Origin of the sequence: Shewanella sp. SM74, from assembly GCF_025653725.1 — a bacterium.
Classification (GTDB): domain Bacteria; phylum Pseudomonadota; class Gammaproteobacteria; order Enterobacterales; family Shewanellaceae; genus Shewanella; species Shewanella oncorhynchi.
The window spans coordinates 57,672-115,342 of sequence record NZ_JAKKRZ010000012.1 but is presented as its reverse complement, the minus strand read 5'-3'; the positions used below and the strand labels follow the sequence as shown (position 1 = coordinate 115,342).

The 57,671-nt window shown below is 45.8% G+C and carries 49 protein-coding genes and 1 riboswitch (2 of these 50 cut by a window edge); of the genes, 22 read left to right on the top strand and 27 right to left on the bottom strand.

Features of this window, described 5'->3' with window-relative positions:
• A protein-coding gene (locus L5M49_RS13860) for a methyl-accepting chemotaxis protein (protein ID WP_263266282.1) crosses the window boundary here: on the bottom strand, positions 1 to 814 show its beginning. The gene continues 851 nt to the left of window position 1, outside the view; the window shows 814 of its 1,665 coding nt (coding positions 1-814); it begins with the start codon at positions 812 to 814; the stop codon falls past the left edge of the window.
• Between the two features lie 285 nt (positions 815 to 1,099).
• Between L5M49_RS13860 and L5M49_RS13855 the strand changes: the two genes are divergently transcribed.
• Together L5M49_RS13855 and L5M49_RS13850 are read left to right on the top strand one after the other, a co-directional pair.
• Positions 1,100 to 1,330 (top strand): hypothetical protein, encoded by a 231-nt coding sequence (locus L5M49_RS13855; protein WP_263266309.1) that lies wholly within the window; start codon positions 1,100 to 1,102, stop codon positions 1,328 to 1,330.
• A gap of 258 nt (positions 1,331 to 1,588) precedes the next feature.
• Positions 1,589 to 3,778: an OsmC domain/YcaO domain-containing protein gene (locus L5M49_RS13850; protein ID WP_263266281.1), complete on the top strand. Its 2,190-nt coding sequence runs from the start codon at positions 1,589 to 1,591 to the stop codon at positions 3,776 to 3,778.
• A gap of 160 nt (positions 3,779 to 3,938) precedes the next feature.
• Here the strand turns inward: L5M49_RS13850 and L5M49_RS13845 are convergent, their stop codons facing one another.
• Complete coding sequence (locus L5M49_RS13845; RefSeq protein WP_131523762.1) at positions 3,939 to 4,847, bottom strand: GGDEF domain-containing protein; 909 nt, start codon at positions 4,845 to 4,847, stop codon at positions 3,939 to 3,941.
• A 398-nt stretch (positions 4,848 to 5,245) separates the two neighbouring features.
• Here L5M49_RS13845 and L5M49_RS13840 point away from each other — a divergent pair, with 398 nt between their 5' ends.
• Positions 5,246 to 5,716: a cupin domain-containing protein gene (locus L5M49_RS13840; RefSeq protein WP_173242850.1), complete on the top strand. Its 471-nt coding sequence runs from the start codon at positions 5,246 to 5,248 to the stop codon at positions 5,714 to 5,716.
• Positions 5,717 to 5,932: 216 nt separating this feature from the next.
• Positions 5,933 to 6,712: a prolipoprotein diacylglyceryl transferase gene (gene lgt / locus L5M49_RS13835; RefSeq protein WP_212599703.1), complete on the top strand. Its 780-nt coding sequence runs from the start codon at positions 5,933 to 5,935 to the stop codon at positions 6,710 to 6,712.
• Between the two features lie 78 nt (positions 6,713 to 6,790).
• Here the strand turns inward: lgt and L5M49_RS13830 are convergent, their stop codons facing one another.
• On the bottom strand, positions 6,791 to 7,708 hold the full coding sequence (locus L5M49_RS13830; protein ID WP_263266280.1) for an alpha/beta hydrolase: 918 nt from the start codon (positions 7,706 to 7,708) through the stop codon (positions 6,791 to 6,793).
• Between the two features lie 412 nt (positions 7,709 to 8,120).
• Here L5M49_RS13830 and L5M49_RS13825 point away from each other — a divergent pair, with 412 nt between their 5' ends.
• Positions 8,121 to 9,482 (top strand): MATE family efflux transporter, encoded by a 1,362-nt coding sequence (locus L5M49_RS13825; RefSeq protein ID WP_263161462.1) that lies wholly within the window; start codon positions 8,121 to 8,123, stop codon positions 9,480 to 9,482.
• A 27-nt stretch (positions 9,483 to 9,509) separates the two neighbouring features.
• On the opposite strand, the gene L5M49_RS13820 is transcribed toward L5M49_RS13825, so the two are convergent.
• Both L5M49_RS13820 and L5M49_RS13815 read right to left on the bottom strand, forming a co-directional pair.
• The gene (locus tag L5M49_RS13820) at positions 9,510 to 10,115 is read right to left on the bottom strand and encodes a DUF4274 domain-containing protein (protein WP_263161463.1); all 606 of its coding nucleotides are present in this window, start codon (positions 10,113 to 10,115) and stop codon (positions 9,510 to 9,512) included.
• Between the two features lie 99 nt (positions 10,116 to 10,214).
• Entirely contained in the window at positions 10,215 to 10,640 is a 426-nt protein-coding gene (locus L5M49_RS13815) for an HPP family protein (protein ID WP_263161466.1), read from the bottom strand.
• 256 nt (positions 10,641 to 10,896) lie between these two features.
• Between L5M49_RS13815 and L5M49_RS13810 the strand changes: the two genes are divergently transcribed.
• Together L5M49_RS13810 and L5M49_RS13805 are read left to right on the top strand one after the other, a co-directional pair.
• A complete protein-coding gene (locus tag L5M49_RS13810) occupies positions 10,897 to 12,663 on the top strand; it encodes an alkaline phosphatase D family protein (protein ID WP_219253918.1) in 1,767 nt (588 codons plus the stop codon).
• Between the two features lie 284 nt (positions 12,664 to 12,947).
• Positions 12,948 to 13,514: a phosphoribosyltransferase gene (locus L5M49_RS13805; RefSeq protein WP_028759331.1), complete on the top strand. Its 567-nt coding sequence runs from the start codon at positions 12,948 to 12,950 to the stop codon at positions 13,512 to 13,514.
• Between the two features lie 86 nt (positions 13,515 to 13,600).
• Here the strand turns inward: L5M49_RS13805 and L5M49_RS13800 are convergent, their stop codons facing one another.
• The gene (locus tag L5M49_RS13800) at positions 13,601 to 14,878 is read right to left on the bottom strand and encodes a glycerophosphodiester phosphodiesterase family protein (RefSeq protein ID WP_263266279.1); all 1,278 of its coding nucleotides are present in this window, start codon (positions 14,876 to 14,878) and stop codon (positions 13,601 to 13,603) included.
• Positions 14,879 to 15,248: 370 nt separating this feature from the next.
• Here L5M49_RS13800 and L5M49_RS13795 point away from each other — a divergent pair, with 370 nt between their 5' ends.
• The gene (locus L5M49_RS13795; protein WP_105250177.1) at positions 15,249 to 15,551 is read left to right on the top strand and encodes a DUF3622 domain-containing protein; all 303 of its coding nucleotides are present in this window, start codon (positions 15,249 to 15,251) and stop codon (positions 15,549 to 15,551) included.
• 381 nt (positions 15,552 to 15,932) lie between these two features.
• Positions 15,933 to 17,117, top strand: coding sequence for a DUF3103 domain-containing protein (locus L5M49_RS13790; RefSeq protein WP_219250401.1), 1,185 nt, complete (start codon positions 15,933 to 15,935; stop codon positions 17,115 to 17,117).
• Positions 17,118 to 17,216: 99 nt separating this feature from the next.
• On the opposite strand, the gene azu is transcribed toward L5M49_RS13790, so the two are convergent.
• From azu to rihA, 3 genes are all read right to left on the bottom strand, one after another.
• Positions 17,217 to 17,693: an azurin gene (gene azu / locus L5M49_RS13785; RefSeq protein WP_028759449.1), complete on the bottom strand. Its 477-nt coding sequence runs from the start codon at positions 17,691 to 17,693 to the stop codon at positions 17,217 to 17,219.
• A gap of 293 nt (positions 17,694 to 17,986) precedes the next feature.
• The gene (gene rbsK / locus L5M49_RS13780; RefSeq protein ID WP_263266278.1) at positions 17,987 to 18,898 is read right to left on the bottom strand and encodes a ribokinase; all 912 of its coding nucleotides are present in this window, start codon (positions 18,896 to 18,898) and stop codon (positions 17,987 to 17,989) included.
• A 19-nt stretch (positions 18,899 to 18,917) separates the two neighbouring features.
• Positions 18,918 to 19,874 carry a pyrimidine-specific ribonucleoside hydrolase RihA gene (rihA, locus tag L5M49_RS13775; RefSeq protein ID WP_263266277.1) on the bottom strand — a complete coding sequence of 319 codons (957 nt, stop codon included), beginning with the start codon at positions 19,872 to 19,874 and terminating at the stop codon, positions 18,918 to 18,920.
• 234 nt (positions 19,875 to 20,108) lie between these two features.
• On the opposite strand from rihA, the gene L5M49_RS13770 reads away from it, so the two are divergent.
• The 3 genes from L5M49_RS13770 to L5M49_RS13760 all read left to right on the top strand — a co-directional run bounded on the left by L5M49_RS13770 (position 20,109) and on the right by L5M49_RS13760 (position 24,998).
• Complete coding sequence (locus tag L5M49_RS13770) at positions 20,109 to 21,551, top strand: hypothetical protein (protein ID WP_263266276.1); 1,443 nt, start codon at positions 20,109 to 20,111, stop codon at positions 21,549 to 21,551.
• 134 nt (positions 21,552 to 21,685) lie between these two features.
• Positions 21,686 to 21,920: riboswitch (cobalamin riboswitch) on the top strand.
• Positions 21,921 to 22,028: 108 nt separating this feature from the next.
• Positions 22,029 to 23,990, top strand: a complete 1,962-nt coding sequence (locus L5M49_RS13765; RefSeq protein ID WP_263266275.1) for a TonB-dependent receptor — start codon at positions 22,029 to 22,031, stop codon at positions 23,988 to 23,990.
• Positions 23,991 to 24,269: 279 nt separating this feature from the next.
• Positions 24,270 to 24,998, top strand: coding sequence for an HDOD domain-containing protein (locus tag L5M49_RS13760; RefSeq protein WP_105250172.1), 729 nt, complete (start codon positions 24,270 to 24,272; stop codon positions 24,996 to 24,998).
• Positions 24,999 to 25,076: 78 nt separating this feature from the next.
• Here the strand turns inward: L5M49_RS13760 and L5M49_RS13755 are convergent, their stop codons facing one another.
• On the bottom strand, positions 25,077 to 25,982 hold the full coding sequence (locus tag L5M49_RS13755; protein ID WP_028761667.1) for a LysR family transcriptional regulator: 906 nt from the start codon (positions 25,980 to 25,982) through the stop codon (positions 25,077 to 25,079).
• Between the two features lie 200 nt (positions 25,983 to 26,182).
• On the opposite strand from L5M49_RS13755, the gene metE reads away from it, so the two are divergent.
• Positions 26,183 to 28,453, top strand: coding sequence for a 5-methyltetrahydropteroyltriglutamate--homocysteine S-methyltransferase (metE, locus tag L5M49_RS13750; RefSeq protein ID WP_263266274.1), 2,271 nt, complete (start codon positions 26,183 to 26,185; stop codon positions 28,451 to 28,453).
• Positions 28,454 to 28,546: 93 nt separating this feature from the next.
• Here metE and queG read toward each other — a convergent pair whose 3' ends face one another.
• Positions 28,547 to 29,749 (bottom strand): tRNA epoxyqueuosine(34) reductase QueG, encoded by a 1,203-nt coding sequence (gene queG / locus L5M49_RS13745; RefSeq protein WP_263184441.1) that lies wholly within the window; start codon positions 29,747 to 29,749, stop codon positions 28,547 to 28,549.
• A 174-nt stretch (positions 29,750 to 29,923) separates the two neighbouring features.
• On the opposite strand from queG, the gene L5M49_RS13740 reads away from it, so the two are divergent.
• On the top strand, positions 29,924 to 30,721 hold the full coding sequence (locus tag L5M49_RS13740; RefSeq protein WP_263266273.1) for a substrate-binding periplasmic protein: 798 nt from the start codon (positions 29,924 to 29,926) through the stop codon (positions 30,719 to 30,721).
• Here the strand turns inward: L5M49_RS13740 and L5M49_RS13735 are convergent.
• On the bottom strand, positions 30,718 to 32,574 hold the full coding sequence (locus L5M49_RS13735) for a diguanylate cyclase (protein ID WP_411569106.1): 1,857 nt from the start codon (positions 32,572 to 32,574) through the stop codon (positions 30,718 to 30,720). The two genes, L5M49_RS13740 and L5M49_RS13735, sit on opposite strands and share 4 nt — an antisense overlap.
• Positions 32,575 to 32,794: 220 nt before the next feature.
• Here L5M49_RS13735 and L5M49_RS13730 point away from each other — a divergent pair, with 220 nt between their 5' ends.
• The gene (locus tag L5M49_RS13730) at positions 32,795 to 33,319 is read left to right on the top strand and encodes a phosphatase PAP2 family protein (protein WP_113939058.1); all 525 of its coding nucleotides are present in this window, start codon (positions 32,795 to 32,797) and stop codon (positions 33,317 to 33,319) included.
• Between the two features lie 31 nt (positions 33,320 to 33,350).
• Positions 33,351 to 33,785, top strand: a complete 435-nt coding sequence (locus L5M49_RS13725; RefSeq protein ID WP_263161490.1) for a DUF3069 domain-containing protein — start codon at positions 33,351 to 33,353, stop codon at positions 33,783 to 33,785.
• A gap of 131 nt (positions 33,786 to 33,916) precedes the next feature.
• Here L5M49_RS13725 and L5M49_RS13720 read toward each other — a convergent pair whose 3' ends face one another.
• From L5M49_RS13720 to L5M49_RS13705, 4 genes are all read right to left on the bottom strand, one after another.
• The gene (locus tag L5M49_RS13720; protein WP_105250164.1) at positions 33,917 to 35,605 is read right to left on the bottom strand and encodes an NAD-dependent malic enzyme; all 1,689 of its coding nucleotides are present in this window, start codon (positions 35,603 to 35,605) and stop codon (positions 33,917 to 33,919) included.
• A 268-nt stretch (positions 35,606 to 35,873) separates the two neighbouring features.
• The gene (locus L5M49_RS13715) at positions 35,874 to 36,338 is read right to left on the bottom strand and encodes a DUF1456 family protein (protein ID WP_168824742.1); all 465 of its coding nucleotides are present in this window, start codon (positions 36,336 to 36,338) and stop codon (positions 35,874 to 35,876) included.
• A gap of 141 nt (positions 36,339 to 36,479) precedes the next feature.
• Positions 36,480 to 37,754, bottom strand: coding sequence for an Nramp family divalent metal transporter (locus L5M49_RS13710; RefSeq protein WP_263181952.1), 1,275 nt, complete (start codon positions 37,752 to 37,754; stop codon positions 36,480 to 36,482).
• A 134-nt stretch (positions 37,755 to 37,888) separates the two neighbouring features.
• On the bottom strand, positions 37,889 to 38,428 hold the full coding sequence (locus L5M49_RS13705) for a PH domain-containing protein (RefSeq protein WP_263266271.1): 540 nt from the start codon (positions 38,426 to 38,428) through the stop codon (positions 37,889 to 37,891).
• A gap of 242 nt (positions 38,429 to 38,670) precedes the next feature.
• On the opposite strand from L5M49_RS13705, the gene L5M49_RS13700 reads away from it, so the two are divergent.
• A complete protein-coding gene (locus L5M49_RS13700; RefSeq protein ID WP_263266270.1) occupies positions 38,671 to 41,256 on the top strand; it encodes a TonB-dependent receptor in 2,586 nt (861 codons plus the stop codon).
• Positions 41,257 to 41,383: 127 nt separating this feature from the next.
• Here L5M49_RS13700 and L5M49_RS13695 read toward each other — a convergent pair whose 3' ends face one another.
• The 5 genes from L5M49_RS13695 to L5M49_RS13675 form a co-directional block, all read right to left on the bottom strand.
• Positions 41,384 to 41,884, bottom strand: coding sequence for a DUF4447 family protein (locus tag L5M49_RS13695; RefSeq protein ID WP_198571879.1), 501 nt, complete (start codon positions 41,882 to 41,884; stop codon positions 41,384 to 41,386).
• A gap of 30 nt (positions 41,885 to 41,914) precedes the next feature.
• Positions 41,915 to 42,322, bottom strand: a complete 408-nt coding sequence (locus L5M49_RS13690; RefSeq protein WP_113939053.1) for an SMI1/KNR4 family protein — start codon at positions 42,320 to 42,322, stop codon at positions 41,915 to 41,917.
• Between the two features lie 173 nt (positions 42,323 to 42,495).
• The gene (locus L5M49_RS13685; RefSeq protein ID WP_263266269.1) at positions 42,496 to 43,281 is read right to left on the bottom strand and encodes a RelA/SpoT domain-containing protein; all 786 of its coding nucleotides are present in this window, start codon (positions 43,279 to 43,281) and stop codon (positions 42,496 to 42,498) included.
• A gap of 217 nt (positions 43,282 to 43,498) precedes the next feature.
• Positions 43,499 to 45,583 carry a M13 family metallopeptidase gene (locus L5M49_RS13680; protein WP_168824750.1) on the bottom strand — a complete coding sequence of 695 codons (2,085 nt, stop codon included), beginning with the start codon at positions 45,581 to 45,583 and terminating at the stop codon, positions 43,499 to 43,501.
• 261 nt (positions 45,584 to 45,844) lie between these two features.
• Positions 45,845 to 46,399, bottom strand: coding sequence for a sugar O-acetyltransferase (locus L5M49_RS13675; RefSeq protein WP_198571876.1), 555 nt, complete (start codon positions 46,397 to 46,399; stop codon positions 45,845 to 45,847).
• A 78-nt stretch (positions 46,400 to 46,477) separates the two neighbouring features.
• On the opposite strand from L5M49_RS13675, the gene rsuA reads away from it, so the two are divergent.
• Positions 46,478 to 47,230, top strand: a complete 753-nt coding sequence (gene rsuA / locus L5M49_RS13670; protein WP_263266268.1) for a 16S rRNA pseudouridine(516) synthase RsuA — start codon at positions 46,478 to 46,480, stop codon at positions 47,228 to 47,230.
• 74 nt (positions 47,231 to 47,304) lie between these two features.
• Here the strand turns inward: rsuA and L5M49_RS13665 are convergent, their stop codons facing one another.
• The 3 genes from L5M49_RS13665 to L5M49_RS13655 are packed head-to-tail and all read right to left on the bottom strand — an operon-like array spanning position 47,305 to position 49,375.
• Positions 47,305 to 48,261 (bottom strand): DUF4097 family beta strand repeat-containing protein, encoded by a 957-nt coding sequence (locus L5M49_RS13665; protein ID WP_263266267.1) that lies wholly within the window; start codon positions 48,259 to 48,261, stop codon positions 47,305 to 47,307.
• Positions 48,258 to 48,842 (bottom strand): anti-sigma factor, encoded by a 585-nt coding sequence (locus tag L5M49_RS13660; RefSeq protein WP_113939048.1) that lies wholly within the window; start codon positions 48,840 to 48,842, stop codon positions 48,258 to 48,260. The genes L5M49_RS13665 and L5M49_RS13660 overlap by 4 nt, the downstream gene beginning before the upstream one ends.
• The gene (locus L5M49_RS13655) at positions 48,842 to 49,375 is read right to left on the bottom strand and encodes an RNA polymerase sigma factor (RefSeq protein WP_113939254.1); all 534 of its coding nucleotides are present in this window, start codon (positions 49,373 to 49,375) and stop codon (positions 48,842 to 48,844) included. Before L5M49_RS13655 ends, L5M49_RS13660 begins: the two co-directional genes overlap by 1 nt.
• Before the next feature lie 439 nt (positions 49,376 to 49,814).
• Between L5M49_RS13655 and L5M49_RS13650 the strand changes: the two genes are divergently transcribed.
• Positions 49,815 to 51,677, top strand: coding sequence for a methyl-accepting chemotaxis protein (locus L5M49_RS13650; RefSeq protein WP_263266266.1), 1,863 nt, complete (start codon positions 49,815 to 49,817; stop codon positions 51,675 to 51,677).
• 199 nt (positions 51,678 to 51,876) lie between these two features.
• On the opposite strand, the gene L5M49_RS13645 is transcribed toward L5M49_RS13650, so the two are convergent.
• The 3 genes from L5M49_RS13645 to lolB all read right to left on the bottom strand — a co-directional run bounded on the left by L5M49_RS13645 (position 51,877) and on the right by lolB (position 54,437).
• Positions 51,877 to 52,824 carry a ribose-phosphate pyrophosphokinase gene (locus tag L5M49_RS13645; protein WP_006080255.1) on the bottom strand — a complete coding sequence of 316 codons (948 nt, stop codon included), beginning with the start codon at positions 52,822 to 52,824 and terminating at the stop codon, positions 51,877 to 51,879.
• Between the two features lie 112 nt (positions 52,825 to 52,936).
• Complete coding sequence (gene ispE / locus L5M49_RS13640; RefSeq protein ID WP_263266265.1) at positions 52,937 to 53,791, bottom strand: 4-(cytidine 5'-diphospho)-2-C-methyl-D-erythritol kinase; 855 nt, start codon at positions 53,789 to 53,791, stop codon at positions 52,937 to 52,939.
• A gap of 1 nt (position 53,792) precedes the next feature.
• The gene (gene lolB, locus L5M49_RS13635; protein ID WP_028761677.1) at positions 53,793 to 54,437 is read right to left on the bottom strand and encodes a lipoprotein insertase outer membrane protein LolB; all 645 of its coding nucleotides are present in this window, start codon (positions 54,435 to 54,437) and stop codon (positions 53,793 to 53,795) included.
• A gap of 253 nt (positions 54,438 to 54,690) precedes the next feature.
• Between lolB and hemA the strand changes: the two genes are divergently transcribed.
• The 3 genes in view from hemA to prmC are tightly spaced (at most 14 nt apart) and all read left to right on the top strand, a layout consistent with a single transcriptional unit that may run on beyond the window.
• Positions 54,691 to 55,941, top strand: a complete 1,251-nt coding sequence (gene hemA, locus L5M49_RS13630) for a glutamyl-tRNA reductase (protein ID WP_028761678.1) — start codon at positions 54,691 to 54,693, stop codon at positions 55,939 to 55,941.
• A gap of 14 nt (positions 55,942 to 55,955) precedes the next feature.
• Positions 55,956 to 57,047: a peptide chain release factor 1 gene (gene prfA / locus L5M49_RS13625; protein WP_113939045.1), complete on the top strand. Its 1,092-nt coding sequence runs from the start codon at positions 55,956 to 55,958 to the stop codon at positions 57,045 to 57,047.
• A gap of 2 nt (positions 57,048 to 57,049) precedes the next feature.
• Positions 57,050 to 57,671 carry the 5' portion of a peptide chain release factor N(5)-glutamine methyltransferase gene (gene prmC / locus L5M49_RS13620; RefSeq protein ID WP_263266264.1) on the top strand. The gene runs 227 nt beyond the window's last position, so only the first 622 of its 849 coding nucleotides appear in the window; it begins with the start codon at positions 57,050 to 57,052; its stop codon lies beyond the right edge, outside the window.

Below are 57,671 nucleotides of genomic sequence, written 5' to 3'. Positions count from 1 at the left end.
GTTTATCGACAAACAGGTTAAAGGATTGACCTAGTTGTGCAATTTCATCTTCACCTTTAACAATAAGACGTTTGGTTAAATCGCCTTCGCCTTTAGCTATATCGTTTAAGTTATTCGCCATATTTTTAATTGGCGCGACCATACGTTGGGCGGTGATCAGAATAACAGCGACAGTAATCGCGGCGAGTAACAGCGCAATTAACAGAATGGCATAGGATTTTTCGATCATCTGCTCAGTGACCGTCGCACGATAATCCTCAACGACAGTGTCGATATCATCGATATAGACTCCCGTGCCTAGCATCCAGTCTGTGCCAGGGATCATCATGGAGTAACCGATTTTTTCAATTTGCTCATTGGTATTGGGTTTTTGAAAGTAGAACGAGAAGTTACCGTCCCCTTTTTTAGCGGCATCGAGTAAACCGACAATGATTTTAGTGCCGCGGGGATCTGTCATATCAATTTTATTTTGCCCTTCGAGGTTGGGCATGACGGCATGGAACAGGTTTTTACCCTGGGAGTCGTAAATAAAGAAGTAACCAGAACTGCCAAAACGGATATCACGGAGCGCTTGGTTTACATTGCCATTTTCTTTTAAAGACAACTGATACTGCACTATTCCTGCGGCAATTTCGGTGGCTTCTTTTATTTGTGTTTTACGTTCACCGATGAGCTTAGTTCTAAAGGTCGTCACTTCATCTGCAAGGGCGTCTTTTTCGACATAATAAGAAACTGTCATGAGTACGAACAAAGTAAAAATTAAAGGGAATAACGACAACAGCAGTAATTTATTACGTAGGCTGAAATTAGGCATGCTTGACGACTCCATGATGAACATCTCTTTTATTGCAGGGCAGTATAACTAATTTCCCGCATTCTTAAGTGTTTAAGTTAACAAAAATGTAATGGAAATCGATAAAATGCGCGCTGTTGATTTATTCCAAAATTGTTAACTATGCTGTGAATCTAGGCCTTTCTTTTGATCTTTATCAACACTATATGGGCCCAATGAGTTCACTATATTAGCTAAAATTGATGCAAAATTAGCTAGAGCTGGTGCAGCCTGGTGTAGATAGTGGCGAACAGTAAGGGCAGGGTTGTGACGAATGAAAAGTTGATCCTAACGTTGAAAATCTGCATTAGTGTGGGTATTTGTCTTATTGCGCTGGGTATTTATCTGCATAACTTTAATGAAACCGTTGAGGCGATGGGCGTGCAAGGGATTATTATCAGCGCTATGTGTGTCGCCTTTGGCATGGCCTTGTCATTACCGACTAAGATGTATTTAACCTTTCTGTCGGTTAAGCGCGAAACTGAAAAACATCCATAATGTGTTTTTGCACAGAGTGTTACTCTGCGACTCATTGGTTTCCTCGCCTTCTTGATACTCAATCTAAGTACTCGCTTAACCCTGCTATTCAACCCACCAAGCTCAGCCGCAAATGGCCTGATTATGGTTTTTAACATAATTAACCCAAGACTAATGGGCCAAAAACACCGATAATTCCCCCTTAATGACTCATTACCAATGACGCGACTTGGTCGATGGGCTGCTACAGACTCGCATATTTAGTGGAAATCATATTCAATGGAAATCAAAGTTAATTTTCTCGACAATCTTAGACTTGAAGCCAAGTTTGATGATTTTACCGTGACCGCCGATCAGCCAATCCGCTACAAAGGGGATGGTTCAGCCCCTAGTCCGTTTGACTATTTCTTAGCGTCGTCAGCCCTGTGTGCGGCCTATTTCGTGAAGGTATATTGCAAAGCCCGTGATATTCCAACGGATAACATTAGACTGTCGCAGAACAATATTGTCGATCCAGAAGATCGCTACAACCAGATTTTCCAAATTCAAGTTGAGTTACCCGAAGATATTTCGGAGAAAGATCGCGAAGGTATTTTGCGCTCGATTGACCGTTGTACGGTTAAAAAAGTGGTGCAAACTGGCCCAGAATTTAAAATTGAAACCGTTGAGAACCTAGATTCAGACGCCAATGCCATGTTGATGGGTCAGCCTAGTGGGGCATCGAGCACCTTTATTCTGGGGAAAGATCTGCCGCTGGAGCAAACCATTGCCAATATGACGGGCATGCTCGCCGATCTTGGAATGAAGATAGAGATCTCATCATGGCGTAACATAGTGCCGAACGTGTGGTCACTGCACATTCGTGACGCCGCTTCGCCAATGTGTTTCACAAATGGTAAAGGCGCGACCAAAGAAAGCGCGCTGTGCTCGGCACTCGGCGAGTTTATTGAGCGTCTGAATAACAACTTTTTCTATAATGATCAATTCTTTGGGACTGAAATCGCCAATAGCGAATTTGTGCATTATCCCAATGAAAAGTGGTTTGCGTTAGAAGAAGACGATGCGCTGCCAGCGGGTATTCTCGATGACTATTGCTTAGAGATTTATAACCCAGATGACGAGCTGTGCGGCTCGCACTTGATTGATACTAATTCGGGTAATGTTAAGCGCGGCATTTGTGCGATTCCTTATACTCGTAAATCTGACGGTGAAACGGTTTACTTCCCGTCGAACCTGATTGAAAACTTGTTCTTAAGCAATGGCATGAGTGCGGGTAATAACCTGCAAGAAGCCCATGTGCAGTGCTTGTCAGAGATTTTTGAGCGCGCTGTAAAACGCCAAATTATTGAGCAAGAAATTGTCCTGCCCGATGTGCCTATGTCTGTACTAGAAAAGTACCCAAGCATCCTCGCGGGCATTAACGGCTTAGAAGAGCAAGGTTTCCCGGTTGTGGTCAAAGATGCCTCACTCGGCGGCCAGTTCCCAGTGATGTGCGTCACCCTGATGAACCCGAAAACTGGCGGAGTATTCGCTTCCTTTGGCGCGCACCCAAGCTTTGAAGTGGCGTTAGAGCGCAGCCTAACTGAATTGCTGCAAGGCCGTAGTTTCGAAGGTTTAAACGATGTGCCAAAACCGACCTTTAACAGCATGGCGGTCAGCGAGCCTGAAAACTTTGTTGAGCACTTTATTGATTCAACAGGAGTGATTTCATGGCGCTTCTTTAGCAGTAAATTTGATTATGAATTCTGCGAATGGGATTTTTCTGGCACCAGCGAAGAAGAAGCCAGCGGCCTGTTTGGGATCTTAGAAGCGTTAGGTAAAGAGGTGTATATCGCCGAGTTTACCGATTTAGGCGCATCGGCGTGCCGTATTTTAGTTCCTGATTATTCGGAGATTTATCCAGTTGATGACTTGATTTGGGATAACACCAACAAGGCACTGGCGTACCGTGAAGATATCTTAAATCTGCATTCGTTAAGCACTAAGCAATTGGCTAATTTGGTCAACCGTTTAGAAGAAAGCCAACTCGATAACTACACGGATATTCGCACCTTAATCGGCATTGTATTCGATGAAAATACTGTGTGGGGAAAACTGACGATTATTGAGCTTAAGATCCTGATTTATTTGGCACTCGGTGCACACGAAGACGCGATTGAGCTGGTCGGTGAGTTCCTACAGTTTAACGACAATACCGTTAAACGTGGCCTGTTCTACCAAGCCATGAATGCTGTGCTGGAAGTGACCTTAGATGAAGAGTTAGAACTTGATGATTTTATCCATAACTTCAACCGTATGTTCGGTAAAGAAGTGATGGACAACGTCGTTGGCTCAGTCACAGGAAAAGTGCGTTTTTATGGCTTAACTAAGACCAGCATGCAGCTCGAAGGCATTGAGCCGCATTTAAGATTGATTGAAAGCTATAAGAAGTTGCATCAAGCCCGTAAAGCTGCGAAAGACCTGAATTAATTCTGTTATTTGGCATTAGCTTAATGTGTTTAAAAGCGAACCTTTTGGTTCGCTTTTTTGTTTGTTGCTCTTTTGATTCGCGCTTCTTATGAGCACTTGTGGCTATCACTTATTAAGGACGCTTGTTATTGCTATGTGTGGTTTGAAATGTTCAGTCCACTCAGGCTGTATTTGATATAACTCGATTTTTGCCGTTACGTTTAGCTTGATACAAGGCGGCATCGGCCCGCTTAAGCGTTTCTTCATAGGACTTATCCAATGGTTCGATAGAGGCGACTCCAATGCTTACGGTGGCAAACAAGCCATTGACCGCATATTTTTGCAGTTCAGTGTAAAAGCAATCGCAGAGGTATTCTGCAAATTCAACCGCTTGCGAATGCTCTACCCCAGGTAGGGCAATCACAAATTCATCGCCACCAAAACGATACGCGCTATCGGTTTTTCTAAATTGAGTTCGGCAGGTTTCGGCAACTGCGATGATGATTTGATCGCCTGCATAGTGACCCAACTGATCATTGATGGACTTTAAGTGGTCTAAATCGAGGATCAAGATTGAGGTGGGAATACGGTGGCGCTGAAATATATCGAATTGGAAGGTTAAATCACGTTCTAAGCGGCGACGGTTATACAGCCCTGTCAGCTGATCGGTATCGCTGAGCTGACGTAGTTGCAGTTCAAGCTCATGCCGCTTGGAAATATTACTGGCGACCCAAAGCACCACTGGCTCATCATCAACCAGAAAGTCTAGTGCTTGAATGCGTCCCTCAAACCAAATGGGTTGTTCAGGGCCTATATCGGGTAAGCCTTTGACATCTTTATTGCTCAATTCATATTCTTCGATCAGTAATTTTCGGCTGGTTAATGCACTTTCGATAACCTGTAAAAAGTAATTGAGTTTGTCAGCCTTTAACACATCGCTAAGATACAAGCCGATTAGGCCACTACCATCGTGGTAATAACGGTCATCTTTACCACCGAAGACGGCAATGTATTTACCACTTTTTGACAGAACAAAAGTAGGATCAGGAAGTGCATCAAGGACTAAAGCCATTTCTTCTATTTTGATCATCGATTAAAATCCCTGTGGAAAATCACCCAACCTTAAGTCCGCGTGTCCAAGTTATCATAGATAAACTACTCTTTGGCGCTTTAGCCGCGAATGCATCCTGCGAACTCATTACAATTTAGCCGCTTTTGTGGGTAACAACAAACCATAACAATATGCCGTACAATTTATTTGTCGTCGCGATTTTACCAAGGCATCAGAGCGTTCGATGGCGCAGAGTTGTATCCCTGTTGAGGCTTAAAACCTAAGCCCTGCGATCGTATCGAGTCAGTCGTGATGTCTTGAACTTTAGCGTTTGTGCTTATGTTCAAAAAGCTTCATTGCAGTGCTTAGTGGACAGATGATTTTCGAGTAGAATCTAGGGCCTTAATTGTGGTTTTAATTTTACACAGGGATTTATAATGCATACTGCAGATGATTTTATTGAACATTTAGCGCTAGAGCAGCATGTTGAAGGCGGTTATTACCGCTCATCCTATCGTTCAGAAACGGCATTTGATCAGACTCGGGCATTATGGAGCAGTATCTATTTTTTGCTGCGTACGGGAGAGGTTTCCCATTTCCATCGTCTGACAGCTGATGAAATGTGGTATTTCCATGCGGGGCAATCGCTGACGATTTACATGATTGATCCTGATGGGGTGCTAACGACGGCGCAATTAGGGCTTAATTTAGCTGCGGGCGAGCGGCCACAGTTTTTAGTCCCTAAGGGCTGTATCTTTGGTTCAGCCATGAATCAAGATGGTTTTTCATTAGTGGGCTGTATGGTATCGCCCGGTTTTACCTTTGATGATTTTGAGCTGTTTAGCCAACAAACTTTGTTAGCCCAATATCCACAGCATAGTGACATCATCCAACGTCTGAGCCGTTAGGGAAGCGCCAAAGTCAGTTAAATTTAGCTAGTTGATTTGTTAAATGGTAACTTGGTTGACATTGCATCATTCGGCTAAACCAAGGTCGCTCTGAGTCATTAAATTTGACTTAATAGTAAGATATCCCCACGACAAGGCTTGTCTATTGGCGTTTAACCACGTAAAACATGCTTTTTGGCGTACCTCTATGTACCAAGTGTTATGGAGTAATTGAATTTGGAACACTTAGTGTGGGAGCTCGATCCTGTATTAATCTCGTTTATGGGACTAAAAATACATTGGTATGGAGTCCTGTTTGCTGTTGCTATTATTGCTGGTTTTCAGGTGATGAAGCGGATTTATATCAAGGAAAATCTCGATCTTGAGTCCCTTGATAATTTACTGATTTATTGTGTGGTTGGCATTATTGTGGGTGCGCGTTTGGCCCATTGTATGTTCTACGATCCGACTTATTACTTTGCTCATCCGCTTAAGATCTTGGCGATTTGGGAAGGCGGACTTGCCAGCCACGGTGGTGGTTTAGGCGCGATTCTGGCCTTGTATTATTACCAACGTAAAGTGAAGCTACCCTTCCTGTTTTTGTTGGACAGACTCGCGATCGCCACCGCCATTTTTGGCTTTTTTGTGCGTATGGCAAACTTCGCCAACTCAGAAATTTTAGGCGATCCTACGACTCAACCTTGGGGCATTATATTTGCCCGTGTCGACATGTTGCCAAGACATCCAGCACAGCTCTATGAGGCTTTCGCTTATTTAGCTATCTTTATTGGTCTGTATGCTTTGTATCAATACACGCAGATTAAACAAAGACATGGGGCTATTTTCGGCCTGTTTCTGGTGTCGGTGTTTAGTGCGCGAATTGCGATTGAGTCGATTAAAGTTAGCCAAGCGGCTTACTCTGAAACTTTCTTAAGTGCGGGACAACTTCTGAGCTTACCGTTTTTAGCCGTAGGTATAGTCTTGTTGTTCTTAGCGTATCGAAAGAAAACCGTTTAAATCTGAATATCAAACGGTTAAAAAGGCTTTCTATCTAGATAGAAAGCCTTTTTTATGAATTAATCATCAAGTATGACGTTAGGCTGTCTTCACTATATTGGTCACCTGCACCATGGCATCCCGAGCGGAACGGCTCACGCCCGAGAGTTGGAAGAAACCATGGATGACGCCAAGATAACGACGGCAGTGGGCATTTACGCCAGCCTCTAATAGATTCCTAAATAGCTGTTCACCTTCATCGACGAGTGGATCGAATTCGGCGGTGATGATATGGGTTTCTGGTAAGCCTGCTAAGTCATCACGGCGTAGTGGACTGGCTTCTGCATCGGTTCTGGGGTGCCAATCTAAATACAGATCGAAACCTGTTAGCAAGGTATCGCGGGTGATGATGTATTTCTCGCCATTGTCGCTATAGCTTTGGCTCTTCGCGGTGGCATCGAGCATAGGATAGATAAGCACTTGTTTGTGTGGCAACCATTGCCCTTTGGCTTTTAAACGCAGGCAAGTGACTAGGGCTAAATGGCCGCCAGCGCTGTCGCCCATTAGGGTGATATTGGTGCTATCACCGCCCCATTGGTGGCAATGTTGATAGATGACTTCTGCTGCATGGCAGGCATCGTCGTGGGCATCGGGATAAACATGTTCTGGGGCGAGGCGATAGCGAACGGCGATCACCAGTGCGCCAGAATCATTGGCGAGTTTTCGCAGTTGTTGATTATGGGTTTCAACGCCGCCACTGACAAAACAGCCACCATGGTAGTAAATGACGATAGGTAAATTGTTTGCCGCCGAGGGTTTGAACAGAGTTAATTCTGCGCCATCGATGGAAATAGATCTAACCTCGAACACCTCTTCAGGCTCACCTGCGAGTACAGTGCTGGCGATATAACCTTGCCTACGTTGCTCAATGGTTTGCTCTCGCACCGATGGGCAACCCGCCGCGATAAACTCGCTAACCAATTGTTTAATTCCCTCTTCTAAATAGAGTTGGCTCATTTAATACTCCCTCAATTTTTAGTGCGCTCGGCTGTTCTGCAATGGGCTGAGTTTATCGGCAGCTTAATTGAATTGGTAGCCTAGATTCACACTCAGCCATGAGCTCTATCATGATTGCGGAAATTAACTTTGGTATTAACTTAGTAATGAATACGGTTGCAGTCGGCATCTTTTTCACTATTACAGATTGAGTTGTAGGGTATCTTGTAAGAAAATTACCAACTTAATTGACTGTCAGGCTTAATGCGCTTAAATGTCCGCCTGATTGTGCGTTAGATAGCACTTTGATGTCTATTTGTGAAAGTGGGTTTCAGTCTCTTGGCTAAAATATAGGTTGCCAAGATGCAGTTTGAGCGACACATTGAGCCAGCGATCACACTCGTTATTCGTTCTCTATTTGCAGGAATCTTTCGTGGCAAAAGCACCCAAAACATTGCAACAGCGCATGGGCATAGTTGCCCTGACGTGGCCGATTTTTATCGAGACCTTGTTGCAATCTCTGCTTGGGATCAGCGATATCTTTATGCTGAGCCATTATTCCGATAATGCGGTTGCCGCGGTGGGACTCACGACTCAGCTGATGTTCTTCATGATGGTCATGTCCATGATGGTGAGTACGGGCGCGAGTATTTTGATTAGCCAAAGCAATGGGGCAGGCCAACCGCAGCAGGCTGTTGATATCGGGGTGGCGAGTGTCGTATTGAGTTTGGTATTAGCCTTGGTCATGGGCGCATCTATGTTCTTTGGTGCTAAGGGTATTATCGGCTTATTTGCGCTTGAGCACGATGTGGCTGGTTTTGGATATGACTATTTAGTGATTTGCGGCAGCTTGAGCATAGGGCTAGTGATGAACATTGCCTTCGCCGCTATTTTGCGTAGTTACGGTTTTACCCGCTCGGCCATGTTAGTCACCTCGAGCACTGGCTTAATGAACGTGATCGGTAATTATATTGCCCTGTATTCACCCTTTGGTTTACCTGTTTATGGGGTAACAGGGGTGGCGATATCGACAGTGACCAGCCAGATCATCGGTGCGTGTATCATGCTGATGGTGATCCGGCATAAGCAAATTCCGCTGCCACTGCAACGACTTAAGCTTTTACCGCGCAGCACTTATTGGAGTGTGATGCGTATTGGCCTGCTCAATGCTGGCGAGATGCTGTCTTACAATGTGGCTCAGATGACCATCATCTACTTTATCAGCCAGATGGGCACTTTATCGCTCACGGCCTACACTTATGGCTTGAATATTAGCCGTTTTATCTATTGTTTTGCGGTAGCACTCGGGCAGGCGACGCAAATTCAGACCGGATACTATGTGGGTAAACAATGGTTCGATGAAATCACTACTCGGGTGCAGCGTTACTGTTTGGTGGGCTTTGTGGCTTCACTGACCATAGTATTAGTCTTCTATTGGCAGCGATTCGTTATTGTCGGCTGGTTGAGTGAGAACGAAGAAGTCATCCAACTGACGGCGTTATTACTGGCAGGTTCAATCGCGCTCGAAACGGGGCGGGTGTTTAATCTGGTGATTATTTCGGCCTTAAAAGGCGCGGGTGATGTGGCGTTCCCTGTGCGGGTAGGCCTCTTTAGTATGTGGGGTATTGGGGTATTTTTTGCTTGGTTCTTTGGCTTGCATTTAGGTTATGGCGTGTTGGCTGCTTGGCTTGCCGTCGCGGCAGATGAATGGGTGCGTGGATTGATTATGGTGCAGCGTTGGCGCTCGGGTCGCTGGCAGCGTTTTACGCGTATTCCGCCAGTAACCCTAGCTTAAACCGCGCTGATAACAAAAGGTCAGCACTTATTGGTTGCCCCATTTGCCCGATTTCAGTAGTTCATTTTTAAATTGTAGATACCTTGGATGCCCTTCATAGGTTTCGATTTCCATAGTGCTGTAGGGGGCAAAAATAGCCCCTGGAATTTGGCATCCTCTAGTAAGAACGTCTTCTAATGAGGGCATAAAACATTCTTTAAGCGGGTCAAAATGGATTTTATAACTGGCATAGCCGCGCGCAACAAATCTATCGGTTATGGTTTTGAATAGCTGTCCAAAAGGCGTGTCGAGCGTCTCCGGCGTGGAGTAATAAAAGCCTTGTCCGTACCAGTAGAGTAATAAGGCGGTACCTGCGTCGCAGAGTGGATGTTCGATAATCGCCCTGACCATGTCGGGATCATCGTTATCCCAATTCAAGTTGGCCGCGACAAAATGCAATTCCTCCATACTTTGTAAGTCACTGATACAGGTGATTTGTGTCGCCGCTTTGCCAAAGTAGGTACTGTCTTGATGTAAAAAGTCGTAATCGGGATCGGCGAGTAATTTGGCGAGTTGTTGTTGATTGGCAAAACAGCCAAATTCTGCGCATTCATAGGCGCGAATAAATTGTTCTTGTGAGAGTAATTTAGCCAAGGGAATCCTTTCTTTTTATAGAAAACACAGTTTATAAAAAAGACAGCGTCAGCCTTTACGTAGTAAAAGGCTGACATAGAAGAAAAGGAGCGTAAAACGTTACGCTTGCTCTTGCAGCAGGGTACGGCACAGCTTAATAAAGTCCGATGAAGTGACGATACCGAGTACCTTTTTATCGACATCGACGACGGGCAGGCAACCAAGTTTGTTCTCGATAAAATATTCAACCACCACAGTTAAGGGCTCGTCGGCGGTGAGATGCTGATAGTCTTTATCCATCACAGTTGTGATCGGCGTGTATCGTTCCTTGCGCTCGAGCGCGCCTTGGCCGTACTTGTTCAACATAGTCATCACGCTGGCGATCATCTTTTTATGGGTGAGTACGCCAACGAGGGTGCCATCAATTTCAGAAATCACGGGTAAGTGGCGTACGCCACGGGTTTGCATCAGATGGTGGGCATCTTTCAAGCTGGCGCCATCGCTGATGCAGATGACTTGATCACTCATAATATCGCTGACTTTCATTGTATAAATTCCTTTTCTTGCCATTCTCTGGCGTGCATTTCACACGCTGCGTTAGCCTGCACCGATGTTAGCAGCTTCTCTGTAAGCTACGCCAGTCCTGCACAAATAAAGTACGCTATCCAGTATAAGTGTTTGAATTGATAGATATCATAAAAGGCTGACAAAGATGTCACAAATATGTAACAGTGATATCTCACAATCGTGGTCTTATTAGACCTCATACCAGTGAAGCCTTATCTAACAAGGAATAATAATAATGAATCGTACCGTAACTCGTCGTGATTTTTTGGCTATGTCGGCCAAAGGTGTTGGTGTTGCTGTGATCTCTTACGGCTTGATGGGCTGTAGTGATAGTAATGATGATAATTCTGTACCCGCGCAATTTTTACATGGGATTGCCAGTGGCGATCCGGCAGTCGATGCCGTGATCCTCTGGACTCGTGTCACGCCTGAGTCTGAGGGCGATGTAAAAGTGAGTTGGCAAGTGGCAAGTGATGCGGCCTTTAGTCAATTAGTGACCACAGGTGAGACTGTCACTAATGCGAGCCGTGACTACACGGTTAAGATTGATGCCCGTGGTTTACGTGCCGGGCAAACCTACTTTTATCGCTTTATGACGGGTGATAAAACCTCTGTTGTGGGTAAAACCCGCACTCTGCCTGAGGGTGATGTTAGCTCAGTCAAATTAGCCGTGATGTCTTGTGCTAACTTTCCTGCCGGTTATTTTAACGTCTATGAGTTAGCGGCGGCGCAGGATGATTTAGATGCTGTGGTGCATTTAGGCGATTACATCTATGAATATGCCCGCGGTGGTTATGCCAGTGAGCATGCTGCCGAATTGGGCCGTGAAGTGTTACCGGCCAATGAGTTGCTGACGTTGAGCGATTACCGCACTCGCCATGGTCAGTACCATACCGATGCGAGTCTGCAAAAGTTACACGCGAAAGTGCCTTTTATTACAGTGTGGGATGATCATGAAGTGGCCAATGATACTTGGCGTGATAGTGCCGAGAATCACAACGAAGGCGAAGGGGATTTTGCCGTTCGTAAAGAAGCGGCACTACAAGCTTATTTCGAGTGGTTGCCGATTCGCCCATGGCGTGAAGGGAACCATGAAGAGATTTACCGCAGCTTCAGTTACGGCAATCTCGTCGATCTGCATATGCTGGATACTCGCGTATTAGCCCGTGATAAACAGCTCGATTATGCCGATTATATGGATCCTACCACGGGCTCGTTTGCGGGAGAGCGTTTCCTTGCCGATGTCACTTCGACCACTCGCACTATGCTGGGGTTGACGCAATTATTATGGCTACAGGGCACATTGCTACAGTCGACAGGCAAGTGGCAAGTACTTGGACAGCAGGTATTAATGGGTAAGATGTCATTGCCGGCGGCGATTGCCACTCAGCAGATGAGCATTCCCCAATTTGCCATGTTAGGGGCTTTAGCTAAGTTAGCGGCCCGTGCGGCGGCAAATGATCCCACGCTGACTGCTCAAGAGCTGCAATATCTTCAAGCCAATCAAGCCTTACTCACGCCAGAAGTTATCGGACTGCTGCAATTACCTGCAATCCCGTACAACTTAGATGCTTGGGATGGTTATGCCTATGAGCGTGAAGTGATTTTAGGTACGGCTAAATCGAAAAATCTTAACCTAGTTGTGATCGCGGGTGACACCCATAATGCATGGGCAAACGAGCTTAAAGACGTGCAAGGCGATACTGTGGGTGTTGAGTTTGCGACTAGCTCAGTATCATCGCCAGGCCTTGAATATTACTTGAATCTGCCAGCGGAACAGATCCCCGCGACCGAGGCGGCGATCGTCGAGTTAGTGCCAGATCTTAAGTACGCTAACTTAAAAGACCGAGGCTTTATGACGCTCACTTTCACCGCTGATGAGGTGCGCAGCGACTGGCATTATGTGGATACCATTTTGTCGAAGGATTTCCAAGTCGCAACGGCCCGTGGTTATAGCGCTAAGACAAAAGTAGGTGAGCATGTGATTACGCCTATCGTTTAATGCGGTATTGTTCGCTTGTTTATCGGCCACCTTAGGGTGGCCTTTTTGTTGCTTTTGGCTTTAAAAGGCAAAATAAATGTCTGTTGTCACGCAAGTTCTTACTATTACTGCAGCACATCGCATTTTTTTGGTATAAAATTCGCTCCCAAAATTCGGCGGCTGCCTACACTTGCTAAGGCAAAGCTGTTCTAGTGTTTTGGGAACCTTTACCCGCCGAACAGACCTTACAGGGGTCATAAGCTTTAACGACCTAAGAATAAAATCAATGTGATGGGGACTGTGTCATGTCAGAAAAGTATTTTGTTACCGCGCAGCAATTGCTGGAAGATTCATTTTTATTAGCTTCGCAAGTGTATGAGAGTGGCTTTCGTCCGCAATTTATCGTGGGTATTTGGCGTGGCGGTGCTCCAATCGGGATCGCGGTACAGGAGTTTTTCGATTTTAAACAAGTTGAAACCGATCACATTGCCGTGCGTACCTCTTCTTATTATGGGATTGGCACCGACAAACAAAGCAAAGAAATCAAAGTGCATGGTCTGCATTACATCGTTGAAAATGCGAACGCGAGTGACGGTTTGTTGATTGTGGATGACGTGTTTGACTCTGGCCGTAGTATTCATGCATTAAAAGAAAAACTCAGCCAACTGATGCGCCTAAATATGCCAACCGATATCCGTATCGCTTGCCCTTATTACAAGCCAAAAAATACCGCAGTGCCTTTAAAACCCGACTATTACATTCATGCCTCTGAAGACTGGTTAGTTTTCCCGCACGAAGTCACAGGGTTAACGCCTGAAGAAATTGCCGAAGGTAAGGGCGATTTAAAGAATATCCAGCACCTGTTTAAATAGCTTGCTTGCGGCGAGATAAAGACTATTTTCGCAATAAAAAAACGCGTTAACGATGAATCGTTAACGCGTTTTTTCTATTTTAAAACTTATAAATCCATACAGTTAGCATAGTAAGTCACTGTGGCGGGCCAGTCGGAGAACACTCCAATCACGCCAACATCTTTCGCCAGTACATCAAGTAATTCAAAGGTATCACCTTCGTTATCTATCGCTTCGGTAATGCTTTGATAGTAAAAGCCGCCGCCATTTTTTAATAAACCAGATCGCTCCAGCGACCAAGTGATGATCTTAAGTCCTGCGCCTTTGGCGGCCTTAGCGTATTCCGAAGGAATGATTTTCTTATCCGCATCTAAGGCGACTAATACCCAGAGTGGCGGCGCAATAATTTCGACGCCTTGGGTCTTTAAATCCGCCATTGATGGTGACCAAGTGGCAGAGTTCTGCGGATCAAAGGCGCTGTTATAATCGTATCTGTCATCGAGAAACACGGCTTGCTTCGCAAATTCAGGTGCGTTGGCGACCCAATATTTGATGTCATCTAAGATAAATGATTGAGGGAATACTTGCGAAGCATCGACGCCCGCCGCAGTGTATTCATCCAACATTTTTTGCGCGTAATCCTGCTGAGTAAAACCATCGAAGGGCATAGATACGCTCGCCGCTTTTAGCTCTGGCGTCATCTTCACACCGGCTTTTTTAAACATATCAATACTTTCAGCGTGGGTCATCAAGGTGCCATTGCCAGCATAAAGATCGGTGCGCCAGCTTGGGGTACCATTGATGAATTCGGCCGCAGTGGTCGCTTTTGGATTGTTGCCTTCCATTTTACCCTTGAGGGTTTTAAATTCGGCGAGGGTGATATCGCTGGTGCAACAGGTCGCCGATGCGCTGACGCCATTGGCTGCATCGGCTGGAGTGAATGGGCTCGAACATTTATTGGCAAGTTCGGGTATGGCTAAAATGTTGGTCGTGCTGGCAAGATCGCACTGTGAGTGGCGGCAAACTAAAGCTTTATCGGCGGTGAAGGTGACATCACACTCGACTATGCCTGCGCCTGAATCGATAGCCGCTTGGTAGGATTCCTTTGTATGCTCAGGGAATTTCATTGGCGCGCCACGGTGACCTATGGAAAATTCGCTGCGATAAAAACTGTCAGTGGTGCATTGTTCTAAGTGGGTTTTAAGTGTGCTGTCTTGCATTTGACGAACGAGGAATAAGGGTCTTTCTCCCACTTGAGCAGGAACAGGTTTGCTGGTGGGTGGCGTGACTGCGGCGTTATCATCGTCATTATTGCAACCGGCTAATAAAGCGCTCGTGGCAATTAACAGGCCGAGTGAGAGCGACGAAATAGGGCGTAGTTTCATCAGATTTACCTATGAGTAATGATGTAAATTATTAATATTAATCAGAAACTCTAAAGTGTTAATGTGACTGAAAAAGCCTATTTGTATGACATAAACAAGAATATATACCGTTTGCACGACTATTATCTAAGGCACGCTAGCTTACAATAAACTGCCTTAGACAGAGGACGGTCGGGATATATGCACAGTGTTGCTTTAGATGTGAGTATTGACTCCACTGAGCGAGTCGATGAAACTGGCATGAATATTTTCATCTGGGCGATCTTTCTGGGCCGAAATCAAGTACACTGCGCTCCTTTTGTTTTATGATGAGCGTTTGGTTCGCTTGATAAGACAAACGTGACAAGCATCATTTAGGAAATAGAGCAGAATGAGCAAGGGCAAAAAATACGATTTTCGCGTGACACAGGGCGACAACGGTTGGAAAACTGAAATCACTCGTCGCATGACATCAACTAAAACAGTTGTGTCTAAGAGCCACGATGGCTTTGCGACTGAAGCCGAAGCGCAAGCTTGGGGCTTAACTGAATTACAAGTGTTTTTAGGCACGTTAACTGAGCGCAATAAACGTCGTTCAGAGAAACAAGCTAAAGCAAAATTAGCCGCAGCATTAGCGGCTGAAGCGGCTACTGATGCCGAAGATCTTGATGAAGATGATTTCGACGAAGAGTAACACTCATTCGTTTAACCTTGTCTTATCAAGCCAGTGTGACTGTTAGGGCGCGCATAACGCGTTCTGAAACGTCACTCTGGCGATGAACAGCAAAAGGCAGATCTTAAGATCTGCCTTTTGTGTTTTTGTCGCTCGCGAAACTGTGCATATCAATTCATTTCATCCTATTTCCTCGTTTATCTTCATACACTCTGTTCGGCTGGACTGATCTGTTGATGCTGTCATTAGCTTGTTTTTATCGCATTTAGCCGGGATTACGTACCCTATACCATTAATAATTAACGATAACTATTATCATTTGATTTACTTAGATGCTGCTCTGTGCTCATATGTAAGGAAATTCGAACGCACGTTTAACTTTATTAAGGTAAGGGAACTCCTATGAAACTACTTCAATCCAGTTTATTGCTGTGTTTGTCGGCTTCGGCAACCCTGAGTTATGGCCAAGCCTTAGATGGAGAGGCGTTACGCTTACTACAAGCGTCGCTAAAGGATTCGACTTTGGATGCACAAGCTCAGTTAACCAATACAAAGCGGGCATTGGCGTTAGATTTAAGCCATCAATATGCGCAGCTTGCGCCTATCTTACAGACTGAAATAAACCAGTATCAGTTAGCAGTGAATGCCGATGACATTCTGTCTCAGCATAGGCTCAATGATAATGTGATCACCAAAGCCGATGCGTCGATTCGCCGAGTGAAGGGCTTAAGTGCCAAAGCAGATTCTCTGGTGCAAGTGCGTCTGGCGGATGAAACCATGTTAACCCCATGGCAGCAAGGTGAGTCTCCTTTATTTGCCTATGAGCCCGATGGTGACGAGAGTCAGTGGGATTATATTGAAGCCTTTGATATTCATGGGCAAGTGCATCAATTAGACGTGTATAACCTGCCGCAGCAGCCAGTGTTTGTGGTCGGTATCGATAGCAAAAAAGCCTTTGTGGCTGGCTTAGAGGTGATGCGGGCGACATTTGCCGAGGCGCAGTCAGCGAAAAAAGAGGGCGCGCTACTGAGCCGTGCGCAAACACAGGCGGTGGCAGATAAGCCGATTTCAACCACAGTGATCAAACAAATATCCTTGAAGGATGACCATGAGCCGTGGATTTCTGGTCGTGCCGAAATTTACGGCATAGTGACTGGGGTTGATCCAAGCCGTGAAGAGCCTGTGCTCGATATCGTCGAAATGCCCTATTTAGATTATGCGGATACGACCTATTATCCGAATCAAATCATCATACATTGGGAGCGTTATCGTTGGGCTGCTGCGGACATGATCTTAATGGAGCATGACGATGGTACTAACTATAAAGTGTTGGCCACTAAGCTGTTGGAAGCGGCGGAGCAGATCTTAAAGTCGATCCCCGATCCTGAAGCTCAGGGTTATGCGCTGATCCCGCAAATTACCAATGGTATTTTAAGTGTGATGCCGGATGCTTGGTTCACCAATGACGATGACTTTGTCGACGTGTATTACACTTTACAGGAAGGGGTTGAATATCCTAACTTGAACGGCGCTAACGGTAATGCGATGACGAGCTTTGCGCCATTAGTCATCCAACCAAGACCATGATGAATTAGTGCGGCTAAATGCAATGGCTGAAATGTAAAAGCGGATCCTAAGATCCGCTTTTTTGTTTTTATCACTTAACGTTAGGCTAAGCCATTCACCTTAAGCTTTTAACTTGAAACTGCCTTGCATAATCGCCCAGTGACCTGGGAAGCTGCAGAAGAATTGGTAGGCTTCGGTGGCGCTCATACCGGCAGTGCTAAAGGTGATAGACGTTGATTCGCCACCGCCCACTAAATCTGTGTGTGCGATAACGCGCGTATCACCGGCTTTGACATAGGCTGCATCAGGACCGGCGCTCATACCTTCGGTCGCTACGGCTGACATATCGGCTGCCTTAGTTAATACCCAGTTATGGCCCATGGCTGCTTTTGGCAAAGTGCCTGAGTGGGTTAAGGTTAAGGTCACTTCTTTACAGCTTGCAGGTACAGACAGCTCTTTAGTGTCAAATTGCATTGCATCAGTGGCGGCAATTTTCAGTTCACATTCGTTGGCACTCGCTTGGCTAGCGAATAATAATCCTAGGCCGATTAGGCTAGTGCTGGTCACGTTACGTAAAGCTGTGCTTTTTGCTTTCATCTGGTACTTCCTTATTTGAACAAGGGTAGCCGAGCCGTTTTGACTCGGACTTGCACCTGCCAGCATAAGCAATCTTCATTAAATGGGAATGAAATCAGCGTGTAAATTATGTATATGCAACTTTCGGTTGAAAGTTTGCATCGTTATTGGCGGCAAAATTGTTAGCGGAAACATAGGTGAGTACTTAGCTGGAGTGAACTAAGTACTCAGAGGTTTTTATTTATATGTTTGATTTACAATTGATTATTTGTAGATTCTAACGCAGGGCGTCTACTTCAGAACGTCTTACGTTTTTAGTACGAAAGCTCCTGTCGATAGGGAATCGCACGTTGCGCACCAGGGCGAGTGACAGTAATGGCACTGGCTGCATTGGCAAATCCAACGGCTGCAGCAATCGACATGCCCTCGCTTAAGCCCACAACTAAGGCACCATTGAAGGTATCTCCTGCGGCGACAGTGTCTATGGCCTGCACTTCAAACGCAGGTATTAGCCCATTAAAACCTGGGCTGCTGATAAATGCGCCACGGCTACCTAAGGTAATGACTACAATCTTTACTCCCTGCTGGTGGAGAAGTTGCGCTGCCATGTGTGCATCATCAAGATGGTTGATCTCAACTCCCGTTAAGGCTTCTGCTTCGGTTTCATTGGGGGTAATAATATCTACCCACTTGAGTACATCTTGGCCAAGTGCCGTCGCTGGAGCGGGATTTAGCACCGTTGTCACGCCAAGATTCTTGGCTATTTGCAGCGCCTTTGCCACTGTGGCAGCGGGCGTTTCTAATTGTGTTAATAAGTACTCAGCATTAGCAAATAGGGCGTAATGAGCTTCTAAGTCATCGGGTGAAAGGCTGGCGTTAGCACCTGCGGCAACGCCAATCGTATTCTCACCGTTATCACCGATAAAAATCATGGCAGTGCCAGTGCTCAGTCCGGCTATTTGGCGGATCCCTTCCGTACTGATGCCATCTTTCATCCAGCTTTGACGCATATTATCGCCGATACTGTCTTGGCCGAGATGACAGATAAAATCAGTGCGTGAACCTGATTTGGCTAAGCGCGCGCAGGCGACGGCTTGATTGGCCCCTTTGCCGCCCTGTTCGAGGCGATAATCTCGGCTCATTAAGGTTTGCCCTGCAGCGGGCAGGTACTCAAATTTCATCACATGGTCGGCATTTGCACTGCCGATAACGAGTATCTGGCTCATAGAAGACTCACTGTCATTTTTATCTGCGATTGAGATAAGTTGCATCATAGATACGTAAACTGTCTACCAGTAAATCGACAAAGCCTTGCCTATCGATCCCAAACAGCACAGTCGCATTGGCGGCTTTACCTGTGAGCTGATAGCGATCGACCACTGTCATGCCTAAGGTTAACTCACTTTGGCTTTCAATCCCGACCCAACAATCTTGTGCTTCAAACAGTTCAGGTTTAAGCAACCAAGCGATAGTGCAGGGGTCGTGCAATGGCGCACCAATAAAGCCCCATTTAGGATCTCTGTGGTAAATCATAAAGAAATCCAATAATTCGGCGACGCACTGAGCAATTGGATTTTGAATCGCGCGAATACGTTCGATATCTTCGTCCATAATCTGCGCTTGATGGGTTACATCGAGCCCACACATAGTAATGGGAATACCGGATTTAAAGACAATATCGGCGGCTTCAGGGTCGACAAAAATATTAAACTCGGCGGCAGGCGTCCAATTGCCGACACCGGCTGCGCCGCCCATTAGCACTATGCGTTCGATCTTGGCGTGTAATTCGTGGTGGCTGGCGAGCAAAAGCGCGATATTGGTGAGTGGTCCTGTGGGGACGAGTGTCACAGGCTTATCGCTTTGGCGAATTTTCTTGGCCATCAGTTCTACGGCATTGAGTGTTTGTGGCGCAAAGCTGGGCTCTGGCAATGCAGGGCCGTCGAGTCCGGTTTCACCATGGACATTGTCGGCAATGATTAATTCGCGAGCTAATGGCTTGACTGCACCGCCAGCGACAGGAATATCACTGCGATTTAATAAGGTTAAGATCCGCAGGGCATTATTGAGCGTTTTATCCGGCGTTTGGTTACCGGCGCTGGTGGTGACGGCCAGTGGAACCAGCTCTGGATGGGCGAGAGCTAAAATGAGCGCAATAGCGTCGTCATGGCCGGGATCGCAATCCAGAATAATAGGGCGAGTCATACTGTTACTCCTTTAAACAGCGGTGATGGGGGCTTAGAATAGCATGCCATCAGTTAGGCGCTAGCCTGAGGAGGGGACTTGCAGAGTAAACTGTGAGCATTTTCGTCTTTTTATCAACAAGCTGCTAGAATTCTGCCCATTTTTGACACTAGGCGATGTTAGGTAAATCCATTCTCGCTCTGTCCGCTGCACAACATTGAATGACATATCCAAGCAAATACAAGGAAATAAGTAATGCTCACTCATCGAATTACTTGGCCTAAGGCTTTACTCGCGGGCATGGTTGCCATGCAGATCTCTGGCTGTAGCGATCCTCAACCTATGGCCATTATTGAAAGCAATAACGAGTCATTGCTGCAGTTCGATAACGGTAAACTCATCCAACTTAAGGAAAATCCGAGTCCACAGTATCGCCATATTCCCTGTGATTTACCCGCAGTCGAGACTGTGGTCACCAACAGTTCGGCCTTTGCGGCGTTAACACAATCCGGTGAGGTGATCACTTGGGGTGACAGTTATGCTGGCGGTGATAGCCGGGAGGTGACGGAGCAGCTTAAGCAAGTGAAGCAAATCGTCCCAGTTAAGGACGGGTTTGCCGCGCTACGTCAAGATGGCACTGTGATGTACTGGGGCAATGCGGGGAAATATAGCCTCGACAAAGCCCTGCAAAACCGCATGACCAATATTACCAAGTTGTTCGCCAATCAAGAGGCCATTGCCGCCCTTGATGCCAATGGCAAGGTGCATACTTGGGGTTATGGCCCCTACGGCGGCAATAGCTTACATGTGCAGGATCAATTAGTTGATGTTGTCGATATCTTTGCCAGAGGACGCAGTTTTGTCGCCCTCAAAAAAGAGGGCAGTGCTGTGATTTGGGGGCAGGTTGAAGAGTCGACCAATATGAAAAAGTTACTCCCGCAGCTTACGGATGTAGCGAAGATCGAATATTTTCAACACACCTATGCCGCCTTGAAAAAGGACGGCACTGTGGTGAGTTGGGGTTGGCGCAGTGATGCTTACTCGATCCGCAGTGCTTTAAAGGATGTGGCGAGTATGACGGCAAACAATTGTGCCTTTGCGATTTTAAGTCCTACGGGGGATGCGCATTTTTGGGGCGATGGGATTAACTGTGGTGTCGATTGGATTAAAAAAACCGATATCACAGGGGTAAAAGAGATTATCAGCATCGGCTCAGGCTTTTTATTACTGCGGGATAAGGCCGTGCCGCAAATTGTGGCCGACGATACTGATTACGCTCATATGTTTGGGTTTCACTATGCCCAAGACATTCTTGATAAATATTGGCAGGAAGGCAGCGTCATTACTCGAGGGCCTGCCTCCTTTGTGTTTACGCGTCCCGATGGCAAAGTGGTGCCTGTTGGTTATCGCGCCAACCGTGATAATGTGGAAAAGTTAATGGCACGTATTCCGCGACTCACTTGGTTAGATGGCGCAGATGACGGTTATGTTGGCATCAGCGAAAAGGGGGAGCTGGTCTCTTGGTCGATGAATTTGCCCATGTTCGACAAGTCGCCAGTGCAACCTGCTGACTCGTTAGTGATTAAACCGCTGGATTTTACCCCCGTTGCCCAATGTGAAACCCCTGAGCAGCGTCAGGCGATTTTGAGCAAAGATAGACCAAAACCTGCGGCAAAAAACTGGGATGGCGTTTTCTAGCTCATGTGAGTTTTCTCGCTAATCTGAGATTAATGGACTTTCATCCGTATAGACGTCTATAATGCGCGCGCTCAGGTCTGATATGCCCTGAGCCTTGTTGGGCGTTAACAGGTTGTACGCCCTTTGAACCTAATTTTGAGTCAACCTTCTGTGGTGCTTGCGATGATAGCGTCGTGAGATAATCGGGAAGCCAGTGAAATTCTGGCACTGCCCCCGCAACGGTAAAAGGTGAGAGACGACCGCGTTTGATTGGTGTGTTCAAGAGTGAACCCGAAAGTCAGAATGTGAAAGGTCAGTCTCGCGTTAATCTAACTTTAATGGATTAACATAGCCTAAGTCCGGAGACCGGCCCTAAAGGTGTTTTTGAGATTTCGGTGGGCAGATCTCAAAATGCGATAATCACCGTCAGTATTTACGACTGAATTAACGGTATCGTGGCGTCAATGCCCCGTTTTCCTTGCAGGAGTTAAAGGTAAAATGGGAACAAATCCAACAAAAATCGCGCTGCTGATCGGCAGCCTTTGCAGTTTTTCAATTATCGCGCCCGTTATGGCGGTTGACGATACCAGCACAGCTAAAGTTGACGAGCATCTTGTCGTGATCGGCCGTTCTGATAAGACCCCGTTAAATATTGCCGCCAATGTGAATGTGATTGATGCTGCGGCTATTGAAATGAGTGGCGCGACTAATTTGACCGACGTCTTACGCGGTCAAAGCGGTATTCAAATTTCGGATAACAATATTGGAACTAGCTTTGCGATGCGCGGTTTTAGCGCCAGCACTGCCGTTAATAACACGCTGATTTTACTTGATGGTCGTCGTCTCAATAATATCGATATCGCCGCACCTAGCCTTAATGCCATTCCGCTTAATCAAGTGGATCGTATTGAAATTTTATCGGGTAGTGCAGGTGTACTTTATGGCGATCAAGCCGTGGGCGGGGTGATTAATATTGTCACTAAGTCCCCTGAAAATACTGGCGGCAGCGTGCAGTTATCCGGCGGCAGTTTTGATACCTATGAAGGTCGTGGTGATGTGTCTGGCGCGATCAACAAAGATTGGCGTTACTTTTTCACCGGTAGTTACAACCAAGGTGACAACTATCGCCAGCATAATGCCAACGAAACCGGCTCTATTCTTGGCCGCATTCAATATAAAACAGCCACAGACTCGTTCTTTGTTGAAACCAGCTACTACGATAACGATCGTGAAAATCCGGGCTCGCTTACTGAAAAGCAATTTAAAGACGATCCCCGTGCTTCATCAAATAAGGTAGAGTATGCCCACGAGATGACCACTGCGGCGCGAACGGGTTACCAGCATCAGCTTAATCAAAACTGGGCGCTGGCGGCGGATTTAGATTACAGCGATACCTTAGTGTCTTCTCTTAATTGGGGGGCGAACAGCCATAACACACGCTCACTGTTAATGTTTAGCCCTAAAGCGTTAGCGAATTACAGTACGCGTCAAGGCGAGCTAAACCTAGTCACAGGTTTAGACATCAGCCGTGGCAAGGCTGATTTTGACACTATGGCGCGCAGTAATGTGCAGCAAATGCAAAGCGCCTATCTACAAGCTACAGTGCCTTTAAGCCATACTTTAAGTTACGTTGTGGGTGGTCGTTATTCGCGTGTGACCGACGAGTTAGTCGATGGCAATGTCTATCCTAATGGCATGGATTTAGATGAAAATGCCCATGCATTCGAACTGGGTTTAAATTACCGACCAACTGCGGAGCACAGACTCTATGTGCGCGCTGATGATAACTTCCGTTTTGCTAAAGTGGATGAGCAAGCTTATACATCGCCGGGCGTATTTGGCTTAAAGCCGCAAACAGGCCGTTCCTATGAGGCGGGTTGGGATTGGGCTGTCGCTAGTCAAACCCTACGAGTCAGCCTATATCGTCTCGATTTAGAGGATGAAATTGTTTATGACTCGAGTGCAGTTAAACCCATAGGTGGAAATTTCAACGGTGCAAACGTCAATGCCGACGCTTCTCGTCGTTATGGCGCGGGTGCCGATTGGGATTGGCAGATCACTAAAGCGCTGCAGTTAGGGCTGGAATATAACTATACCGACGCCGAATTTACCGATGGTGCTAACGATGGCAAAGAGCTGTCTTGGGTGGCAAAACACACGGGACGCGGTTATGTCAGCATGGATTTTGCTGAGCATTTCCAAGTATTTGCCGAAGCTATCTACACGGGTGATCGTTTTATCGAAGGCGATAACGCTAATCAAGCTGATAAGCTAGCAAGTTACGTGCTTGGTAATTTAGCCTTGAATTATAATCGTGATGCTTGGCTTGCCAGTCTGCGTATCGATAATGTATTCGATAAAGATTATGTCAGTGCAGGTTATTACGGTGGCGATTGGGGGGATAGTTACTATTCTGGTCGAGGCCGTGATATTCGTTTCACTGTGGGCTACCGCTTCTAAATATTAATGAGCTATTTAATAACAAAGCCAGACTCAGTCTGGCTTTTTATTTTTTACGCTGAGTTCAAAGAATAAATCTTAAAATAGGTATAGTCTTGAATATCGTTTTAGTAGAGTGGTTTAATTGTCGTTATCTATAGTGTTAGCGGGCAGTCATTACTAAATAGGAGTAATTTATATTTTACTCTGCTGTTTATGGCTGAAATTCTTAGTATTTTAGGTATGATGTGAGCTGTAACCGAATCATCTTATTGTTAATAAACAGGTGTAAAGTGTCTTATGACTGATCTTGAGCAACAGGTTTTTACTCAAGTTAGAGCTATCATAGCGAACGAAGAGCAAGTGATTGGCCGCCGAGGAATTCTAATTCCACTCAAAAAAGCGATTCTTGCTGAAGGCGACATTCGTAATGTGATTGACATTATCTCGAGCGATCCCGCATTGGCAGCGCACATGCTTATGCGCAGTAATTCCGCACAGGCTGCTGTAGTGGAAAATCACAAAACTCGCTCGTTGAAAGAAGCTTTGATCCGCTTAGGTCAAGTTAATATCTATCGCTACGCCTTTACGTTCTATTTAAAAGAACGCCTCGATGAACTGCCACAGCCCTATAAAAAGTTGGTCCAAGGTTATTGGAAGCTGACTGAAGATATTGCAACGGATGCGGTAGATAGCTTAGCGGATATGGAAGGTGTGGAGGTTGATGCTGACGAAGTACAAACCTTAGCTCTGTTCAGTGTGTTCGGCCAAATTATCGCACTGACCGCATTTGCCTATTTAAATGCTAATGCCGAACAGTCATTTCCTTTAAGTGTGATTAAGTCATTGATTGATAATCAACAACAGACCTTAACCATAGAAGCGTTCGAGGCGTTAGATCTCGATCAGGATCTGCGTCAAGAATTTATGATCGCCCATAATTTGCGTCAGACCCGTAATCCTAATTCATCAGGGTTGATACTGCGCCGTGTCTTGTCTATGCGTGGATTGTTGATGAATCCGCTGTAATTTGTCGATGCTATGAAATAGTCATTTGACTCAATAAAAAGCCTGCATTCGCAGGCTTTTTACTCTATGTCACCCGCATTAATTCGTCTTCTGCTGGCGGGATAAACCTTCCCTCGCCACCAGTTGTAACCAATTTTGGATCAATGCAGAGTTAGCACTGTGGCGGCGATAGGCACCAAATAGCGGTCGTTTTAGACCTTCTTGGCCGAGTTTCACCGTAGCGAGACTCAGTCCATGTCCTTCATTAATCGACCAACTTGGCAGTGCGGCTATGCCGTCTTTACAGGCGATGCGTTGCAATAACATCATGGTTAAATCACAGGTTTTTTGCTCGCCCGCCTCTATGCCCGCAGGTTCTAAAAAGTGGCGATAAATGTCTAAACGCGTCAATGGCACTGGATAACTGATAATAGGCAAGTGTGCTAATTGCTTAGGGGTGACATAGGCTTCTTTTGCTAGAGGATGATCTTTTGCAACCACTAACTTCACTTCAAAATCAAATAAATGCTGGTAGGCGAGTGAATGCCCAGGCACAGGATCTGAGGTTAATACAATATCCAGTTCACCCATTTCTAAGGCATTGAGCGAGTCGAACAAGTGGCGGCTCGACAAGTCTAACTCGGCAGTTGGATGATCTTGCCTAAATTGCTCCATTACAGGCATTAACCAGCGAAAACAGCTATGGCACTCAATGCCGACACGCAACTGATTAGTTTCGGTTTCCAGCCCATTCTTCAAATCTGTCTCGGTTTCTAACACCTTAGGCAAAATCTCTTCGGCCAGATGCAGCAGGCGTGCACCTTCTTGGGTGAATGACAGTGGCTTACTCTTACGCACAAAAATGGGCGAGTTAATCCTTTGCTCCAACTCCTTAATCTGGTGGGAGAGGGCGGATTGAGTGACAAAACGTTTTTTGGCTGCGCCCGCCAAACTGCCGCTTTCTTTCAGGGCCATTAAGGTTCGCAGGTGTCTTAGTTCGATCATGTTCACTCCAAGTGAATTTCGCTCATGTTGTGCTTGAAATCAATTCGGTTGCTGGAATAGAGACTAACACAATAAACTTCTAGACGTCCAGACGCCCATTGTTATTTATCAAGGCTGAAGTGCTGAAAAGTGCTAAGAGAAAACAATCTGGTGGGTGCAAGTGCCGAATGTGGCTTATCTCAAATAAAGGAAGATAGAGTATGCAATTAAATAGTCTTGGGTTTCCCCGTATTGGGCGTCGTCGTGAATTGAAATTTGCCTTAGAAAAATACTGGCGTGGTGAGAGCACTCAGGCGGAATTACGTGAAGTGGCGAGTGAACTTCGCCGCACCCATTGGCAGTGGCAAGCTGCTGCTGGCATTGAGCAAGTTCCCGTAGGTGATTTTGCCTTTTATGATCAAGTGCTGACCTTAAGCGCGACTTTAAATGCCATTCCTGATCGTCATCGTGGTGAAGGGGCAATCGATCTCGATACTTTATTCCGTGTTGCCCGCGGCAGAGCGCCAACGGGCCAAGATGCGCCAGCCTCTGAAATGACCAAGTATTTCAATACTAACTATCACTATCTGGTACCTGAGCTCAGCCAAAACCAAGAGTTTTCGATTGCCTATGAGCAGTTTTTTGATGAAGTCAGCGAAGCGCAAGCACTAGGCTATAAAGCCAAACCTGTGCTACTCGGTCCTGTTAGCTACTTGTACCTAGCTAAAACTGTGGGCCAAGAGTTTGATAAGTTAAGCTTATTACCCAATTTATTAACTGCTTATGCTGACATTTTGGCGCGTTTTGCTGCTCAGGGAGTGCAATGGGTACAGCTCGATGAGCCCATTCTCGCATTGGAATTGGATGGCGAATGGCAAGCGGCGATCACTGAGGCGTATCAAGCCCTCAGCATTACGAAGGTGAAGATCCTTCTTACCAGTTATTACGGCGGTATCGCACACCATCAAGCGCTGGTATCGGCCTTGCCGGTCGCGGGTTTGCATGTCGATTTAGTCACAGCGCCGGATCAATTGGCAGTCTTTGCCAATGCGCTTGGTCAAGATCAAATTTTGTCGGTGGGTGTGGTCAATGGCCGCAACGTGTGGGCGGCAGAGGCGGATTTAATTGCCGAACGCATAGGCGCGGTTGCCCGTGATCTCGGAGATCGCTTGTGGATCGGTACTTCTTGCTCACTCCTGCACAGCCCTGTGGATTTAGAGGTGGAAGCCACACTTGAGCCTGCGCTGCGTCAACAACTCGCGTTTGCGAAGCAAAAATTACTCGAACTGGCCAATGTGCGCCAATTGCTACTGGCACCTGAATCGGCCGCGGTAAAAGAGATTGTGCAAACCTGTTTGGCACGCCGTGAGACGAAAGCGCAGGCCGCCGACAGTCAAGTGATTGCCCGCGTTGCCGCGTTGACATCTGCCGACTATGAGCGCGTCAGTGATTTCAGCGTACGCCAAGCAGTGCAGCAGCAGAAATACCGTTTACCTCTGTTGCCGACCACCACCATTGGCTCCTTCCCACAAACACCGGCAATCCGTGGACTACGCAGTCGTTGGCGCAAGGGCGATCTGAGTGATGCACAATATACAGAGCAATTGCAGCAAGTCACCCGCGATACTATCGACCGCCAGCTTAAACTCGGTATCGATGTACTGGTTCATGGTGAGGCCGAGCGCAACGATATGGTGGAATACTTTGGTGAGCAGCTTGCGGGCGTTGGCTTTACCAAAAATGGTTGGGTGCAAAGTTATGGTTCACGCTGTGTTAAGCCACCGTTGATCTATGGTGATGTTAGTCGTCCAAAGGCGATGACGGTTGATTGGGCCGAGTTTGCCCAAAGTCTCACCGACAAGCCTGTAAAAGGCATGCTGACTGGCCCTGTGACGATTCTGCATTGGTCATTCGCCCGTGAAGATATCGGCCGCGATGTGATTGCGACTCAGCTGGCGCTGGCGATTCGTGATGAAGTGGTGGACTTACAAAATGCCGGTATTGGCATTATACAAATCGATGAGCCCGCCTTCCGTGAAGGTCTGCCATTAAAACAAAGTGAGTGGCAAACCTATTTAGATTGGGCGGTTAATGCCTTTAAACTCAGCGCTGCTGGCGTGACTGATGAGACTCAAATCCACACCCACATGTGTTACAGCGAGTTTAACGACACGATTGCTGCGATTGCCGCCATGGATGCCGATGTGATTACTATCGAGACTTCGCGTTCACGGATGGAGTTACTCAACGCCTTTGAAGATTTTGAATATCCAAATGAAATTGGCCCAGGAGTGTATGACATTCATTCGCCAAACACCCCAAGTGTGGAGGCCATGGTGCACTTAATCGAGAAAGCGGCGCAAAAAGTGCCCGTACGTCAGCTATGGGTTAATCCAGATTGCGGCCTAAAAACCCGTACTTGGGATGAAGTTGAACCCGCACTGAAAAACATGGTCGATGCCACGCGAGAACTACGTCGCCGCCTTGGTTAATATTATGCTTGAGTGAAATATTTTTTTACTGCGTTTATTGAGTTAGTAACAGCGGATGCTTATGCATCCGTTGTTTATTGCTTGCCGATTGACTTAAGCATCTCGCGGTAAGCCTTTTTCGATAATGCGCACCATGCGCTCGGTTTTGCGGCGGGCTTTTTGTTGTTCAGTTGTGGTGCTTTCAGCAAGGCGCGATTGCTGGGCATTAAGCGCCCATTCAATATGCTCACGCACTATCTCATCGATATCTTCGCTGTGATTGCGGGCGTTAAGTGCGGCAATAATGCTTGGGCTTGCGGGAGCGTTACCCAGTGCTACTGCAATATTACGTAGCCAACGTTTATGCCCAATGCGGCGAATGGCGCTGCCTTCAGTTTGTTTAAGAAACTCGGCCTCGCTCCAAGCAAAAAGGCTGAGAAGGTCAGGCTGCTTTAACTGCGGACGAATATGAAAGTCAGTTTCTTCAGTCAGCGGCGCTTGGCGATTGATGGGACACGCGAGTTGGCAATCATCGCAACCATAGATGCGATTGCCCATGAGTGGCCTAAATTCTTCGGGAATAGCGCCCTGCAGCTCAATGGTGAGATAGGAAATACAGCGTCTGCCATCGACCACATAAGGTTCTACGATTGCACCCGTTGGGCAGGAGGTAATGCAGGCGACACAAGTGTTACAGCCTTCTTGAATGGGAATATCCACAGGCAGAGGCAAATTGATCAGTAGCTCACCTAAAAAGAACCAACTGCCAGCCTCATGGTTGAGTATGAGTGAGTGTTTACCTGTCCAGCCTATACCGGCTTTTTCGGCTAAGGGGCGCTCAAGTACAGGGGCTGAGTCAACAAAGGGGCGAAAGTCAGCGGAATCGAAACCGAGAGCAACTAACTCTGCACTGATTTGATCTCCCAGCTTTTTAAGCCGAGCGCGGATCAACTTGTGATAGTCGCGACCTCCGGCATAACGGGAAATATAACCTAAGTTGGGATCGGTGAGATTCGTTGCAAAGCCAGCTTCGGGTGGCAAATAGTCCATCCGTACGGAGATCACCCGCACTGTGCCCGGATGCAGTTCTTGCGGGCGAGCGCGCATCATGCCATGGGTGGCCATATAGGCCATTTCGCCATGAAAACCTTTGTCTAGCCATGCTTGGAGTTTGGCTTCTTCAGCGGTTAAATCCGTATCGCAAATGCCAACCTGCGCAAATCCGAGTGCTTTTCCCCACGTTTTAATTTGCAGAGCGAGCCGCGACAGCATGCTGGCATAGGATTGGCTTGGGGTTTGATTGGCTAAAGTTGACATGAATTGATGGCAGCGAGGCTCTTGGCTAGGTGGCAATATGATAGCATTTTTCACTTATTGAGGACGAGTTTACTCAGAAGGGGGCGTGAGGCGATATTTTCTTTGGGGTATTTGTTTATTTGCAGTTGGGATTGAGTCTATGATTAGGTCTAATGTTTATCGTTTGGTATTCGTATGCTGAGTGCGTTTCCCCTTAGGGCGTGTTTTCTTGCGATGAGCTTATTAGGCCTGATGCCTAATCTTGTTTTTGCGGCGCCTGACAAGTTGAAATTGGTGACCGAAGCTTGGCCTCCCATGAGTTACGAGCAAAATGGTGTGCCGCAAGGTTTTGCGGTGGACTTAGTCAATACCTTGCAATCAAGACTGGGTCAGAGTGAAAAAATTGATGTGTTACCTTGGGCCCGGGCGTATTCGATTGCCAATACCTCAGCGAACGTTTTACTTTTTGCTACGTCAATTAATGATGAGCGAGCTGAGCAGTTTGATTTTATCGGTCCTATTGCGACCAGTAAAATTGCATTGTACGCAAGGGCGGCAGATCCCATAGCTCTCGATCAACTTGCTGAACTTCAATCGACAGATATTGTGGGGGTTTATCGGGAATCGGCGGGTGCGCAGTTGCTACAACAAGCGGGCGTGGATAATTTGCTGGTGGCGAGTTTTCCGCAGCAATCGGCGAAACAGTTGCTGTTTTCTCGAATTCGTTTTTGGTGCCAGGCGGATCTTGCGGTAAAGCAGATACTCGAAGAAGTGGGTGCGAGTGAGACAAATATCCGCCAAGTGTTTGTAGTATCGGAGATTAATCTCTATTTAGCTTTTTCTAAAGGGACATCGGCGGCAACCGTTATCAGTTGGCAAACAGAGCTTGAGAAAATGAAAGACTCAGGTGAATTTAGTCGTTTGTATCAGACATGGTTTGGCACTTTGCCACCGCCATTACAACATCAAGTGTTTTGGCATAAGGCCGTTTAATTCTCTCTTAAAGCCTCATTCTTGGCTGATTTCACACAATTTCTGCCCGCATTTTTAGCCTCATAAAGAGCATTGTCGGCCCGCTTTAGCAAGGTGGCAAAATCTTTATCTTGATATGCATCTTCCGTATTATTTTGTGGTTCTAAAGTGGCGACACCAGCACTAACGGTCAATTTGAGTTCTGCTGGTAAATTCTGTGCGCTAAGGCGGCTAATATGGTTCTGCAATTGATGCGCCAGCGCTAACGCACCTGTGGCATCAGTGTTAGGCAATAGGATTAAAAACTCTTCACCACCGATGCGGCCAACGAGGTCTTTATTACCCGATAAGGCTCGGCCTGCATTTGCAATGGTCATAAGGGCGCGATCGCCTAATTCATGGCCGAAGTTATCGTTGATTTTTTTGAAGTGATCCGCATCAAAAATAATCACTGAAAAAGGGCTTTGATGTTTTAAGGCTTGCTGAAAATATTTTGCGGCTTGGGCATAAATATGCCGACGATTAGGGAGTTTGGTAAGATAATCCGTGAGGGCAATAACTTGCAGTTGGCGATTTCTATGTACTTGTTTATAAGCGAATATAGACACTATCGTCAGGATAAAGCCCGCTAGTAATAGGATAATATGTTGCAGTGATTTGTTCTTTTCAAGTAGCGCGAGCTCTTGTTCTTTAAGGTTTTGGTTTTCAATCAAGCGTTGATTTTCAGATTCAATCCGACTGGTATCAAACTTGACCTTTAATTCTGTCGTATGATGGGAGAGAGAATTACCATCGACTTTTTTTGTTAGGGTAACAAATTCTTGCAGCGCTCCGTAGGCGGCAGATAAATCATTCATCGCCACATATATGTTACTTTTAAGCTGCAGCAGTTGAGTGAGTCCCCGATTATTCTGCAGAGTGCGAAAGGCTTTTTCCCCTTGCTCAAGTTCGATAAGTGCCTCTTTATAGTGAGCTTGTTGAAACTTTATCTCGGCCATAAATAGCTTCATGAAGCTGTAATCTGTCAGATCTTTTTCATTAATAACAGTATCGGCTTCGATTAAATACTTTTCGGCTTCGGTCAGACGATTGAGTTTGATTAAGCTGTAGGCAATATTCGTTGCCATAGTTGCTGCCACTTTTTCCTGCTGATGTTCCTTGAAGTATTGATAACTTACTAAGAAATTATCTACGGCCTGTTGATGTTCACCGAGTTCATCTAAGGCAAGGCCAATGTCCGAGTAGACATACATTGCCTGTTCTTGGTTATTGTTTTTTAGATAGAGAGCTTTGAGTTTGGTGTAATAGCGGATTGCACTTTGGGGATCGCCATAACGTCTAAAACTGGTCGCAACATCGGCAAGGTTAATGTTAGCCCAACCGCTTAAATTGAGTGATTCATAGAGATCTTGCGCTGTGACGAGATCGTCTAATGCCGCAGAAAAATCGCCAATATAAGAGTAAAGTGCGCCGCGAATGCTGCGTGAGTCGGCGATTAGCTTAAGGTCTTCATGCTCATAGGCACGTTTAACACTGAGATTATAGCCTTCCATCGCGCCATCCATATCACCACTTAATTGCAGAAACCAAGAGCGGCAGAGCGTGAGGTCGGTAATGAAATGGGGGGAGGCGGTTGGCTGAATATTGCTCAGTGCTTGGTTAGTATTTTTAAGTGCCAGTGCAATAGCGGTGTCGTTTTCTGTATTCTGATCCCAGCATTTAAGCAGTTGCAGCTTTTCATGACGGGTGACATCGTCAGTCGAAATTAGTTTGCTTAATAACACTAGATTGCTTTCGATTTCTTCACGGGTCATAGGGACGCCGCTTTCAAATCTTGCAAATATTTTATCAACCTGAGTCTTTTCTTCTGCCATAGCGTTGCTGAGCGGCAGTAGAAGCAGCAATAAGGAGAATGATAAATACCTAAGTTGATGTAGCAAAAAAGATTCCTGTTCGAATTAAAATCAATAGCTAATTATTAGCTTAGCATAACTTGTTTGTTCATTTTTAATATAGATGTATAGCAATTTTGCATTCGGTTAATGATCAAGGTATAAACTCCGCCTTGGTTATTATCCCACAAAGGAATCACCCTTGAAGAAATTACTCTGTGCTGCATTATTCATGATGAGTGGCACTAGTTGGGCAGGCTCAGATTTAGAAACCTCTGGCGATGTATTGCATTTATTATTACCCGCTACTGCGATGGGCGCGACCTTGTTTTATGAAGAGGGTTATGATGGTAGTTGGCAGTTAATTCAGGCGGCAGTGTCGAGTCGGTTAATTGTTGAAGGTCTTAAGTATGGTGTGAGTAAAGACAGGCCAGACGATAGTGGCGATGATTCGTTTCCATCGGGTCATACCTCAGACAGCTTTATGGCGGCGACGTTTATTCAGCAGCGCTATGGTTGGCAATATGGTTTACCTGCCTATGTTGCCGCATCTTATGTGGGCTACACCCGAGTGGCGAGCGACCAGCATTACCTCGAGGATGTGTTAGCTGGCGCGGCGATTGGCGCGCTGGCGGGTTGGTATTTTACTCAACCCTATGAGGGGATTACAGTTACGCCGATTGCGGGTAACGGCGTTTATGGTTTATATGTGAGTGGCCAGTTTTAAGTCTATTTTTGGGATGCGAATCGAGATGTTTATGAGCGAATTATCAGCTGTTTACCGCGAAACTGCCGAGCAGATTTCTTACAATGTTGCGAATAAAGTGTTACCAATGGCTAAATTACCGGGTGACTTATTAGCAGCGTACCAAGGTTTGTGTGCCGAACTGTTGGAAGACAGGGAGGGTAAATTTAGCCAAGCTTGGACATCTTTACCTGCCAGTGCGCGTAATCTAATCGAACAAGCCGCATTCCACGGTTTCTATATCGCGAATGCTTGGTTGCAATTGAGTCGTGTCGCCCAAGAAATTTCTGAGCAAGCCGATACCGATAGTGCAATCCAAGAGCAAGAATATAACGGTATTTTTACGCGCTTAGCCGATGAATCGCTCAAAGAAAGCCTACGTAAGTTGAAGAAAGCGCGTACCGATCGTGCTTTGCTCAATAGCTTTAAACAGGTGATGGCGCCTTAGTTTTTATTGAAATCAGCACAGAGTCAGAAAATTAAAAAGCCCGTTACTGCAAAGTAACGGGCTTTTTGCTGGCTAGCACAAACGCTCAACTAAGCTGCTTTACTGCGACTTGGGTCGCGGCAACGCTATGCTTAGAACGAAGTGCGTTTGTAGCGGCGATATTCTGGACTCCAGAAATTGCCTTCAATCGACTGCTGTAAGATCTCATCGCTCATTGGCAGCGTTAACCCTTGTTCAACTGCGACTTTACCTACGGCAAAAGCAATATGCTTACTCACCGCATGGATATCTTCCAGTTTAGGCAGTAGTGGACCTGTACCATCGATTGCCAGTGGCGAACATTCGGCAAGTGCGCGACTTGAAGCCATCAACATGGCATCGGATACATGACGTGCGCCCGAAGCTAATACGCCTAAGCCAATACCTGGGAAGATAAAGCTGTTGTTGCACTGGGCAATTTCATAGGTTTCACCATCGACAACCACAGGCTCGAATGGGCTGCCCGTAGCGACGAGTGCTTGACCTGAGGTCCAATGCAAAATGTCCTTCGGTGTCGCTTCTACGCGGCTGGTGGGGTTCGACATAGGGAAAATAATCGGCCGAGCACAATGGCTGTGCATAGCACGGATGATTTCTTCGGTGAAGAGTCCTGGAACCCCAGATACCCCAATCAGCACTGTCGGCTTGGCGTTGTTAACCACATCGAGCAGTGAAATATTGTCGCTGAAATTACTCCAGTTTTGGATATTTGTGCATTTCTGCGCCAATTTTTGCTGGAATGGCAACAGGTTAGGCATGTTGTCGAGCAATAAGCCCCAACGGTCAACCATACACACTTGAGTGCGAGCTTGCTCGTCGCTGATCCCTTCAGACACCATTTGTGCCACGATAGCTTCGGCAATACCGCAACCGGCACTACCAGCACCGAGGAAGGCGATACGTTGTTGATTCAATTCAGTGCCCGCAGCCTTACACGCGGCGAGCAAGCAACCAACGGCAACCGCAGCAGTACCTTGAATATCATCGTTAAAGCAGCAATAGCGATCCTTATAACGCTCTAGGATCGGCATGGCATTCTTTTGGGCAAAGTCTTCGAACTGGATCAAAGTATCCGGCCAACGCACGTGGACAGCTTGCATAAAGGCTTCGATAAACTCGGCGTATTCTTCGCCACCGATACGCGGATGGCGCCAGCCCATATACATAGGATCTTCTAACAACTGCGGATTATCTGTGCCTACGTCTAAGGTGATAGGCAGAGTATAAGCTGGACTGATACCGCCACAGCTAGTGTAGAGTGACAGTTTACCGATAGGGATCCCCATGCCGCCAATACCTTGATCGCCAAGACCTAAAATACGTTCACCATCAGTGACTACGATAATTTTAACTTTTTGACGAGTCGAGTTATTGAGGATGTCATCGATCCTATCTTTGTTCGGATAGGAGATAAACAAACCACGGTTGCGGCGATAGTTTTTCGAGAAACGTTCACAAGCTAAACCTACCGTCGGCGTATAGATGATGGGCATCATCTCGCTGATGTTATTTTGCACTAAACGATAAAATAAGGTCTCGTTTGTGTCTTGGATATTACGTAGGTAAATATGCTTGTCTAAGTCGTTATTGAAACTTCTAAATTGATCGTAGGCGCGAGAAGCCTGCTCCTCAATCGTTTCAATGGCATAGGGGACTAAGCCTTCGAGGTTAAAGAAAATACGCTCTTCTTCAGAAAATGCACTGCCCTTGTTAATCAGTGGGGCTTCAAGAATGGCAGGTCCTGCAAACGGAAGATAGAGGGGGCGTTTATTATCGTCCATGGGTAACCTTTTGAGTTATTGTTTAAGTGGTCAATACGTGCTGTAAGTCACGTAAGGTTATCATGAAATGTGATCTTTGTTGTCCGTGGAACGAGGTATTTGTGGTTTTTTTTGCAGCAGTAAAAAAGTCAGCTGTTTAAAACAGGATTTTTGAGGTTGTTGAAGTGAAATTGCGATACGCTTGTGTGTATTCAAGCAAGCTTAGTATAGATAAACGTAGAGGTAAAAAAACGCAGCCTAAGCTGCGTTTGATGTCATAGATTTAGCGTTATACGCCGCGATACTTAAGTGATAAGCCGCGAATAAAGTTACGCAGTATTTGATCGCCACACTCTTTAAAATTCTTGTGGTCTGGATTGCGGAACAGGGCGCTTAGCTCTGATTTTGACATTTGCACTTCGGCTAAAGCCAAAGCTGCTACTATGTCTTCTTCACGCATTTCGAGGGCAACTCTCAGCTTTTTAAAGATGAGGTTGTTGTTTAAACGTGAAACGGGCGCTGGAATTTCTGCACCTTCACGTAGACCGCGCTTCTCTATGATAAGACCATCTAAAAACTGACATAAGGTCGTGTCGTTACAAGCTTTATAACCTTCTTCCTCTTCTTTACGTAGAAGATCAATCATCTCTTCGACAGGCACTTCTCTTCCAGCTTTAGCAAAAATTTTAATCATTTTTGCATTGCTAAAATCAAACACGAAGCGCAAACGGCGCAAAATATCATTATTAATCATGGTAATCTCTTGGCGCGGCTGCGCTATCTGGTTTAAGAGCCCGCATTATATACCCAAACCACCTTAATTGCAGAATTCAGCGGGAATTTAATGGCAGTTAGTTAAGGCCATTTATTGCTCCGGCATAAACATTCTGGGCAATTAACCTTTAATGATGTTGTACCAATAGATAAACAGTGCCGCGAAAATCAGTAGATAAATCAGGCCAAACCAAGAGAGGAGTTTCATCTTAGTCCCATATCTGTCTGTCTCGGGAAGCTGTTTGCTGGTCATTAAGCGGTAATTTAACCAAGCAAAAATGACTGTGGTCATAAAGGCCAAGATCATCACAAACTCGAGTAACGGTAAGAGTGCACCTTTAAAGAAGAGGATCAGCAATAAGCCAAAGGCACTGATGGCGAGCATAATCCCAGTGAGGCGTTTATCTGAACTGGTCTTTGAGGTGAGTAACTGCCAGCCCATATCTAAGGTACGGCTATAGCCATCGATCACTGTTACTGTTGTGCTGAAAATACACAGAAATGCCACAATACCAATAAGATAACGACTCTCGCCGCCCATCACTTGGCTGTAAAGATTAATCAATTGATTAGCAAACTGCGCACCGGAATCTGAAAAGTGTTCGCCACTGCCGTGCATCACTAAGGCGCCCAAGGACAAAAACACGATCGCGAGGATCGCAGTGATGATATAGCCTAAGTTAAAGTCGAGTAGCGCCTGCGCTTTCGTCACTGTTTGGCTTTTTTGTTTTTCGAGCAGCCAGAGAGAATTCCAAGCGCTGACTTCAATCGGGGCTGGCATCCAACCCATCATGGCGACCAGAAATCCCACATGGGCCCATTGCCAAGGTGAAGGAGAGACAAAATTGCTCGCTAATGGTTGAGCATGATCCCAAGCTAAGGCCACGGCAATTAATGTGGTTAAGGTTAGGGCGAACATGATGATCTTAGTGAGTCTATCAAGCAGTTGATAATGGCCTAAAATCAGTAAAGCCAATGAACTCAGCAATACCAGTAGGGCTAACCAATCGATGGGGAGCGGAATAAATTGGGTCAACATAGCGGCGGTTAACATGCACACCCCTGCAGTACTGGCAATGGCGGCGATCACATTGAGCCCAGTAAACAGCAGTAAGTAACCTCGGCCCTGTTTTTGGTAGCCGTGCAGTAGGCTCTCCCCTGTGGCAGCTGTGTAGCGTGCGCCAGCTGCAAAGAAGGGATACTTAAGTAAATTCACCCCAAGAATAACCCAAGCCAGTTGCCAACCAAATTCGGCGCCCGCCCGAGTCGAGGCGACTAAATGGGATGCGCCAATCGCCGCTGCGGCCATAAGAACACCTGGGCCCATGGCTTTAATGCCGAGAGTTAGGTGTGTCATCCAAGAGGATGAAGGAGAAGTTACTGAAGATTCTGTCATGTCGTTATTAAAAATGCCTGTTGAAAATTAATCTGGGGAATCGAACACTCCCTCATGCTAAGGCTGCGCTAACGCTAAGTGAGTGGCTCAACATTAAAGGTAAAGTGATTGAACTAAAAGTTGTTTTATTCAATTTATCCGTTTAATTTTTGGCTGAGTAAAGTTTCAATGCGTTTTAAGCTTGCAGCCATTTCGGCTACGATTTGTAACAGCGTATTATCTGGCTGTGCCGATGGGATTGTTGGGTGCAAGGGTTGGGTAAGCCGTTCTTTTTGTTCTAATACGCGGGTTCTAAATTGAGGCGCATCGACTATGCCGACTAAGCTTATCAATGCGCCTGCGCCCGATTGCCCTGCGGTTTCTACCGTGAGTTTATGCAGACCAAATAGGCGCATAATTGGGCCTTGGATCAATGCCATATCGGTAATTTTGTCCAAAGGCACTGTGTTTTCAGTACGAGTTAATATGCCCCTCCTGACAATAAGTTTATTGCTGGTGAGCTGCGCACTCATGTTGTTAATATAGCGGCGAGTCCCCCACAGCCCTATTGGAAACCAAAGTAATAACAAGGGAATACCTATTATGCTCAGGCTGAAATAGGCGGCGCCTGAAAGCAACCAATACCAACCTAAATGGGTTTCAAACTCTGCTTGATAAATAATCTTGTCTTCCATCTTTCTTCCTTAAATTCTGATATTCAAATACTGCGACTTGTCTTGTAGGTTGAATTTTTAGTGCCTAGACGTTCTTTGATTCTCGTATGAGGAAAATACACTGCCTCAAATGTAACAAAAGTTTAACTTTTATTTCTCTGCCATTGACTTTGGTTTGTAACTCATTACCTTATATGTTGTTAATTTAGGGTTCTCTTATTGTTAAAATAATTTTAATGAGATAAATAAAACAAGGGAAATGTATGAACAGACCTCAGATTCTACCCAGTGCTTGTGCAATCGCAATTGCTATGGCATATGCGCCAACAGTGGCCCATGCTGCCGATAAAGGTGCAGAAAAAGTTGAACGTATTGAAGTAACGGGTTCCCGTATTAAACGTACCGATATTGAAGGCCCTTCCCCTATTCAATCGATCAGTAAAGACGATATTGCCAATATGGGATTTGATAACCTGCAGCAATTACTTGAACGCATGCCTGCCAATGGTGCTGGCGCGTTTTCTACCCGAGGAAACAGCCAAGATTCAACCGCCAACGGCGGCGCATCTATCAGTCTACGTGGTTTAGGCCCAGACGCGACCTTAGTGTTAATTAACGGTCGTCGTGTTGCGGCGAATGCATTTGCCGAAGGTATCACTAATTCCTTTGTTGATATCAATAATATTCCGGTATCAGCTATTGAACGTATCGACATACTGAAGGACGGTGCATCGGCTATTTATGGTTCTGATGCGATCGCGGGTGTGGTTAACATTGTTCTGAAAAAAGATATTGAAGGCATTGAGGTCAATCTTGGCTACGGTGATGCTTCAGGCACTGGCTACGATGAAACTACAGCGAATATGGTGTGGGGGATGAAGTCCGATAAGGGTAGCGCATCGGTTATCCTCGACTATTTCAAAAATGATACTTTAGCTGCGACTGATTTAGGACGTTTTGGTGTTTCAAATCAATCACCTTATGGTGGTGAAGATTTTCGTTCTTCCCGTGGTTTTCCTGGGTATTTCTATGTTGATGGTGTTAAAACTATCGACCCTGCTTGTCCTGCTGATAGTGCAACCGCGAGTGGAAGTTGTTTATTTGAATACGGTTCATACAATTTTGTTGCGCCGGCTGCGGAGCGCGTAGGGGCTATTGGCCAATTTGACTATCATTTTAATGATGATTTAACAGCATTTTTAGAGTTAGCGGCGCAGCACAATACCTCAATCGCAGGTGGAGCACCGACACCACTTGACGAGGATGCTGGTTTAACTGTACCAGGATCTCACCCGAATAATCCTTGGGGGAAAGATATTGAAATTGGTCGCTTCCGTACGGTTGATGCGGGGGCGCGACGTTGGGATATTGAATCCGATAGTTTACGTTTAGTTGCTGGTTTACGCGGTGTAGTAAAAGAGTGGGATTGGGAAGCTTCTGTTCAAAAAGGTCGCAGTGAGTCGACTCAAACGGGTGATCGCAGCCAAGGCTGGGTAAGAACAGATTATTTGCAACGTGAAATTGATGCGGGTCGTTACAATCCTTTCGGCGGCACGATGAACTCACAAGAGGTCATTGACGCTATTACCACCAGTTTAGTACGCCAAGGTTTGTCAAACATGACATCTTATGCGGCTAACATATCTGGTCAAGCATTTACCTTGGCTGGTCGCGACATCATGATGGCGGCGGGAGCTGAATATCGCGAAGAAGATGTCAGTGATGTGCCCGATGAGCAATTCCAACGTGGATTGATTTTTGGTACTGAAGCTGTCTCTGCGGCGGCATCCCGTGAGCAATATGCCGCTTATATGGAATTATCTATTCCAGTCACGGATAACTTCGAGTTGCAACTTGCTGGTCGATATGATCATTACAGCGATTTTGGTTCAACGACTAACCCTAAAGTCGCCTTTCAATGGGGAGTGACCGACGAGTTAACGGCTCGCGCGTCTTGGTCTACAGGCTTTCGTGCCCCCTCGTTAGCGCAGATAGGTCTTGGTCCATCTCGCGAAAGTAGTTTCTTTGTCGATACTTACCGTTGCGCTGCCGATAATGTTGATTGTGAAGCCTTAGATTACAACACTGAATTTGAAGGTAACTCTGAGCTGGATGCTGAAGAATCCGAAACTTGGAACGTCGGTATGATCTGGGCGCCGAGTCAGACGTTTGATGTGGGTTTTGATATCTTTAGCATCACGCAAGACAACAAAATTGATAAACAGCCATTAGGCGATATCTATACTGCAAATTGTAACGATCAAAATAGCACTGTGTGCGAGCGCTTAGCGCCACAGCTAGGTCAAACTTTAGGTCCGATCAGTATTATCCATTCAAGCTTTATCAACTTAAGCTCTCAAGATGTACAAGGGATGGATGTCTCTAGTCATTATGGTTTTGAGCTAGATAGCTATGGGGATTTGAAGTTTGGCTTAGAGTACAGCTACTTACATAATTTTGAGAAAGATGGTCTGGATTACACGGGTGAGTATAAGTTCCCTCAACATCGCTGGTTACTCACCACCAACTGGACTATGGATAATTTTGCCGCCAATATTAATTTGAGTTACATCGGTGAATTTGAAGATACCCCAGATATCAATTTCGATGGTGTACTTGATTTTGAAAGTAATAAGTCTCGTATGATCGACTCTCAATTATTGGTCGACATGTCTGGTACTTATCGCTTCAATGAAATGTTCAAGCTGACACTAGGCGTGAACAACGTATTTGATGAAGAGCCACCATTTGCTATCGGTGACGGTGATACGGATCTCTACGGCTATGTTATTTCAGTACATAATCCTATGGGCCGCTACATTTACACTAAATTCACGATGAACTTCTAACTACCGCTTAGCGTTATTTCATTCGGAATGGCGCGTCATTTATGATGGGTGTGTGATCTCTAATAAAAAAGGCCAATAATGATATTGGCCTTTATTTTTATAGGGTTAAAACTTGTGACGGTTGAGTTTATAACTGAGTCGCTGCCCACTTTGCGCGACTTTCGCGGCTTTCACTCATTTTGGTCGGTTCACGGAAGGCTTTGTAGGCCTCCACGTCGAGAGCCACTAGGCTGACGTCGACTTCTAGGACCAGTTTGCACTCTTTCTTAATGCGCCAAGCTGCCGTGTTGTACAGCTCAGTAAAAGGCAGTGAACTTAAGAATTCGGGGTTGTATTGTGTGTAAACCGCTTGAGTGGGGTAGACCACGAAGGCTAAGTGACGCTTAGGTTCTTTCTTAAATAGTTCTTCGATACCATCGCAGGTGTTGAGCACTTGCATCTCAATGATGTCATCAATATCAAGCAGTTTCTTTTGCGCCAGCTCAGGTGCCAGTTGTTCACCGCTTTCCCAGGCGAGTACATCGGCTTCGCTATGGTTAGTCAGAGCACCAACTTGAGCCGCGCTTAAGCTGAGTGACTGGCGTAAGTAGCTCATTTCGATGGCATTCAAGCCAATGTTCTTAGACATAATCGTGTTCTCAATGCAATAAAAGTAAAATTAGTATTTGATCTTTAACCAGATTTCTTCAACCCATTCCCAAAACGACTCCCAATAGATATCGGTAAAGTCGCCGTTTTTCCAGAAATGTACTTGACCATCTTGGTCGATACAGTAAAAAGCATCACCCTGCTGACAAATGGCAATCATGTCCCTTGGCATACCGATGGACCACGCATAGCAAGTCACTTCGGGCAGGTAGGTGTGCGAGTAGGGATCCGATGCTGTTACTGGCTCTATCGTGCCGTAAATTACATCACTGGCATACAACAGGTATTCTTTTAGCTCCCTTGGCAATGAAATCAGGATTTGCTCTTCGACTTCGACGAGCTGCTCAAATGTGGGTAATTCGAGTGGTACAGGAACAGTTTCGCTGCGTTCTTGGAGTTGCTCAATAATGTCGTGCATGGCATTTCCTGCTGATAGGGCTATGGCGCGGGATTATATACTTAAAAAGACGTTCGATGCGAGAGAGTGCATTTTTCAGCTTATTTTTAATATGTTTTTTCAGGCACTGTAAAATATAAAAAAAGGCGCTGGCACCTTTACAGATAACCAGCGCAAGAGTGGAAGCTTTTTAGTTAAGCGACTGAGGCTCTTAATAAACTGGCTTCATCAACCCGTTTATAGTTAAGCCATGCCTTGTGGTACAACTTATGTGATTCTTGACGTAATTGGGCAATCTGCGCGAGTTCAAACTCACTTAGTGAACGTTGTTGTTTACGAGCATTGGCCTCAATCCTTTGTACTTTTTCATATACCTTGTGTTCAGGACCATTTTTGATATCAGCGATATCCTGTAGGTGTAACTGCACTTCAGCAATCATGCCTGATTGGGGTAAGCGTACCAGTAGATTGAGATCGCGATAGCCAGAGGCTTTAGGTTCAGCAAAGCGGTTTTTTTGTTTCACAACTTGGGTGTGCTCATTCAAAGTTTGGTAGGCATGCATCAGATCTTGAATGCTGTCGGTCACAATACTTGCCCTTGCAAGGTCGGTAATTTGGCTGGCATCACCGTTAAATTTTGTCGCCACTTTATCGGCTGCTCTTTGGTAACTCTTTACTGGCGGAACAATCACTTGTGCCTGTGAATAATGGGCAATCTTGGTGAGTAATTGAGCGAGCTCAGCTTGTGCATCATAGGCTTGGTGATGGAGCACTGATAAGTCATTCGAGGATTGATGAGGCGTATCGAAGGTCTGGCTGCTGAGTGCATATAGACCTTGTAGGTCATGGCTTGATGCCTGTCTTGCACTGTAATTACCACGTTCTGCTTTACTGTCACTGATGTCGAGAGGATTTGCTACACCGGCGCGGCTCGATAATAAGAGTAGAAAAATAAAAAAGGTACGAAATAACTTAGTCATGCGGCCTACTTCCTTATGGGTGAGTTATTCAGGTCACGCATCCACCATAGGCTTCTATTGCTTAATTAAAGCTGAACCAACCATGAAGACTTGTTCATCTTGCGCATGGGTTCACATTCATAACTCAGTGGTTTAAGGAAATAAAAATGGCGCCACCTGTAACAGTGAGCGCCATTGTTGGCCAGCTTATGCCGCTGAACAGTGATTTAAATTTGGCTTACCAAATTTTTACGCGTTTCTCTGGTGCGATATACATAGCATCGCCAGGTTTTACATCATATGTAGTGTAGAACTCAGGCATGTTAGATAGTGCACCCAGTGCGCGGAATTCCGCAGGTGAGTGTGGATCGGTCGCTACGCGGTTACGCATGGCTTCTTCTTTGGCTTTTGCGCGCCAAATTTGCGTGAAGCCGATGAAGAAACGTTGATCGCCCGTTAAGCCATCGATAACGGGTGCATCTTTACCGTTAAGCGATTTCTTATAAGCACGATAAGCGATAGTCACACCTGACAAGTCACCAATGTTTTCGCCTAAGGTTAAGCTGCCGTTGACATGCAGATCATCAAACACTGCGTAACCATCGTACTGTGCGATTAGTGCTTTGCCGCGAGCAGAGAACTCTTTCAAGTCTTGCTCTGTCCACCAATCACGCATGTTGCCTTCGCCATCGAATTTAGCGCCTTGGTCGTCAAAACCGTGGCCCATTTCGTGGCCGATTACCGCACCAATACCACCGTAGTTGACTGCATCGTCAGCTGCCAAATTGAAGAATGGTGGTTGCAGAATGGCAGCAGGAAACACGATTTCATTCATGGTTGGGTTGTAGTAAGCGTTAACCGTTTGTGGCGTCATGTGCCATTCGTCTTTATCGATTGGCGCGCCCAGTTTGGCTAATGATTTAGCATGTTCAACTTCACTGGCACGCATAGCGTTACCGACTAAGTCGTCTGCCTTGATGGTCAGCTTACTGTAATCTTCCCATTTGTTCGGGTAACCGATTTTCGGGTTGAATTTTGCTAATTTATCCGCCGCAGCCACTTTAGTGCTGTCGCTCATCCAAGTTAATTCTTTGATGCTGTCGCCGTAAGCACCACGCAGGTTTTCAACCAGTGCTTGCATACGGTCTTTGGCTTCTGGAGTGAAGTGACGTTTGACATACACTTTACCCACAACTTCACCAAGAACGCCATTGACGGCTGCAACGCCACGCTTCCAACGAGGTTCTTGTTCTTCTTGACCATTTAAGGTTTTAGAGAAGAAAGCGAAGTTTTCATTGTCTAACGCTTCACTCAGATTGCTCGCCGCGTGCGTCAGCACTTGCCATTGCATATAGGTTTTCCAAGTGGCTAACTCAGTCGTTTTTAAAACTTCGTTTAACCCTTGGATATAGCTAGGTTGGTTAACTATGATATCGGTTTGCTTGTCAGCGCCAAGAGCGGCTAAGTAGCCAGCCCAATCGATATCTGGCGCCAGTGTTGGCAGATCTTTGACTTGATATAGATTGTAGGTTTTAGTGCTGTCGCGGTTTTCAACCACATCCCAATGCTTAGCAGCAATCGCCGTTTCTAAGGCTAAAATAGCTTCAGCACTGGCTTTAGGGTTAGCGAGACCCGCAAGGGTAAACATTTTTTCGATATGAGCGACATATGCCTTACGGATATTAACGAAGCGTTCTGATTCGTTAAAGTAGTAGTCTTTCTCTGGCAGGCTTAGGCCATATTGATAGAGATGCGTTGCGTAACGGCTAGAGTTTTTCGCATCGATATCGATATAAAATGCTATTGGGGTACCCGCGCCAGCGATTTGGCTGTGGGCGAAGTACTTCACTAATTCATTCTTATCTTTTAAGGCATTAATAGCATCAAATTCGCCTTGGATTGGTGTGACTCCCAGTTTATTGAGTGTCTCTGTATCCATAAATGAACGATATAAATCGGCCACTTTTTGCTCGTCTGTACCAGCGGCGAGATTGGGCGTTGCAGCCACTTCTTCGATAATAGCTTTTACGTCGTCACGTGATTTTTCACGTAAATCGTAGAAAGCGCCAATGCTAGTGCGATCGGATGGGATCTCAGTGTTTTTTAACCAAGTGCCGTTAACGTATTTATAGAAATCGTCTTGTGGACGAATCGCTTTATCAAAATTAGCAAATTCAATTCCAGAACCTAGTGCTTGAGTCACTGCCGCTGCGGTGGCTGTTTTAGCAGTTTCAGGTGCTTTAACTTCGGCAGCCTTGTCATTACAGGCAGTCAGGCCTGCGATAAGTGAGGCACACAGTCCCCCAATGAGTACTTTTCTCATGTTGTTTCCTTCGAGTTTATTATTGTGCCCATTATTGGGGCTGTTATTTTGGCAAAATGGGATTGCTTCAGGCGCAATGAACTATGTTAATGCCTTACTAGGAATCGAAACAAGGTCATTACACTGTTTATCGTGGATTTATCTTGAGTGATATGTAACTAAAGGTTACCAGTGAGCATATTTAAGTCAGTAGCTGCAAAGTTACCGTATGCAGGCCTTTTCAGGTAAGTGAGCACTTCGATTTATCATTTTAAAATAGGGTTAATTCAGTTGCCTAATTAGTTTTGCAGGGTTACCTGCAACCACTGTTTTGGCTGCGACATTTTTAGTCACTACGGCGCCAGCACCGATGACGGCATCATCACCAATATTGATTCCTGGCATTATGATTGCGCCGCCGCCAATCCATACCCGTTTACCGATGTGAATCGCTTTAGCGGTTTCCAAACCTGAGCAACGTAGCTCGGCATCAAGTGGGTGACTTGAGGTATAAAACTGTACATTGGGGCCGACCATAGTCTGTTCATCAATAAAAATGGGGGCATTATCCTGCAAGGTGACATTGACATTGATGAACACTCTGTCAGCAAGAGTGAGATTGATGCCATAACTGATAAAAATCGGCGTGGAGATAGTTGCGACTGGCGATTTAAGGGGCAGAAGTTGTTGGCAGAGTTGGGTGTACTCAGTGCTATTTTGAGCAATCGTTTGATTTAATTGTCGATTCAGTCGCTGCTGTTGTGTTCTTAAACTTAAGAGTTCGCTGTCAAGACAATCATATTCTTGGCCTGTGATCATCTTTTGGAATTCAGTCATAGCATCTTTCCCTATGGTGATTACTGTCAATGCGTAAGGGCTAATATAGAAACACAGGTCGCGTTGAGCAGCAATTCTTTGCCCTTTGAACGGGTCGGCTTCATAATACGGCAGTTTTCTTTATTGAAGTTGAGTATTAACGTGCGTTTAGACAAATTTATCTGTGAGAGTACCTCACTGACTCGCTCATTAGCGAAAAAAGCCCTGCATCGCGGTGATATTACTTGTGATGGCTTAGTCGTTAAAGACTCGGGTTTTAAAGTGACTGAAGGTATGTGTGTTTGCCTTGAAGGCGAGCCGATTGTCTTAGTGGGCGAGCGTTATTTAATGCTTAACAAACCGGTAGACACTATTTGCTCGACGATAGATGAAACCTACCCTTCGGTATTGAGCTTAGTGGATGTGCCTAAGCCAGAAACTTTGCACATTGCTGGTCGTTTAGATGCTGACACTACAGGGCTCGTGTTGATTACCAGTGATGGCCAATGGTCGCATAAGGTCACCTCACCGAAGAAAGAATGTGGCAAACGCTATTTAGTGCAACTCGCTGAGCCAGTGGATGCTAGTTTGATTGCGGTATTTGCCGCTGGCGTTGAATTGCGCGGTGAAGATGGTCTAACTAAGCCAGCGTTACTGGAGATTATTGATCCACAATTAGTGCGATTAACCATCACCGAAGGTAAGTATCATCAAGTGAAGCGTATGTTTGCCGCTGTGGGCAATCATGTGCAAGGGTTGCATCGTGAAAGTGTAGGGCAAATTGAATTAGACCCCACCTTAGCACTGGGTGAATGGCGATATTTGACGGCTGAAGAGATAGCTTCAGTCTGATGAGTTTGATGTAAAAAATGCCGCCCGAGTTTTACTTTGGCGGCATTTTTATTTGTGCTAAATAGCTTTTATTATTACTGTTTCTTTAAAATCAGATTACCGCTGATGGTATTTATCTTCACGTTGGCTGCACCAGAGCCTGTTTGGAATGATAACTCTGTGCTTGGTACATATTTTTGTTTTTGCGGTACATCTTGGGTTAAACCGTTGTTGATTTTTCCACCAGGACCACCATCTAAGTTGAAGCTTGCATCGGGAACATCATTAAAGATCACGGTAATATCGCCACTCACACTTTCTAAATTCGCTTTGTTGAAGTTTTTAGCGAGTGACACTTGTGAATCTCCGCTGACGGTTCTGAGCTCGATTTCCTTGGTGACACTAAAGTTAGCATTCACTTCACCTGAGACTTGTTCAATCGTGACTTTTTCTGCTTGAGTGTGGCTTTTTAAGTCACCGCTAACGAGGCTATAATTCATTTCTCCTTTACTGTCAGTGTCCTGAATCGTGCCGGATACGGTTTCTAATTTGATTTTTCCATCAAGTGCTTTGGTCGTGATATCACCAGAGACTGTATGTAACTCAGGTTTACCACTTAAGTTGTTGGCGTTGATATTGCCGCTTACCGTATTCAAATCTAGTTCACCTTGAGTTTCGGCAACTTGCAGATTGGCAGATATGGTATCTGCACTGAGTTTAACCGTTTTTGGGACTTTAATGGTGAGCTGTGATCCTTTGTCATTATTGCCATTATAGTGGCGAGGCATCTTGTCTTCGATATTGAGACTATTTCCCTGTTGCTCAAACACAAAGCCTTCGCTCAATTCATCTAATGTACCAGTGACACTCACTTCACTCTTATCCCATGTTTGAATGGTCACATCACCGCGTTGGACTTTGATCTGCAGTTGAGTGTCGCTGCTGACACTTAACTGTTTATCAACGCTTTGTGCTGCTAACACATTGCCCATTAAGCCTAAACAGAGTGTCGAAACCAATAGGCTAGCTTTAGTGAGATTGCGGTTGCTCATAGGGTGTTTCCTTGTGTCGAGTTTCTAATGGGTAATTTTTGGCCCTGTTGTAATAGGTCGAGCTCACGCTGCTGCACCCAAAGCCAGAGTTGCCAAAGTTGTTTATCGGTTGGATTTGCTTGTAAAGCTTGGTAAATCTGTGTTGCCGCGAGCCTTAGCTCAGTTAAACCTTGCTCAACGGGTGCGCTGAAGCTGCTCGTTTGCCACATTAGCGCATTTGGCGCCTGTTCTAGGTTGTCCACTTGCGCTTGGTGTGATGTTGCAATTTGGGTGAGTAATAAATGTAAGGCCGCATCCCCTGGTTGCTCTGGCATAGCTTGGTTCTGGGCAAGCTCTGTCTGCTGCATTATGAATGAGTTGAAATAGGGCAATTGGGTATATCCCAATGCCGCTAGAATAATAAACGAAGCCGCTATCGCCCAAGCGTGACTCTTCTGGGATTTGTACGTTTGGGGTATCAGCGTTTTATCCATGCGTTTTTCAATGCCTTGCCACAGATCATGTGTAGGCGACATCTCTTTGGGCGCGCTATTAATCAATTGCTCAAGCTGTTGTTCACGGGAAAGCGGCGTTAACGTCATTACAGCATCTCCTGTAGTAGTTGCTTAGCTCTATGGTATTGGGTCTTACTGGTGCCGACGGCAATGCCAAGTAAGTCAGCGATTTCATCATGTTGATAACCTTCGATTGCACAGAGTACGAAAACCATGCGAGCGCGTTCTGGCAGTTTGAAAATTAACTTATCTAATCCGCTATAGCTGCTATCAGAGCTTAAGGGTTCAGTTTCTTGTTCCAGCGGAATAAATCGTGACCAAAAGGACTTTTGTTTACGAATGCTGCTCAATGCTTGATTGACACAAATACTGTGTAACCAAGTGGAAAACTGACTCTCACCTCGAAATTGTGGCAACTTCTGCCACACTAAAATAAAACACTCTTGGGTTATTTCTTCAGCCATAGCGCTATGGCCGCAAAGGCGCAGTGATAGGGCGTAAATACGTTGGTAATGGCTTTGATACAGCAACTTGAAGGCAGTTCTGTCTCCTTGGCTCGCTAAGGTGACCAGTTCAAAGTCAGACATTGAGCCATTGAGTGGGAGGATCCCTGCTGTCACTGTAATTTCCTGCCATAATGATTGAGTGTTGTAGTTTTGACGCAGTGGGCGCTACAAAAGGTTTGGAACCTTAAAAAATATATTTTATTTAGATCAATTATCCAGCGTAACATTTTTGTAATTTGTAGTAGAATTCGCCCGAAAAAGTACTGCTAAGTTAATGAAGTAATTAATTTTATATCAATTGATGTTATGACACTTACATCTGCTTTGAGACGGTATATTTAACGTAATTAAAACGAAATACTTTGTAGTAACGGTAGGGTATCACCCTGAAGAACTAAGTTAAAAATAATGCGGTACTCACAGTATGGGAGCTTAAATCGACAAGCTATCAAAGTATTTGATGTGAACTTTTAATGTATTGCTATGTTTGCGCTGTTAAAGGCTTAATTTCCAGCTATCTTTTTAAGATAGATTATATATTCGGGGACTTTCTATGCTAATCCGCTCAAAGTTGTTACTCAGTGCTGCAGTGTCTATTTCGGCACTAATTGCCATGTTTGGATTACAACTCTATTCAAATTCGGTGAAATCGGAACTTTCTAACGCGGCTCAAAGTGTGCTTGATTTAGAGCGCGACGTCTTAATTTTGCGTAAAAATGAAAAGGACTTTTTCGCTCGCAAGGATTTGAAATATGTCGAGCTGCATAAGCAAAGCCACATGGCAATCGACAGTATTGTCCCTGAGTTAGAGAAAGTCTTTAAAGAATATGGGGTGTCGACTGCCTCACTTGAAAGTTTTGACCGTAATTTAAATCAGTATCAAGCCGCTTTTTCTGAAGTGGTGCAGCTACAACAAGAGATTGGCTTAACACCTAAAACAGGTTTGTACGGTACGTTACGAGCTGCGGTGCATAACGTTGAAACGCTACTCAAGGAATTTGATCAGCCCGCACTCGAAGCCGCAATGCTGCAACTTAGGCGTAACGAAAAGGATTTTATGCTGCGTCGTGAGCTAAGTTATGTCGAAACCTTCGATATTAATATTGGTAAGTTTAATGACAAGCTTCATGCCTCGAGTATCGATATTGATACTCAACGAAAAATTGAAGAGCTTATTACTCAATATCAAAAGGATTTCAAAAGCTTAATTAATAAGGAACAGCAGCTTGGTTTGACCGAAAATGACGGTACTATGGCGCGAGTTTTAGCTGCAAACCAGCAAACTGAGAGCAGTACGAGTGACTTGAAAAACTTGGCTCTTAAGGCCATTGATGATGCTGAGAGTAGTAGTGTTAATGTCGGTATTACTGTGTTTATCTTTATTGCGTTATTACTATCAATCATTACCTACTTGATTATCCGCAGTATTATCGCGCCTGTTGAGCGTATCACGCAGATAATTTCTCGCATCGAAGTGAGTAAAGATCTGACATTGAGGTGTGATGCTTCTACCCAAGATGAACTCGGTGAAATTGCACAGCATTTCAATAGCATGGTGAGTAGCTTCCAACAGCTGATTGAGCAAGTGATTGAGTCGGTCGCAACGATTAACACTTCCTGTAAACGTGTTTCAGAAAATGCCATGCTCGCCTCCGAAGGTGTGGGCCAACAACTTAATGAGACCGACATGGTCGCAACAGCAATCACTGAGATGGGCGCAACGATTGAGGAAATCGCTAAAACAACCGAATTAGCGGCATCAAAAGCGGGTCAGACTCACGACAATGCTCAAAGTGGTCAATTAGAGGTTGAGCAAACGATACATAAAATCCAGTCACTTGCTGAGCAGCTGAATAGCTCAGCAGCGGTCGTTAATGAATTGGAACGTGACAGCGAGACTATCGGTAGCGTGTTAGATGTGATCCGCGGCATTGCTGAGCAGACTAACCTTTTAGCCTTGAATGCCGCGATTGAAGCGGCGCGTGCGGGTGAGCAGGGCCGTGGTTTTGCTGTGGTTGCCGATGAAGTGCGTAACTTAGCGATGCGGACGCAATCGTCAACCCAAGAGATTGCTAACATCATTCAAACCCTGCAGACGCGTACCCGATCGATTGTGCAATTGATGGAATCTAGCCAAAAACAAGGCGTTGAAAGCGCTGAACAAGCGGCAAGTGCTGGCGCTTTATTGAAGCTTATCAATAACGACGTGCGTAATATTATGGACATGAGCACTCAAATTGCGGCGGCTATTGAAGAGCAAAGTATGGTGGCAGCTGAAGTGAACAAGAACGTGGTGGTGATCCGCGATATCGCTGAGGAGTCATCCCATGCGGCAGATGCAAATGCGTCCGCATCGGATGAGCTTAAGGCGCAGGCTGAGTTCTTATTCCGTGCGGTGAGTAATTTTAAAATCTAAGGCGTAGAAGCCAGTTTACATCTGATGATCAGAAGCTGGCTTAAAAAATACACTAACAAAAACGCACTCCGAGGAGTGCGTTTTTATGTCTGAGTGATGAGCTCTGCAAGCTTAGTGATTCGTTAAAACAGCAAACTGTGCATTGTACAACTCAGATTAGTCAGAACGTTCAGTAACAGAACTATAAGTGACGGAACTATTAGTGACGGAACATGGCAGAAATAGACTCTTCGTTGCTTACGCGACGAATTGCCTCAGCCAGTACCGCAGACATAGTTAACTGAGTCACTTTAGCCACTTTCAACATTTCTGGGCTTAAAGGAACAGTGTCAGTCACAATCACTTCATCAATCACTGAGTTAGCGATATTTTCAGCCGCTTTGCCAGAGAAGACTGGGTGAGTTGCGTAAGCAAATACGCGGTTCGCACCATGTTCTTTTAAGGCTTCAGCCGCTTTACACAGAGTGCCGCCTGTGTCGATCATATCGTCAACGATAATGCAGTCACGACCTTGAACATCACCAATGATGTGCATAACTTGCGCAACGTTCGCTTGTGGGCGACGTTTATCAATGATCGCTAAATCAGAATCATCCAATAGTTTTGCTACTGCGCGAGCGCGAACAACACCACCGATGTCTGGAGAAACAACGACTGGATTATCTAAGTTCTTCGCTAACATATCTTCTAGCAGCACTGGGCTACCGAATACGTTATCAACAGGAACGTCGAAGAAACCTTGGATTTGCTCAGCGTGCAGGTCACAGGTCAGAACGCGGTCAACACCCACGCTAGACAGGAAATCGGCAACCACTTTTGCAGTAATAGGTACACGGGCGCTACGAACGCGACGGTCTTGACGAGCATAACCAAAGTAAGGAATAACAGCTGTGATACGGCCAGCAGATGCACGGCGCAGCGCGTCAACCATCACGATGAGTTCCATCAGGTTGTCGTTTGTCGGCGCACAAGTGGATTGGATGATGAACACATCGGCCCCACGTACATTTTCGTTAATTTGGACACTGATTTCACCATCGCTGAAACGACCAACCACTGCGTCTCCGAGTTTGCAAAATAGACGATCGGCTATCTTTTTAGCGAGACTGGGGGTGGCGTTCCCAGCAAAGAGCTTGATGTCGGGCACTGTATGAACCTCAGGCGTTTGCTTTATATTTTAGTGGCTAGAGTAACGACGATGTAGGGACGGGAGGAACCCGAGGCGTTATCGTTAAGTGGTTACTCTAGAAGAAAGTAGTTTAAGGGTGACTGAGTCGCGTGATGAGCGGCGAAAGATTCATCCCTTGTGCAACAAATCCTTGCATTTCAGACGGTAATTTCGCCAAGGCTGCGAGAGCTTGTTGCTTTTGTGTGAATTCCCCGAACACGCATGCGCCTGTTCCTGTCATTCTCGACGGCGCATATTCTAGCAGCCAGCCTAATGCCTTGGCAACTTGAGGGTATTTAGAAACGACTAGTTTTTGACAATCATTTGCCCAAGGTTGGTTCATTAAGGTATCTATGGCCAGTTTCGGGGTATCACGTGGTAAAAGTGGATCTTGGAATACTTCAGCGGTGGAAACATGGGCATCGGGTGCGATGATCAAGTACCAAGGCTCACCCGGATTTACCGCTTGTAAGCGTTCACCTACACCTTCGGCAAAAGCGGCGAAACCATGAATAAAAACAGGAATATCGGCACCAAGTTTAAGGCCGATTTTAGCCAGTTCTTCGGTCGATAATTGGGTGTTCCATAATGTGTTCAGTGCCACTAAGGTGGTGGCAGCATCTGACGAGCCGCCACCTAAACCTCCGCCCATGGGTAGACGTTTATCCAACCAGATTTCGGCGCCGCCAGTAAAGCCTGTGGTTTGTTGTAATGATTTTGCGGCTCGCAGAATTAAGTTATCGCTATCAGCGACAACATTAGAGATATTGGAGTGCAAAATCAGTTCTGCGGTTTCAGTGACCTTAAAATCGAGCATGTCACAGTAATCAATAAACTGAAACAAGGTTTGCAGTTCATGATAACCATCTGCGCGGCGACCATTCACGTGTAAGAATAAGTTAAGCTTTGCTGGTGCTGGCCAATGGCGTGAAATTGCTGCGGGCATGCTAAGGTTTCTCTTCGAGTATGATTGCAGGCTTGCCGAGGGCTTGCCATTGATTCAATTGTAGTTTGAGTTGTAAGTCACCACGCTCAAGCTTTAATTGATGGGGCACGTTGGCGCCGCTCTGGGATTGCCAACTTAAAAATGTGACCTGCCAAGGCGGTGGGGTTTGAGTGTTTGTGAGCTGTTTAGGTTTGCCTTGGCTATCGCTTTCAAGTACTTGATCATTTTGGCCAACTTGACCAGTGATCCACAAAGGTAAATCGGCCAAGGGGATGGACCAACCGCTGACGCGCTCGAGTAAACGCTGGGCATTATCGTCGCGAAAATCTTTGCCATCGATATGTAAATGGGCAGAGTTTGAGGTTGAATTAAGCGTCAACACCGTTGTACCTAGCATAGTCGTGAGTGTGAGTTCATCGCGATCTTCACTGTGGCGCCAGTAGATATTGGCACTGAGTTTATCGTCGGGAGTTTTTATCGCTAGTTTTCCCTGTAATTCCCAAGCTTTGGCTTGACGCGCATCATTGACTGTGATTGGGCTTAAGTCAGTCATCGGCGGCAAGGTTTCACACCCTGCCAGCAAGAGTAGGGCGCTTAAGGTAAAACAAGAGAAAATGGTTTTTGTGAGGCGCTTCAAATTATTCATCTATGACTGATATACCAAAGTCCTTATGATACGAGGGCTTGGAAAGAATACCAATGCCAAACGTAAAATTTCCATCGGCGGTCACTTAGATTTGCTCCCTTGGGACAAATTTTGCCTTACCTATTATTGATAGAAAATTTAGGTAAGAAGTTAGACCTTTATTCGGTTTTGTTAAGCGTATTCTGTTTTTAGTTGGGCCAATTCAGTAGAATGCCCTTATTAAGAGAGTCGCCAAGAATCTAGAAAGAGTCAGATGAGCCTTGTAGCAATCGGTATTAACCATAAAACAGCCACGGTAGACCTGCGTGAGAAAGTCGCCTTCTCTCCGGACAAAATTCATGACGCTATGAAGAGTCTGGCCAGTCGTACACGCTCGGGTGAAGCCGTTATTGTCTCGACCTGTAATCGCACTGAGTTGTATTGCAACAACGGTGATGAGGCCGACATTATTGCGTGGCTTGAAGAATATCACGGCCTAGATCATGAGGATGTAGCACCTTGTCTCTATAACTATCACGGTCAAGATGCCGTAAGGCATTTGATGCGCGTAGCCTCCGGGCTCGATTCTTTGATCCTTGGTGAACCGCAGATTCTCGGTCAAGTAAAGCAAGCGTTCGTTAAGGCCAAAGAGGCTGGTACGGTTGCGCTAACCATAGATAGACTCTTTCAGAATACTTTTTCAGTCGCTAAGAAAGTCCGCACTGACACTGAAATTGGCGCCGCCGCAGTTTCTGTGGCATTTGCCGCGGTAAGCATGGCGAAACATATTTTCTCATCGATATCGACCACTAAAGTACTGTTGATTGGTGCAGGTGAAACCATAGAATTGGTTGCGAAGCATCTTAAAGACAACGGCGTGGCTTCAATGGTCGTAGCAAATCGGACGTTAGAACGTGCCCAAGGCATGTGCGAGGAGTTTGGCGCAACAGCAATTACACTGGCGCAGATACCAGATTATCTCCCAAAAGCCGATATCGTGATATCCTCTACCGCCAGCCCTCTGCCTATCCTAGGTAAAGGCATGGTCGAAAAAGCGCTAAAGCAGCGTCGCCATCAACCTATGTTATTGGTTGATATAGCAGTTCCCCGGGATATTGAGCCGGAAGTCGCCGATTTGGATGACGCGTTTCTGTATACAGTGGACGACCTGCATAGCATTATTGAACAGAATATGGCTTCTCGAAAAGAAGCCGCCGAGCAAGCTGAAGTAATTACTGAAGAACAATCTTTCCTATTTATGGATTGGATCCGTTCTTTAGAGTCGGTCGACAGTATTCGCGAGTATCGCAGCCAGAGCATGGCGGTAAAAGATGAGTTAGTGGAACGCGCCTTGAATAAATTAGCCCAGGGCTCAGACACTGAGCAGGTATTGATTGAACTAGCCAATCGCCTGACCAACAAACTTATCCACGCACCGACACAGGCCCTCACGGCAGCGAGTCGTCAGGGCGATTTGAATACTCTCGGTCAGTTAAGATCAGCGCTTGGATTAGATAAAAACTAAGGTTAGCGAGTTAAATGAAGGAATCCGTTATCCGCAAGCTGGAAGGCTTGCTCGAGCGCAATGAAGAAGTCATGGCTTTGCTGGGTGATGCTAGCGTCATTTCTGATCAAGACAGGTTTCGTGCGTTATCGAAAGAATATGCCCAGTTAGAAGACGTTGTTGCTGGCTTTAAAGCCTATCAGCAAGCGCAGGCCGATCTCGATTCTGCCAAAGAAATGCTGGAAGAAGACGATGCTGAAATGCGTGAAATGGCGCAGGAAGAGATGAAAGCCGCTAAGGCCAAACTCGAGCAGCTCGAAGACGAATTGCAAATTCTATTATTGCCAAAAGATCCTGACGACGATAAAAATGCGTTCGTTGAGATCCGCGCTGGTGCAGGCGGCGATGAAGCGGCTATTTTTGCTGGTGATTTATTCCGCATGTACAGCCGTTATGCTGAAGCGAATCGCTGGCAGATCGAAATCATGAGCTGTAACGAAGGTGAACATGGTGGCTTTAAAGAAGTGATCATGAAGGTCAGCGGTGAAGGCGTATACGGCAAACTTAAGTTTGAATCCGGCGGCCACCGTGTACAGCGTGTGCCAGAAACCGAATCCCAGGGACGTGTGCATACTTCAGCGGTTACTGTTGTGGTACTCCACGAAGTGCCTGAAGCTGAAGCGATTTCAATCAATCCAGCCGATCTGAAAGTTGATACTTATCGTTCATCGGGTGCGGGTGGTCAGCACGTTAACAAAACTGACTCAGCTATTCGAATCACCCATATTCCTACTGGGATCGTGGTGGAATGCCAAGATCAACGTTCGCAGCATAAGAACCGTGCCCAAGCTATGAGTGTACTGGCCGCACGTATTCAAGCTGTTGAAGACGAAAAACGCCGTAGCGCTGAAGAATCGACCCGTCGTAGTCTGGTTGCTAGTGGCGATCGCTCCGAACGTGTACGTACTTATAACTTCCCGCAAGGCCGCGTGAGCGAACACCGCATCAACTTGACCTTATATCGCTTGAACGAAGTGATGGAAGGCGATCTCGATGCTATTTTATTGCCTCTGATGCAAGAGCATCAAGCCGATCAGTTAGCCGCACTGGCTGACGAGCAGGGGTAATTTTGTCAGATCAATCTAGCATAGCCGAAGCCCTGCAATGGGCTTATGTGCAGTTAGCATCAACCTCTGAATCCGCTCATTTGGATGCAGAGGTTTTGTTGTTATATTGCCTCAATAAAAGCCGCAGCTATTTGTATACTTGGCCTGAAAAATCCCTAACGGTTGAACAGTGGAAACGCTTCCAGCAAATGGTACAGAAACGCCAAAAAGGCTTACCTGTGGCACATATTGTCGGTGAGCGCGAATTTTGGTCGTTGCCTTTTATCGTGAACGACACCACTTTGATCCCGCGTCCTGATACGGAAATTCTGGTTGAAACCGCCTTGAACATGCCGCTTTCCACCTACGCCAAAGTGCTCGATTTAGGCACAGGCACTGGGGCGATTGCGCTGGCGTTGGCGTCTGAGCGTGAGTCATGGCAAATCACCGCGGTCGATAAAGTCGATGATGCCGTGGCTTTGGCTATCGCGAACCGCGAGAACTTAAAGCTGCCACAGGTCGAAATTCTCCAGAGTGACTGGTTCAGTGCCGTAAAGTCACGGGACTTTGATTTAATCGTTTCAAATCCGCCCTATATTGATGAATCAGACGAACACTTGCACCAAGGTGACGTGCGTTTCGAGC

Coding starts and splice junctions, on each gene's coding strand:
- L5M49_RS13850 (WP_263266281.1), top strand. CDS start 1,589: ATGGAAATCAAAGTTAATTTTCTCGACAATCTTAGACTTGAAGCCAAG.
- L5M49_RS13845 (WP_131523762.1), bottom strand. CDS start 4,847: ATGATCAAAATAGAAGAAATGGCTTTAGTCCTTGATGCACTTCCTGAT.
- L5M49_RS13840 (WP_173242850.1), top strand. CDS start 5,246: ATGCATACTGCAGATGATTTTATTGAACATTTAGCGCTAGAGCAGCAT.
- L5M49_RS13830 (WP_263266280.1), bottom strand. CDS start 7,708: ATGAGCCAACTCTATTTAGAAGAGGGAATTAAACAATTGGTTAGCGAG.
- L5M49_RS13815 (WP_263161466.1), bottom strand. CDS start 10,640: ATGAAAGTCAGCGATATTATGAGTGATCAAGTCATCTGCATCAGCGAT.
- L5M49_RS13810 (WP_219253918.1), top strand. CDS start 10,897: ATGAATCGTACCGTAACTCGTCGTGATTTTTTGGCTATGTCGGCCAAA.
- L5M49_RS13805 (WP_028759331.1), top strand. CDS start 12,948: ATGTCAGAAAAGTATTTTGTTACCGCGCAGCAATTGCTGGAAGATTCA.
- L5M49_RS13800 (WP_263266279.1), bottom strand. CDS start 14,878: ATGAAACTACGCCCTATTTCGTCGCTCTCACTCGGCCTGTTAATTGCC.
- L5M49_RS13795 (WP_105250177.1), top strand. CDS start 15,249: ATGAGCAAGGGCAAAAAATACGATTTTCGCGTGACACAGGGCGACAAC.
- L5M49_RS13790 (WP_219250401.1), top strand. CDS start 15,933: ATGAAACTACTTCAATCCAGTTTATTGCTGTGTTTGTCGGCTTCGGCA.
- azu (WP_028759449.1), bottom strand. CDS start 17,693: ATGAAAGCAAAAAGCACAGCTTTACGTAACGTGACCAGCACTAGCCTA.
- rbsK (WP_263266278.1), bottom strand. CDS start 18,898: ATGAGCCAGATACTCGTTATCGGCAGTGCAAATGCCGACCATGTGATG.
- rihA (WP_263266277.1), bottom strand. CDS start 19,874: ATGACTCGCCCTATTATTCTGGATTGCGATCCCGGCCATGACGACGCT.
- L5M49_RS13770 (WP_263266276.1), top strand. CDS start 20,109: ATGCTCACTCATCGAATTACTTGGCCTAAGGCTTTACTCGCGGGCATG.
- L5M49_RS13765 (WP_263266275.1), top strand. CDS start 22,029: ATGGGAACAAATCCAACAAAAATCGCGCTGCTGATCGGCAGCCTTTGC.
- L5M49_RS13760 (WP_105250172.1), top strand. CDS start 24,270: ATGACTGATCTTGAGCAACAGGTTTTTACTCAAGTTAGAGCTATCATA.
- L5M49_RS13755 (WP_028761667.1), bottom strand. CDS start 25,982: ATGATCGAACTAAGACACCTGCGAACCTTAATGGCCCTGAAAGAAAGC.
- metE (WP_263266274.1), top strand. CDS start 26,183: ATGCAATTAAATAGTCTTGGGTTTCCCCGTATTGGGCGTCGTCGTGAA.
- queG (WP_263184441.1), bottom strand. CDS start 29,749: ATGTCAACTTTAGCCAATCAAACCCCAAGCCAATCCTATGCCAGCATG.
- L5M49_RS13740 (WP_263266273.1), top strand. CDS start 29,924: ATGCTGAGTGCGTTTCCCCTTAGGGCGTGTTTTCTTGCGATGAGCTTA.
- L5M49_RS13735 (WP_411569106.1), bottom strand. CDS start 32,574: ATGGCAGAAGAAAAGACTCAGGTTGATAAAATATTTGCAAGATTTGAA.
- L5M49_RS13725 (WP_263161490.1), top strand. CDS start 33,351: ATGAGCGAATTATCAGCTGTTTACCGCGAAACTGCCGAGCAGATTTCT.
- L5M49_RS13720 (WP_105250164.1), bottom strand. CDS start 35,605: ATGGACGATAATAAACGCCCCCTCTATCTTCCGTTTGCAGGACCTGCC.
- L5M49_RS13715 (WP_168824742.1), bottom strand. CDS start 36,338: ATGATTAATAATGATATTTTGCGCCGTTTGCGCTTCGTGTTTGATTTT.
- L5M49_RS13710 (WP_263181952.1), bottom strand. CDS start 37,754: ATGACAGAATCTTCAGTAACTTCTCCTTCATCCTCTTGGATGACACAC.
- L5M49_RS13705 (WP_263266271.1), bottom strand. CDS start 38,428: ATGGAAGACAAGATTATTTATCAAGCAGAGTTTGAAACCCATTTAGGT.
- L5M49_RS13700 (WP_263266270.1), top strand. CDS start 38,671: ATGAACAGACCTCAGATTCTACCCAGTGCTTGTGCAATCGCAATTGCT.
- L5M49_RS13695 (WP_198571879.1), bottom strand. CDS start 41,884: ATGTCTAAGAACATTGGCTTGAATGCCATCGAAATGAGCTACTTACGC.
- L5M49_RS13690 (WP_113939053.1), bottom strand. CDS start 42,322: ATGCACGACATTATTGAGCAACTCCAAGAACGCAGCGAAACTGTTCCT.
- L5M49_RS13685 (WP_263266269.1), bottom strand. CDS start 43,281: ATGACTAAGTTATTTCGTACCTTTTTTATTTTTCTACTCTTATTATCG.
- L5M49_RS13680 (WP_168824750.1), bottom strand. CDS start 45,583: ATGAGAAAAGTACTCATTGGGGGACTGTGTGCCTCACTTATCGCAGGC.
- L5M49_RS13675 (WP_198571876.1), bottom strand. CDS start 46,399: ATGACTGAATTCCAAAAGATGATCACAGGCCAAGAATATGATTGTCTT.
- L5M49_RS13665 (WP_263266267.1), bottom strand. CDS start 48,261: ATGAGCAACCGCAATCTCACTAAAGCTAGCCTATTGGTTTCGACACTC.
- L5M49_RS13660 (WP_113939048.1), bottom strand. CDS start 48,842: ATGACGTTAACGCCGCTTTCCCGTGAACAACAGCTTGAGCAATTGATT.
- L5M49_RS13650 (WP_263266266.1), top strand. CDS start 49,815: ATGCTAATCCGCTCAAAGTTGTTACTCAGTGCTGCAGTGTCTATTTCG.
- ispE (WP_263266265.1), bottom strand. CDS start 53,791: ATGCCCGCAGCAATTTCACGCCATTGGCCAGCACCAGCAAAGCTTAAC.
- lolB (WP_028761677.1), bottom strand. CDS start 54,437: ATGAATAATTTGAAGCGCCTCACAAAAACCATTTTCTCTTGTTTTACC.
- hemA (WP_028761678.1), top strand. CDS start 54,691: ATGAGCCTTGTAGCAATCGGTATTAACCATAAAACAGCCACGGTAGAC.
- prfA (WP_113939045.1), top strand. CDS start 55,956: ATGAAGGAATCCGTTATCCGCAAGCTGGAAGGCTTGCTCGAGCGCAAT.